This is a genomic window from Vibrio minamisatsumaniensis, from assembly GCF_050337445.1.
Classification (GTDB): Bacteria; Pseudomonadota; Gammaproteobacteria; order Enterobacterales; family Vibrionaceae; genus Vibrio; species Vibrio artabrorum.
The window spans coordinates 1-57,671 of record NZ_JAKJSY010000024.1; the positions used below are offsets into that span (position 1 = coordinate 1).

At 44.9% G+C, this 57,671-nt stretch carries 36 protein-coding genes and 1 pseudogene; 21 read left to right on the forward strand and 16 right to left on the reverse strand.

Annotation, left to right across the window (positions count from 1 at the left end):
* Window positions 1-272 precede the first annotated feature (272 nt).
* From L4B77_RS07125 to L4B77_RS07145, 5 genes are all read left to right on the forward strand, one after another.
* The gene (locus tag L4B77_RS07125) at window positions 273-608 is read left to right on the forward strand and encodes a cupin domain-containing protein (RefSeq protein ID WP_261839479.1); all 336 of its coding nucleotides are present in this window, start codon (window positions 273-275) and stop codon (window positions 606-608) included.
* A gap of 34 nt (window positions 609-642) precedes the next feature.
* On the forward strand, window positions 643-1,575 hold the full coding sequence (gene kdgK, locus L4B77_RS07130) for a 2-dehydro-3-deoxygluconokinase (RefSeq protein WP_261839478.1): 933 nt from the start codon (window positions 643-645) through the stop codon (window positions 1,573-1,575).
* 73 nt (window positions 1,576-1,648) lie between these two features.
* Entirely contained in the window at window positions 1,649-2,275 is a 627-nt protein-coding gene (locus L4B77_RS07135; protein WP_261839477.1) for a bifunctional 4-hydroxy-2-oxoglutarate aldolase/2-dehydro-3-deoxy-phosphogluconate aldolase, read from the forward strand.
* A 387-nt stretch (window positions 2,276-2,662) separates the two neighbouring features.
* On the forward strand, window positions 2,663-4,429 hold the full coding sequence (locus L4B77_RS07140) for a sodium:solute symporter family protein (RefSeq protein ID WP_261839476.1): 1,767 nt from the start codon (window positions 2,663-2,665) through the stop codon (window positions 4,427-4,429).
* 248 nt (window positions 4,430-4,677) lie between these two features.
* Entirely contained in the window at window positions 4,678-5,442 is a 765-nt protein-coding gene (locus L4B77_RS07145) for a transporter substrate-binding domain-containing protein (protein ID WP_372040895.1), read from the forward strand.
* A gap of 103 nt (window positions 5,443-5,545) precedes the next feature.
* On the opposite strand, the pseudogene L4B77_RS07150 reads toward L4B77_RS07145, so the two are convergent.
* From L4B77_RS07150 to speA, 3 genes and pseudogenes are all read right to left on the reverse strand, one after another.
* A pseudogene (locus L4B77_RS07150) lies at window positions 5,546-22,741 on the reverse strand (retention module-containing protein).
* A gap of 337 nt (window positions 22,742-23,078) precedes the next feature.
* Window positions 23,079-24,008, reverse strand: a complete 930-nt coding sequence (speB, locus tag L4B77_RS07155) for an agmatinase (protein WP_261839473.1) — start codon at window positions 24,006-24,008, stop codon at window positions 23,079-23,081.
* Entirely contained in the window at window positions 24,008-25,915 is a 1,908-nt protein-coding gene (speA, locus tag L4B77_RS07160; protein WP_429749416.1) for a biosynthetic arginine decarboxylase, read from the reverse strand. Before speA ends, speB begins: the two co-directional genes overlap by 1 nt.
* Window positions 25,916-26,255: 340 nt before the next feature.
* Between speA and L4B77_RS07165 the strand changes: the two genes are divergently transcribed.
* The 3 genes from L4B77_RS07165 (at window position 26,256) to L4B77_RS07175 (ending at window position 29,604) form a co-directional block, all read left to right on the forward strand.
* On the forward strand, window positions 26,256-27,692 hold the full coding sequence (locus L4B77_RS07165) for a coniferyl aldehyde dehydrogenase (protein ID WP_429749418.1): 1,437 nt from the start codon (window positions 26,256-26,258) through the stop codon (window positions 27,690-27,692).
* On the forward strand, window positions 27,689-28,267 hold the full coding sequence (locus L4B77_RS07170; RefSeq protein WP_429749420.1) for a TetR/AcrR family transcriptional regulator: 579 nt from the start codon (window positions 27,689-27,691) through the stop codon (window positions 28,265-28,267). Before L4B77_RS07165 ends, L4B77_RS07170 begins: the two co-directional genes overlap by 4 nt.
* Before the next feature lie 98 nt (window positions 28,268-28,365).
* Complete coding sequence (locus tag L4B77_RS07175; protein ID WP_429749422.1) at window positions 28,366-29,604, forward strand: leucine-rich repeat-containing protein kinase family protein; 1,239 nt, start codon at window positions 28,366-28,368, stop codon at window positions 29,602-29,604.
* A 143-nt stretch (window positions 29,605-29,747) separates the two neighbouring features.
* On the opposite strand, the gene L4B77_RS07180 is transcribed toward L4B77_RS07175, so the two are convergent.
* From L4B77_RS07180 to thrS, 6 genes are all read right to left on the reverse strand, one after another.
* Window positions 29,748-30,197 (reverse strand): hypothetical protein, encoded by a 450-nt coding sequence (locus L4B77_RS07180; RefSeq protein ID WP_261839469.1) that lies wholly within the window; start codon window positions 30,195-30,197, stop codon window positions 29,748-29,750.
* A gap of 63 nt (window positions 30,198-30,260) precedes the next feature.
* The gene (yqfB, locus tag L4B77_RS07185) at window positions 30,261-30,575 is read right to left on the reverse strand and encodes a N(4)-acetylcytidine aminohydrolase (RefSeq protein ID WP_261839468.1); all 315 of its coding nucleotides are present in this window, start codon (window positions 30,573-30,575) and stop codon (window positions 30,261-30,263) included.
* A 210-nt stretch (window positions 30,576-30,785) separates the two neighbouring features.
* Entirely contained in the window at window positions 30,786-31,139 is a 354-nt protein-coding gene (gene rplT, locus L4B77_RS07190; RefSeq protein ID WP_004733517.1) for a 50S ribosomal protein L20, read from the reverse strand.
* Between the two features lie 42 nt (window positions 31,140-31,181).
* Complete coding sequence (gene rpmI, locus L4B77_RS07195; RefSeq protein WP_004738430.1) at window positions 31,182-31,376, reverse strand: 50S ribosomal protein L35; 195 nt, start codon at window positions 31,374-31,376, stop codon at window positions 31,182-31,184.
* A gap of 104 nt (window positions 31,377-31,480) precedes the next feature.
* The gene (infC, locus tag L4B77_RS07200) at window positions 31,481-32,038 is read right to left on the reverse strand and encodes a translation initiation factor IF-3 (protein WP_429749452.1); all 558 of its coding nucleotides are present in this window, start codon (window positions 32,036-32,038) and stop codon (window positions 31,481-31,483) included.
* Window positions 32,035-33,963 carry a threonine--tRNA ligase gene (gene thrS, locus L4B77_RS07205; protein WP_429749433.1) on the reverse strand — a complete coding sequence of 643 codons (1,929 nt, stop codon included), beginning with the start codon at window positions 33,961-33,963 and terminating at the stop codon, window positions 32,035-32,037. Before thrS ends, infC begins: the two co-directional genes overlap by 4 nt.
* Window positions 33,964-34,295: 332 nt before the next feature.
* Between thrS and hutC the strand changes: the two genes are divergently transcribed.
* The 6 genes from hutC to L4B77_RS07235 all read left to right on the forward strand — a co-directional run bounded on the left by hutC (window position 34,296) and on the right by L4B77_RS07235 (window position 41,652).
* On the forward strand, window positions 34,296-35,009 hold the full coding sequence (gene hutC / locus L4B77_RS07210; protein ID WP_429749435.1) for a histidine utilization transcriptional repressor HutC: 714 nt from the start codon (window positions 34,296-34,298) through the stop codon (window positions 35,007-35,009).
* A gap of 112 nt (window positions 35,010-35,121) precedes the next feature.
* Window positions 35,122-36,372: an imidazolonepropionase gene (hutI, locus tag L4B77_RS07215; RefSeq protein WP_429749437.1), complete on the forward strand. Its 1,251-nt coding sequence runs from the start codon at window positions 35,122-35,124 to the stop codon at window positions 36,370-36,372.
* Window positions 36,359-37,408, forward strand: coding sequence for a formimidoylglutamase (gene hutG / locus L4B77_RS07220; RefSeq protein WP_429749439.1), 1,050 nt, complete (start codon window positions 36,359-36,361; stop codon window positions 37,406-37,408). Before hutI ends, hutG begins: the two co-directional genes overlap by 14 nt.
* A 51-nt stretch (window positions 37,409-37,459) precedes the next feature.
* Window positions 37,460-39,154 carry a urocanate hydratase gene (hutU, locus tag L4B77_RS07225; protein ID WP_261839463.1) on the forward strand — a complete coding sequence of 565 codons (1,695 nt, stop codon included), beginning with the start codon at window positions 37,460-37,462 and terminating at the stop codon, window positions 39,152-39,154.
* 14 nt (window positions 39,155-39,168) lie between these two features.
* On the forward strand, window positions 39,169-40,701 hold the full coding sequence (hutH, locus tag L4B77_RS07230; protein WP_261839462.1) for a histidine ammonia-lyase: 1,533 nt from the start codon (window positions 39,169-39,171) through the stop codon (window positions 40,699-40,701).
* Between the two features lie 225 nt (window positions 40,702-40,926).
* Window positions 40,927-41,652: a DUF3581 domain-containing protein gene (locus tag L4B77_RS07235; RefSeq protein ID WP_261839461.1), complete on the forward strand. Its 726-nt coding sequence runs from the start codon at window positions 40,927-40,929 to the stop codon at window positions 41,650-41,652.
* Between the two features lie 120 nt (window positions 41,653-41,772).
* Here the strand turns inward: L4B77_RS07235 and L4B77_RS07240 are convergent, their stop codons facing one another.
* On the reverse strand, window positions 41,773-42,234 hold the full coding sequence (locus tag L4B77_RS07240) for a methyltransferase family protein (RefSeq protein ID WP_261839460.1): 462 nt from the start codon (window positions 42,232-42,234) through the stop codon (window positions 41,773-41,775).
* Between the two features lie 66 nt (window positions 42,235-42,300).
* Window positions 42,301-45,336 (reverse strand): D-2-hydroxyglutarate dehydrogenase YdiJ, encoded by a 3,036-nt coding sequence (gene ydiJ / locus L4B77_RS07245; RefSeq protein ID WP_429749442.1) that lies wholly within the window; start codon window positions 45,334-45,336, stop codon window positions 42,301-42,303.
* A gap of 222 nt (window positions 45,337-45,558) precedes the next feature.
* Here ydiJ and L4B77_RS07250 point away from each other — a divergent pair, with 222 nt between their 5' ends.
* The 6 genes from L4B77_RS07250 to L4B77_RS07275 all read left to right on the forward strand — a co-directional run bounded on the left by L4B77_RS07250 (window position 45,559) and on the right by L4B77_RS07275 (window position 50,735).
* On the forward strand, window positions 45,559-46,242 hold the full coding sequence (locus tag L4B77_RS07250) for a DUF3334 family protein (protein ID WP_261839458.1): 684 nt from the start codon (window positions 45,559-45,561) through the stop codon (window positions 46,240-46,242).
* A 197-nt stretch (window positions 46,243-46,439) separates the two neighbouring features.
* Window positions 46,440-47,129, forward strand: a complete 690-nt coding sequence (locus L4B77_RS07255; RefSeq protein WP_261839457.1) for a DUF2786 domain-containing protein — start codon at window positions 46,440-46,442, stop codon at window positions 47,127-47,129.
* 92 nt (window positions 47,130-47,221) lie between these two features.
* Entirely contained in the window at window positions 47,222-48,289 is a 1,068-nt protein-coding gene (locus L4B77_RS07260) for a tetratricopeptide repeat protein (protein ID WP_429749445.1), read from the forward strand.
* Window positions 48,290-48,460: 171 nt separating this feature from the next.
* On the forward strand, window positions 48,461-48,649 hold the full coding sequence (locus tag L4B77_RS07265) for a hypothetical protein (RefSeq protein WP_261839456.1): 189 nt from the start codon (window positions 48,461-48,463) through the stop codon (window positions 48,647-48,649).
* 324 nt (window positions 48,650-48,973) lie between these two features.
* The gene (locus tag L4B77_RS07270) at window positions 48,974-49,381 is read left to right on the forward strand and encodes a SulA-like leucine-rich domain-containing protein (RefSeq protein WP_017055178.1); all 408 of its coding nucleotides are present in this window, start codon (window positions 48,974-48,976) and stop codon (window positions 49,379-49,381) included.
* A 250-nt stretch (window positions 49,382-49,631) separates the two neighbouring features.
* Window positions 49,632-50,735 carry a phosphoribosylaminoimidazolesuccinocarboxamide synthase gene (locus tag L4B77_RS07275; RefSeq protein WP_261839455.1) on the forward strand — a complete coding sequence of 368 codons (1,104 nt, stop codon included), beginning with the start codon at window positions 49,632-49,634 and terminating at the stop codon, window positions 50,733-50,735.
* A 107-nt stretch (window positions 50,736-50,842) separates the two neighbouring features.
* Here L4B77_RS07275 and L4B77_RS07280 read toward each other — a convergent pair whose 3' ends face one another.
* The 5 genes from L4B77_RS07280 to L4B77_RS07300 form a co-directional block, all read right to left on the reverse strand.
* Entirely contained in the window at window positions 50,843-51,220 is a 378-nt protein-coding gene (locus tag L4B77_RS07280; protein WP_261839454.1) for a transporter, read from the reverse strand.
* Window positions 51,221-51,540: 320 nt separating this feature from the next.
* A complete protein-coding gene (locus L4B77_RS07285) occupies window positions 51,541-52,683 on the reverse strand; it encodes an amino acid permease (RefSeq protein WP_372040922.1) in 1,143 nt (380 codons plus the stop codon).
* Between the two features lie 81 nt (window positions 52,684-52,764).
* Window positions 52,765-52,962, reverse strand: coding sequence for a hypothetical protein (locus L4B77_RS07290; protein WP_261839453.1), 198 nt, complete (start codon window positions 52,960-52,962; stop codon window positions 52,765-52,767).
* A 396-nt stretch (window positions 52,963-53,358) separates the two neighbouring features.
* On the reverse strand, window positions 53,359-53,721 hold the full coding sequence (queD, locus tag L4B77_RS07295; protein ID WP_372040918.1) for a 6-carboxytetrahydropterin synthase QueD: 363 nt from the start codon (window positions 53,719-53,721) through the stop codon (window positions 53,359-53,361).
* 252 nt (window positions 53,722-53,973) lie between these two features.
* Window positions 53,974-55,464 (reverse strand): SulP family inorganic anion transporter, encoded by a 1,491-nt coding sequence (locus tag L4B77_RS07300; protein WP_261839451.1) that lies wholly within the window; start codon window positions 55,462-55,464, stop codon window positions 53,974-53,976.
* Window positions 55,465-56,027: 563 nt separating this feature from the next.
* Here L4B77_RS07300 and asnS point away from each other — a divergent pair.
* Window positions 56,028-57,428, forward strand: a complete 1,401-nt coding sequence (asnS, locus tag L4B77_RS07305; protein ID WP_429749450.1) for an asparagine--tRNA ligase — start codon at window positions 56,028-56,030, stop codon at window positions 57,426-57,428.
* Window positions 57,429-57,671 lie beyond the last annotated feature (243 nt).

A 57,671-nucleotide genomic window follows, 5' to 3' on the forward strand; every position in this document is an offset into this window, starting at 1 on the left:
ACTTCATATAAAGTAATACAATATGAGGTTTATTCATACCCATTCGTCACCAAATGATGAGCAGAATCACACAATCACCCATAAACCATTGATTATGATACCAAACAAGCCATAGCAGACATTTGTTAATTTGTTGATTTATTTACGTCATATCAAGTATCACCTGATCAATATCACACTATTGTAGATGTATTGTATTACAATTAAACTTATTATCTTATGATAATGCTCAATAGTATTTTTACCGATTTAAACCGATTAGGAGACACACAATGAACGCTTTCTTTATTTTAGATGAAAACCCATGGGAAGAACTTGGCGGCGGAATTAAACGTAAAATCGTTGCTTATACTGACGATCTTATGGCTGTACACCTATGTTTTGATAAAGGCGCTATTGGCCATCCTCATACCCACGAGATCCACGACCAAATCGGTTATGTGGTTCGTGGCAGCTTCGAAGCTGAAATTGATGGGGAGAAGAAAGTGCTTAAAGAAGGCGATGCTTACTTCGCCCGTAAACACATGATGCACGGTGCGGTTGCACTAGAGCAAGACAGCATCCTTCTTGATATCTTCAACCCTGCGCGTGAAGATTTCCTAAAATAATAACGAGCGCAACCTCAGTTGCTAAGGTAAGCATATGAAATCATTAAACATCGCGATCATTGGCGAGTGCATGGTTGAGCTACAAAAGAAACAAGACGGGCTTAAGCAAAGTTTCGGTGGCGATACACTAAATACAGCACTTTACCTGTCGCGCTTAACTAAAGAGCAAGATATCAACACCAGTTATGTGACGGCATTAGGTTCTGACCCATTCAGTGCTGATATGTTAGAAAAGTGGCAAGCAGAAGGCATCGACACGAGCTTAATTGCTCAGCTTGATCACAAACAACCCGGGCTTTACTACATCGAGACCGATGAAACGGGTGAACGCAGCTTCCACTACTGGCGTAGTGATGCTGCCGCGAAGTTCATGTTTGATCAGCAAGACACGCCAGCTCTACTTGATAAGTTACTCACTTTTGATGCGATTTATCTAAGTGGCATTACGCTTGCTATCCTAACAGAGAATGGGCGTACACAGCTCTTTAACTTCTTAGACAAATTCAAGGTTCAAGGCGGTCAAGTATTCTTCGACAATAACTACCGACCTAAACTTTGGGAAAACCAAGAAGAAGCTATCTATTGGTATTTGAAGATGTTGAAGTACACTGACACCGCTCTATTGACGTTCGATGACGAACAAGAGTTGTACGGCGACGAAAGCATTGAACAGTGTTTAGCACGTACATCTGAGTGTGGCGTGAAAGAGATTGTTATTAAACGTGGCGCGAAAGACTGCTTAGTGGTTGAAAGCCAAAACGCACAATACGTTGCGCCAAATCCAGTAGACAACATCGTTGATACGACTGCCGCTGGCGACTCGTTCAGTGCAGGCTTCTTGGCCAAGCGCTTGAGCGGCGGTAGTGCTCGTGATGCTGCATTTTCAGGTCATATTGTGGCAGGAACCGTAATTCAGCATCCAGGTGCTATCATTCCTCGAGAAGCGACGCCTGATCTGTCTCTATAATTACGCACTTTAACTATTAATCAAGGGTTTGCTTAGTTGAAAGCAGGCCCACATTTAACGTGAGAAAGAATTCATGACGACATTAAATGAACAACTAGCAAACCTAAAAGTAATTCCTGTCATCGCGATCAACCGTGCTGAAGACGCTATCCCTCTAGGTAAAGCGTTGGTTGAAAACGGCATGCCATGTGCAGAAATCACGCTACGTACAGAATGTGCAATCGAAGCGATTCGCATCATGCGTAAAGAATTCCCAGACATGCTAATCGGTTCAGGTACTGTACTGACTAACGAGCAAGTTGACGCATCTATCGAAGCTGGTGTTGATTTCATCGTAAGCCCAGGTTTTAACCCACGTACTGTTCAATACTGTATCGACAAAGGTGTTGCAATCGTACCGGGTGTTAATAACCCGAGCCTAGTTGAACAAGCGATGGAAATGGGTCTTCGCACGTTGAAATTCTTCCCAGCTGAACCGTCTGGTGGTACTGGTATGCTTAAAGCACTAACAGCGGTTTACCCTGTAAAGTTCATGCCGACAGGCGGTGTAAGCTTGAAGAATGTAGATGAATACCTATCGATCCCTTCTGTACTTGCGTGTGGCGGTACTTGGATGGTTCCAACTAAACTTATCGACGAAGGTAAGTGGGATGAACTAGGTAAACTGGTTCGTGATGCGGTTGAATTTGTGAATAAATAGATATTTATTTACCTTTTAATCAAAAAAGCGAGCCCAGAGCTCGCTTTTTTACGCATAAGAGACGATGAATAGGTTTCTTTTATTTTTAATCATATTTCTTTCAATTTTGAGCCCTCTTCATCAAAACTCTTCGCGAGTTCAGTGATTAGCGAATACAGCTAATTTGTATTATTATAATAACAAAAATAAATAATCAGTGATTTGCAAACAACAACACGCCTTAGCCCATAAAACTCAAGAAAAAGCGCTTTAAATGGCCTATATGCAATAAAACAATAAAGCAAACATGCGCTTTAGATCACGATAAAGACATATTGTAGTACAAATAAACTCATAAACAGAGTAACCTAGGTTCCAGTTAATTATGATATTTAAAAGGCTGAAAAGATGACTATTGATACTTTTGTTGTTCTCGCCTACTTCCTCTTTTTAATCGCGATTGGTTGGATGTTCCGTAAGTTCACCACATCGACTAGTGATTACTTTAGAGGAGGCGGCAAAATGTTGTGGTGGATGGTTGGTGCAACAGCCTTCATGACACAGTTTTCAGCATGGACGTTTACAGGTGCCGCAGGACGCGCGTTCAATGACGGTTTCGTTATTGTAATCCTATTCTTAGCCAATGCTTTTGGCTACTTCATGAACTATATGTACTTCGCTCCAAAGTTCCGCCAACTTCGTGTGGTAACGGCGATCGAAGCTATTCGTCAGCGCTTTGGTAAAACGTCTGAACAGTTCTTCACATGGGCAGGTATGCCGGACAGCCTTATCTCTGCAGGTATTTGGCTAAACGGTCTAGCGATCTTTGTAGCAGCGGTATTCAACATCCCAATGGAAGCTACCATTGTGGTTACGGGTCTGGTTCTGGTATTGATGGCAGTAACGGGCGGCTCTTGGGCGGTTGTTGCTTCTGACTTCATGCAAATGCTTGTAATCATGGCCGTGACAATCACTTGTGCGGTAGCAGCTTACTTCCACGGTGGCGGCTTAACGAATATCGTTGCTAACTTCGACGGCGACTTCATGTTAGGTAACAACCTAAACTACATGAGCATCTTCATCCTTTGGGTTGTGTTCATTTTCGTGAAGCAGTTCGGCGTTATGAACAACAGCATCAACGCTTATCGTTACCTCTGCGCAAAAGACAGTGAAAATGCCCGTAAAGCAGCAGGCCTTGCGTGTATTCTGATGATTATTGGCCCACTAATTTGGTTCCTACCACCTTGGTATGTGAGTGCATTCATGCCAGACTTTGCCCTTGAGTACGCTTCAATGGGTGACAAAGCCGGTGATGCTGCTTACTTAGCATTCGTTCAACATGTTATGCCAGCCGGTATGGTTGGTCTGCTTATGTCAGCAATGTTCGCTGCAACGATGTCTTCTATGGATTCAGGTTTGAACCGTAATGCTGGTATCTTTGTCATGAACTTCTACAGCCCTATTCTTCGCCAAAATGCGACGCAGAAAGAACTGGTCATCGTCAGTAAGATAACCACTATTATGATGGGTGTTATCATCATCGCTATTGGTTTGTTTATTAACTCTCTACGTCACTTGAGCTTGTTCGATATCGTAATGAACGTGGGGGCATTAATTGGCTTCCCTATGCTTATCCCTGTATTACTTGGTATGTGGATTCGCAAGACGCCAGACTGGTCGGGGTGGTCGACATTAATTGTGGGTGGCTTGGTTTCTTACATATTCGGAATCTCGCTTGAAGCAAAAGATGTAGAACATTTATTTGGCCTAGACACCGCTCTTTCTGGTCGTGAATGGAGCGACTTAAAAGTGGGTCTAAGCTTAGCTGCTCACGTCGTGTTCACTGGTGGTTACTTCATCTTATCTTCTCGCTTCTATAAAGGCCTAACGCCAGAGCGTGAGAAAGAAGTAGACCAACTGTTCACTAACTGGAATACGCCGCTTATCGCAGAAGGTGAAGAGCAACAAAACCTCGATACGAAACAACGTTCAATGCTTGGGAACCTTATCAGCTTAGCGGGTTTCGGTATCCTAGCAATGGCTTTGATTCCAAACGAACCGACAGGACGCTTGTTGTTCCTACTTTGTGGTTCAATGGTCCTAACCGTTGGTATCCTGTTGGTTAATGCATCAAAATCTGCAGCGAAGACAGGCAAAACGCGCATTACTAAGTAATGAAGTAACCGCTAACGTTTAAAATGAATCCCATGTTATCAATTTGATAGCATGGGATTTTTGTTGTTATCGACAAATCATACCAATCGTAGTAAATAACGGGTCATCCTAGTACGCTTATCGTTCTGCTTTCCCCCTGATACTCTCCTCTATATTTATCTTTTTCCCAACTATTCCAATGGTTTGATCTCTTTTTGATTCTCTTTCTGTTACTTTTAGTAATAAGACAAACACAACAGATAATCATAATGAAAAAAACATCACTATTACTTGCTTCCATTGTTCTTTCGCTTTCTGGTGTAGCACAAGCTGACCAATTACAAGACATTCAAAAATCGGGCGTACTTCGAGTGGGCACGACTGGCGACTACAAACCTTTTTCTTATTTCGATGGCAAAACGTATTCCGGTTATGACATCGACGTCGCTAAGTATTTTGCAGAACAATTGGGGGTAGAGTTAAAAATCGTTCCTACCCAATGGAAAAATCTACTGACCGATCTCGATAGCGACAAGTACGACATCGCAATGGGTGGTATAACGCGAAAAATGCAACGCCAACTCAACGCGGAACAAACTCAAGGTTACATGACCTTCGGTAAGTGTTTCTTAGTGGCGAAAGGCAAAGCTGAGCAGTACAACAGCCTAGAGAAAGTAAATCGCTCTTCTGTTCGTGTAGGAGTGAATATTGGCGGAACCAACGAGGCTTTTGCAGACAGCCATTTGAAAAATGCGACCTTCACGCGCTTTGACAATAATCTCGATGTGCCAAAAGCCGTTGCAGAAGGCAAAATCGATGTGATGGTCACCGAAACCCCAGAGGGTCTGTTTTATCAAGTGACAGACAAGCGCCTTGAAGCCGCTCGCTGTGAAACCCCTTTCACCAATGGTCAATTCGGTTACCTGATTCCTAAAGGTGAGCAGCGCTTGTTGAACACTGTCAATTTCATGATGGATGAAATGAAATTGAAAGGCGTTGAAGATGAGTTCCTGATCCATAACTCACTAAAATAATCTTAATTCTGATGGTGATAAAAAAGAGGCCAGCATCGCTGCTGGCCTCTTTCGTTCGGGTTTAACTGTTCATTTCTAACGACTCACAATACGCCATCTGTCGTTAACCATGAGTGATCACATTTTGTTGCACTAGCGCATCAAGAATATCTGAAGGCATAGTACTCGTTAACGTTAGTTGAGGCGCAAGATCTTCGACCACAATCACTTGTTCAGTAAAACCTAAACCATCAGGGTTAATAGTTAGCTCTACATCATTACCCTCCACTTTCGCACCGACATGTTGCAGCAGCGTCGCCATATTCACCGTGGCATCTTTCAATTCAGGAAGTACTTCTCTCAAGTCAATTTGATCACCCTCGGAAAGGTTAAAGTCGGTAATGGTATCTTCTACGCCATCTTCAATGTTCAACCAGACAAACGAATCCATACCGTCGCCACCTGTCAAAATATCTGAGCCTCCACCGCCAATCAGTATATCGTTACCAGCACCGCCAACCAGCGTATCGTCACCGGCTCCCCCTTCCAGTCGGTCATTGCCAGAGCCCGCGATTAGGTCAGTCGCGTTTGTGCCCGCAAGCAGTTGTACATCATCGCTTTCCGAAGCCAAGTTAATATCGACCGCGTCAGATACAATATTCAGATTGAGGTCTATTGAAGCCGATGTTGCAGTATCATTGTTGTCGGTCTCTTCAGAAACCGCCTCAACTTTAAACGTGTAATTACCCGGATTTTGAGCGAGACCAACCGCCTTTAGGCTATCAATTGCATCCGCAGTCGCAACCCAAACACCCCCTCCGAGGTCAGTCACAGAGCCAACGTCACTGGTGATTTGAGCACCCGCTGGGACATCACTAATGTGCAGCGTTAGCTCTTCGGTGATGTCCGTTAAGGCCGCGATAATGCCTACCAAAGGAATACCACTCGCACTGACAGACTGGCTCGCAGTAATGTTTCTCACATAATTCGCTGCCGTATCAATAGACAGGGTTGGCGCATTGGCGACGGGCGTCACCGCAATGTTGTAAACGACAGGTGCTGTCTCTATTGCGATACCCGAAGGGTTTCCGCTATCTTTGGCGATGACTTCTAAGCCTATACTATTGGTTGGAGAGAGACTTGCATCAAGGTAAACGCCATTGGGGCTCGTTGGTGTATCAATTAGTGCATTGAGATCGCTCAAAGTACCAACTAATACGACCGATCCGGTATTATTGCCGTTGACCACCACTGTGGTTCCTGTCGGAAGCGATACATTCAATGTACCGTAGTCGACAGTCAGCGTGACCGTCATCAGGTCATTCGAGAATGTATTCACATAATCTGGATCACTCACATTGATGCCACTGATTAACTGACCGGCGTCTTCGTCAATCACCGTTGTGATACCACTACCATTAACAACCGGCGTATCGTTCACTCCTTCCACTGTCACGGTGATCTCCGCCGTATCGCTTAAGAAGTCATTGGCGCCATTGGTGGTACCGTCATCCTCTATGGTATAGGTGAACTTAACGTCACCGTTATATTCATCAGCTGCGGTAAATACCCAGTATGGACCGGTAATCGCAGGATCATCAGCACCTCCCACGTTATCAAAGCGCTGTAGTTGCCCTTGTCCTTGCGTAAGGGTAACACTGGTGACGGTGAGATTATGGTTCTCGACATCAGAGCTTGCGGCAATTAAGTCACTTTCAATGATAACAAGTTGGCCTTCCTCAGCAATCAAACCTAAATCAACGTCTGTCGCGACAGGAGCATCATTCACTTCCGTCACTTTAATAGTGAAGGTCGTTTGATTGGTTTGAGCGGTATTCGGATCTCCAGCATCAATCAGACCGTTATTACCACCATCATCCAATGTTGCCTTTATCGTGACTAAACCATTCTGGTTGAGGTAATTCTGGTCTGGGTCAGGCTTGAACGTCACCGCCCCACTGCTCAGTGCAGTATTGATATCCGCTTCTTTACCTGTAATCACCAGAGAGCCATCCGGCTGCAATACAAACGTCACATCAGGTGAGCTTGTAAACTCAAATACACCTTGTGCTCCCGGCAATGTTTGGTCGACTTGAAGCGTCAGCTCATACGGAGCGTCTGGGTTATCAAAGTTTGCGTCGACGTCGTAGAGACTAAAGTTGTCGATGGCAACGCTGATGTCTTCTGATGTTTCAATATTGGTGACGTTCACAAACGTTGGTTGATCGTTGATAGGATCAACCACTAAATCAACAGTGAAGCTGGTCGGTGTACCTAAGTATTCTGTGTTGTCTGCGTCGGTATCCACAGAACGAACCGTAATTTGTAATGGGCCATTAATGCCCAAAACATTACCGGTATCGCTGTTGTGTTCACCTGAATTGAATACAATCTTATCGAGCGACTGTGCTAGTACATCCAACGTCCAGATCTGTGTCGTTGAATCATAGCTTCCCAAGGTCATTCCGTCTGGGTAATAGATAGCGGCATCTTGAGGAACGCCCACAACTTCTACTCGAAGTGTTTCAGCAGCATTTTCGCTATACGTTCCGTTTCCGGTTGCCGAAAGCTCTTTATCCAAAATCGTTGCATTGATTTCGATATCAATGTTTTGACCTTCACTACCTGTAACAGAATTGGTCGGGTTAGTATCAACATCATCACCCACTGGCACCACATGCAGTTTGAAACTTGGTAAGTTTGCCGCGGCAGTTGGTACGCCTAGCAAAGACTCTTGCGTAAACACTTGAACACCAAACTCAGCCGTACCACTGAAGTTTTTAGGTGGTAAGACAGATAGCTCACTCAGATCGAACGTCAGCCTAGCAGCTTGAGGCAGTTGAACACTCCACTCACCGCCACCATTGTTTTTCACAGTGTAAGCCGAGGTAGTATCTGCACTCATTAAGAAGCCATCTGGCACACCCGTAAATTTAATCGAAACGAACTGCTCTGAACCATCAAGGTCAGTTAGGGCAATCGATACAGGGCCTGTACCTGACAATGAAATGAGCTGGTCTTCCATCCCCGTAATCTCGATAACATCAGGATCGCTACCCGGACCAGTGACAGACACATCATCCACCACAGGTACGACGTCAAAGTTGACACTGGTAGAGAAAGTATCAGAATCGACCGAGCTGCCTATCGGAGAAACGCTGTCATTGTAGGTTGCTGTATCGGTCACTGTCCCACTAACATTCACTTGTACCTGATTGACGTCATTGCCTGTTGGGTAGTTTAGCGCAGGTCGAAATAAGACGTTATCTAACGCACCTGCGTTGATCTCCGCTTCACTGAACGTCACCGATGTGCCTAATGAAGTACCCGTGCTGTCATAGAATGCACCTATAGAAGGGTCGTCCAACGTTAAAGTAATGGACGTAAATGCTTCTTGGCCACCTTCGACGCCGGAAACCTGATCCGAAATGGTCGAATTGAAGTCAAGCTGAATATAGGTGTCTTCATAACCGACTGGATCTTGCCCAGCTTGACCGTCGGTATCAACAGGATTAAAGGCATCATCAAGAGAACCCACGACATTGACCTCAATCGTTGGATCCGTCTCAGCATCTGGTGCGACTTTGATGATAACTTCAGTCACTAAAGTTTTTTCATCACCAGACTGTGTATCTTTGGTCACGATGGTGATTGGTAACCTAAAGTCACCAGAGTAGTCGGCGGGTAGATTCAGTAACAAGCCAGATGAATCGACAGCGACACCTTGCTCGACGGTTGTCTCGTAAACATATTTCCCGTTCACAAAGTCAACATCACTTCTTCCCGACAGGCTAATTGGGAATGATGTACTGGCATCAATCACTAGCGTGCCATCAATGATCACCGTCACTTGGTCAGGAGAGTCATCTCGCCCAGTAAAGCTTACAATGCCGTTTAGGGCTGCGCCAAGATCAAGCTGAACATCTTCAACAGCGTCAATGACACTATCGGGTACTACCGCAATATCTGCCGCCACTTTATCTGGAGCCGTCAACACTTCGGGGTAAGAAAGCGTGACTTCACCATTGCGTTGTACTTGAACAGAGGACTCATTGTTAGCATCACCGGGATCCGAGACTAATGTGTAGAGTGTCATCTTAATATCATTGAAGTTGCCGACAACGTCGTCAGCATCATTGCCAGGAGTAAAATCTAATCCATTAGGAGCACTGACACTGAAAGCGTCTTCATTGGTCACAACCCAACGCCCACCACCTTCATACGAAGCGCCTGTTACTAACAACTGCCCCAAAATATCATCCGATAACGCACTGCCGTCTGTGTTAGTCAGTTGAACGATAACTTCATCGACTTGCTCTTCGACTGTGCTTAAATCGGTTTCTTGATATCGAACGACGTATTCATCGGTAATTGAAGTGTTATCACTATTGGTCGTAAATTTAATAACGCCATTGGCATCAGCCGTAATCGTAGTGAGATCGCCAGAACCATCTTCGTTTGAAACGACAATCTTGTTGTCGGCATCTCCAGGTTCAACGACAGGTCTCACACGTACTTCAATAGAACCATTGATAGTAGCAGTAGCAATACCCTGACCGGGATCCGTTGCATCAACATACTCATGATCGCGCTCTTCGATCATGACCACCGTACTAAGGGTAAAGTCGGTGCTTGAATCTTGTGCGGGTGTGATCTGAATAAAATTATTGTTCAGCGCAATTTGAGTAAACTCTTCAGCCGTCTGGCCACTCTTCGGCGTGATGGTTAAAGTGCCAGCAGAGGCATCGTAAACCCAAGTTACATCGCCATTAACCACAACACTTTCAACATCTGTCGGAATGGCACTGATGGCAATAGAAGTGAAATGCTCATCATCATCAATATAATCAGTACCCTCTGGGTGCCAATCAATACTGATCGCCGTATCTTCATCGCCATTAGTGACTGTGCTGTACGTGGCCGAGGTATCGATTCTAGGTTCGACTAGCACTCGCACTTCTTGGTCAAACGTAAGCGTATGACCGTCATTCTCAGTCACGATCACTTTACCCTGAATGTGAATGTTCTCGGTTGAAGAATCGACGGGTCTGATACGGATTCCTGAGGTTTTACCCGCGTCAGTGATGTTCGCTTCGTAGATAGGTTTAGACAGATCAGGGCTACCACCCGGACCAGTTTCGTAACCGACAAAGTTAAGGTCAATAATGGTACCGTCACCGTCTTCCAGAATAACGCCATCAGGAATACCCGAGAGGATAACGGTTATGGATTCTGAACCGTCGTCAGGTAATGGGGTTTGATCTACAGCTGCAGGATCAGGTCTTCTCTCTCCCGACAACACGGTGAAATCAAGCTCGGCGTAGCTATCTCCATTCTGGCTCTCTTGGATCGTGGTTTGCACACCACTTGCAGGGTCAGGATCGGTATCAGGTATTGCAGTCCATGCCGTTCCGCTAGTACCGCCGTAAGGAATATCTGCGACACCTTTAACTTCAACGTTAACCGTTTTAGTCCCTAGGATTTCTTCATCAACTTGCGCCCCTGTAGAGAGGTTCGCGGTGTCTTTAACCACACCGGTTACATCAAAAGTAAAATCGACATTACTGTGTTTAGTCGGAACGATCTCTACATTGGCTAAGTCGGAATACGCCACTTCCTGATAATCAATACCGTTAATAGTGATTGTAGGAACTGGGGTCGTAGTTCCAAGGAAATAAAGCACCGCACCTTCAGTAATATTGCTGATACGAACAAACAACTCTTCAGAACCATCGGTATCCACAGACCCTGTCATGGTGATGACTTCATCTAGCGTGAACGCATCTTTGTTGTCCAAAGCTCCAATGTAATTTGGATCATCGATATTGTCTTCGTTGATCTTGATACGATTCACACTGAATTTTCCAGGATCGGCGTCAGCAGTCACGTCAATAATGATATTTTGTTCAACAGAACGCGCCGTCGTTTTATCTAAGCCACCGTTGGCTGAATCATCATATGGGTTCAGTGTCTCTTCAGTAATGGCTGTCGCTTTGAACTCAATTTGCCCCGAGAAGTTATCGATCGGATTGACGACTGTGCTATTGATATCACCAGCTGCAATAATGTAAACACCATTCACCGGCGTTAGCACTGTGCCATTTTGATCAAGCAGTTCAAACTTCCCATCCCCTTGAACGGCTTCCAGTTCATAAGTCATCGTCTCGGTGCGGCTGTTATCTTGCGAATCCGCATTCAACTGCAACGTCACGTTGTCTTGATCTTCATTCACTTGATACTGATAAGTGCTATTGGCGTCATCCCATGTTGCAATATCCGCTACCGCTTCAATCTCAATTCTGAAGTTTGAGTTTACGCTGTGGTCAAGCGTACCATTGTTATCAATGTCGAGTTGATAGTTAATGCGCACGCCATTGTTATTTGAACCAAAGTTTTGGTCTGGTACAAAGAACAAATTATCGATGGTCGCGATGGTCTGCCTTGCCTCATTCGGATTTGGAGCAAAGCTTTGTTGCATCTCTGGAGGACCAAATAAGATGTCACCGTTGGGTTGAGTCGTTAGCTTATGATACTCAGCACCATCAAAGTAATAAAACGTCCCTCTGTGATTGCTGTTTTGAATCGTCAGTTGGCCAATAGACTCGTTATTATCTTGGTCATACAAGTTAACTTGCAGTGCAACTTGCGCTGGCGCATTAGGCAAACCACTCTGGTTGTCTTGAATATTTTCAAGCGTCGGCGAATCGCCTGTTGCATAAGGTATCGTTGAATCTCTGCCCGCATCCTCAAACGTGGTTACTTTCAATGAGATTGCAGTTGAATCTCTATCCGTAATCGTAATATCTAACGGCGTCGATGAAATATCAGAATCGCCATCGGTAGCGATCACATTGATAGAGAAGTCGATGGTTTCGCCATCGTGGTCTAGATACCCGTTGGCTCTGAATTCAATTTCACCATTTGAGTTAATACGTAATAGACCTAGCTCTCTGGTTACGATACCACTAACGTCATTAGTTTGTTCATAAACACGAACTTGTTGGGTGCCACTGTTTAAATCGAAACCATCACTGTAAGGACCGCTATTTCCAGTACGAAAAACAATATCACTGCCATTGCTAGTCATGCCTTCAATTCGGCTCAGCACTGCTCCATCGGCGCCGACATCGGTCGCGTTAGCAAACATGTTAACTTTAGAGCCGTTGTAGTTCTGGCCTTCAATACGAGTAATCGATTGTGTTGTGACCAGAGGAACATCATCCATCACCGAGATTTTCAGATCGATAGCATTCGATTGGTCTTGGTCGAAATCTTCTGCCACAACAGAAAAGTTAAGGTCAATCGCGTTTTCACCTGCACCGTCAGGGTGTTTAAGTGCTTTAAACAATTCAAATTGATAGCTGTTATCCGAGGTATCGAAAATAATCTCGAACACCGCTTCATTACTGGTTGCAGTTTGAGCTACGTAAGTAAATGCGGTACCGCTTTGTGAAACAGCTAGCCACTCTAAGCTTTCTCCATCGGAGGTTAAACCCGTCAGAACCAAATCTTCATCAACCAGTTCATACTTCACCACGCTATCAGCACCTTCATCGACGCTGAACAGCCCGTTAATCTTGGTATCTTCCGATTGATCTGAACCGATGCCAGCAAGATCGTCTTCATCGACCACCGTTTCACCCGTTGGCGCACTCATTACTGGTGCATCATCAAGTACTTCGATTGGCAATACATATTGGTTAGAGTCGTCACCATCACCATCAACCGCTACAACATCAAACGGTATGGTTAATGTATCAAGATTGCTCGGTGTAGTGGCATGATTGAGAGGGCCAAGCAAGGTAAACGTGTAAGCACCGTCATCCGTCAGCACTAACGTGAAAATTGGCGTTCCACCAGGGTCCGTTGCCCCTTGATAGGTGGTCGCGTTTGCTGCACCGGTGATCTCAGTGATCTTAATACCGTCGTTGCCAGACGATAGCGTCGCTTCCAGAGTTGAGATATTGCGTAGTTCGTAAACCTCAACTTGGTCTGCACCTTCTGTAGTCACAAACGAGCCAGTCGCTTGAGCAACAACAGAGCCTAAATCGTCTTCATCAACGACAAACGTACTTGCAACACTCGTATCAGTGATGGTTGGCACATCATCAGTAATGGTCACGGTGAGCGGTTTCAGCGCTGAGTCAGTGTTGTCTTTATCGACTGCGATCACTGGCAAGGTGAAGATTTGATTGTTATTGCCTTGTACTGGCAAATGATCGAGCTCTTCCAATAAAGTGAACGTGTATTCGCCTAGCGCCACACTACTAAAGGTAACGGTGAAAATGTCCGTTTGGACACCCCCACTTTCTACGAAACCAAGATAGTTTCCACTGTTGGCAGGATCTTCTTTTAGCTGAACCACCAAACCATCTGCCTTCAGGTCGCCAGACGTGTTGAATTGAGTGGTATCAATACGGAAGTGGCTCACATCGTCACTTCCAGCGGTGAAAGTAATGGTTTCAGTTTGGCTAACAGGTAAACCCGGTGAAGAACCATCCATCAGATTGGCTTCTTCCAACGCGACAGTCGGTACGGTATCAATAGTTGGTGGCGCGCCATCGGTAATCGTTAATGTCACGGTAGACGTTACGATATCGCCATCTTTATCTTCAGATGTCACCGTAATGGTCTTGACGATATCGCCACCAGAGTGGTCTAAATTGCGGTTAGGTTCAAAACGCACATCACCTTCAAGCGTGATAAACAAAGAACCTTCTGCAAATACAAACTCTTGTTCTCCAGTATTGCTTTGTACCAGAGACGATTCTGGCTGGCTGCCATAGGTAAACTTAGTGATTGTGGCACCATCTGCACTTTGTGCTGGCATCACATCAAATGTGGTCGAGGTCGGTGTCCCGGTGCTTGGTTCAGTGATGTTAAGCACACCAGACTGCATTAACTGGACATCATCGGTAATGGTGACAGTAAGCGGCTTAGACGCTGAAATATCACCATCGGTATCTTCTGCGTAAACAGAGAGATCAAAGCTCAGATCGTTGCTTCCTAAACCATCAACGTGGTCCAAACGCTCAAGCAGCGTAAACGTGTACTGGCTAGGATTAGTATCATCAAAATCTAGGGTGAATATGATTTTCTCACCACCCGAACCATCCGTCGTAAACGCAATGTAGTCGCCAGAACCCACAGGCTCCTCACGTAAGCTCAATTCAAGGCCATCAGACTTCAACACGCCGTTGGTATTGAACAGCCCAACTTCGACGACTATTTTTCCGATGTCATCACTGCTCGCTAGCGAGGTGATAGTTTGCGTCACACTGACCGGCGTTCCGCTCGGTGTCGAACCATCCGCAAGTAAGCTTTCCGACAAGCTGACACTTGGCACAACGTTGATGGTTGGCCCATCGCCATCAACAATCGTAAGCGTGACTGTTGATGAAAAGGTGTCTTTATCAAAGTCAGAAGACGTAAACACAATCGACTTAACAATATCGCCCGCAGAATGGTCTAGATTTCGGTTTGGTTCGAATCTTACATCACCGGTTAGCGTGACAAACAGTGAGCCTTCCGTGAAGGTAAACTCTTGCTCGCCATTGTTAGTTTGATCCAAGGTGATCGCAGGGCCACCTCCAAAAGTAAACTGAGTAATGGTCGCACCGTCAGCACTTGGTAACGGCATGACATCAACGGTAGCCGTCGTTGGCGAGCCAGAGTTAGGTTCAGTAATGGTTAAGGTGCCATCTTGCATCTGTTGAATGTCATCTTGTATCGTCACCATGACATCGCGTTTAACCGAATCGTCCCCATCGGTATCCACGGCGTAAACAGGTAGGCTGAAAGCCAGGTCGTTATAAAGAACCCCGTCAAGGTGATCGAGCGCCTCAATCAAGGTAAAGGTGAACTGCCCTTTATTTACACTATCAAAGCTAATGGTGAAAACGTCGGTTACGTTACCTGCCCCATCATCGGTATAGCCAATATAGTCACCTGGAGAAGACGGATCTTCTTTTAGCTGGACAACAAGACCATTTGATTTGAGTAGATCGCCAGGATTGAACTCGTTGCTTGCAATTCTAAAGTGGCTTAAATCATCACTACCCACGGTATAAGTGATCGTTTGTGTCGAACTCACCGCCGAACCACTCGGCATAGAGCCATCAGCAAGACCCACTTCCGATAGGTTAATATCTGGCACTAGATCGATCACTGGATTGATTCCGTCTTTGATCGTCAAAGTGACATCCGCGGTATCGGTATCGTTATCAAAGTCACTGGTCGTCACGACTATCGTTCTCACGATATCGCCAGATGAATGGTCTAGATTTCGGCTTGGTTCAAAGCGCACTTCACCTTCAATCGTGATGTACAGTAAACCATCGGTTACGGTAAAAACTTGTTCCGTAGATACAGTTGGGTCTAACGTCACAGCCGTGCCGCCATCGTAGATAAACTGAGTCACTTTCGCGCCATCAGCACTCTGTGTCGGCATAACGTCGATTATAGGCGTGGTTGGCGTACCTGCTGCTATATCAGCCAGTGAAGGCTCAGTGATACTGAGCACCCCATCTTGTACGCCTTGTATATCATCGGTGATCACCACGGTCATTGGCGACATTGCAGAATCATCACCATCGCTATCAACCGCTAAAACAGGGACATCGAAGCTTAAAGTATTGTTTTGTAATCCATCTGCATGGTCTAACGCTTCAAGCAGTGTGAACGTGTATTGCCCTAGATTGGTTGTCGAGAAACTGATCGTGAAGACGTTGCTTTCTACGTTAGAACCGTCCTTGACGAAGCCAATGTAGTTACCAGAATTCGCTGGCTGCTCTTTTATCTCAACCTCTAAGCCATTGGACTTTAAAGCTCCAGATGTGTTGAACTGTACTGGGTCAATTCTGAAGTGACTTACGTCATCACTACCCTCGGTGTAGGTAATAACTTGAGTCATCGTCACTGGATTACCGGTTGACGAAGAGCCGTCAGCGAGATCCACTTCTGAGAGCGTAAATCGATCGTTGGAAGATCACCATCGGTAATCTTCAATGTCACGGTAGATGAAACGATATCGCCATCAAGGTCAGTAGATGTAACAACAATCGTCTTGGTAATATCACCACTCGTGTGATCTTGATTTCGCACAGGCTCGAATCGTATCTCACCTTCTGTGGTAATAAATACAGAACCTTCAGTGAACACAAACTCTTGCTCGCCATTCACATTGAGATCAAGGCTTTCTGCACTGTTTCCATCAAACACAAATGACGTGATTTTTGCTCCATCTGCGCTCTGATTGGGCATCACGTCCAGAGTATTCGATGTTTCGACTGCTCCCGCAGGCTCGCGACTGGTTATTGTGCCGCCTTGCATCAACTGCACATCATCACCAATCGTCACGCCAAGCTGAGAGACTAACGAATCGTCGCCGTCACTATCCACCGCATACACAGGCAGATCAAAACTCAGGTCGTTGTTGCCACGTGCATCTTGATGAGCCAAGGCTTCAATTAAGGTAAAGGTGTATTCACCTAAGGTTGTCCCAGAAAAACTCAACGTAAATACTGTTGTCTCTACATTAGACGAACTGGTGGTAAATCCGATGTAGTTGCCCGACCCTTGCGGATCTTCGCGCAGTTCAACCGCTAAACCATTCGATGTAAGTGCATCGTTGGTATTGAACTCTGTTGGTTCAAGGCGGAAGCGAACCACATCATCACTTTGATTAGTAAAGGTGATGGTCTCGGTTTGACTTACTGCGCTGCCACTTGGGGCTGAACCATCCGTCAGGTTCGTTTCAGATAAGCTAACCGTTGGAATAACATCAATGGTCGGAATATCACCATCGGTGATCGTTAACGTAACGGTTGAAGTGACTGAGTCTTTGTCGAAATCGCTTGAGGTCACCACGATCGACTTAACAATGTCGCCGGCCGTATGGTCAAGATCTCGATTAGGCTCAAAGCGAACTTCACCTTCGAGAGTAATGTACAGTTTGCCTTCTGCGAAGATAAACTGTTGTTCGCCGGAAATGCTTTGATCGAGGGTGTTTACGACGCCATCATAAGTGAACTGAGTGACGGTCGCGCCGTCAGCACTTTGGTCTGGCATGACATCAAAAGTGGCCGTGGTCGGTGTACCTGCCGCTAAATCAGCGACGGTCGGCTCGGTAATATTGAGCGCACCACCTTGCATGATTTGAACATCATCACCAATCGTTACATTAAGCTGCGATACCAGTGAATCATCACCATCGCTGTCTACCGCATAAACAGGCAGATCAAAGCTCAAATCGTTATTATCTAGGCCATCAGCATGGTCTAGCGCTTCAAGTAGAGTGAACGTGTATTCGCCTAGCGTGGTTGAAGAGAAGCTAATGGTAAACACGGGGACTTCAGCGTTCGAACCGTTGGTAATAAAACCGATGTAAGTACCCGGATTAGCAGAGTCTTCTTTTATCTCGACCGCAAACCCATTCGATTTCAGTGCACCACCGACATTAAACTCAGTGGGTTCAATACGGAAGCTCGTCACATCATCACTTTGGTTAGTGAAAGTAATCGTCTCGGTTTGACTGACTGCGCTACCGCTCGGGCTAGAGCCATCGCTAAGGTTAGTTTCAGATAGAGTAACGCTTGGCACTGCATCGATGGTTGGGATATCACCATCAGTAATGGTCAGCGTAACCGTTGCTATCACTGGATCGTTATCGAAGTCACTTGAAGTCACCACAATCGACTTCACGATGTCCTCGCTCGTTGTGTGGTCTAAATTACGATTTGGCTCAAAACGCACTTCACCTTGAAGAGTGATGAATAACTCTCCTTCCGTGAAGCTAAACTGTTGCTCGCCATTGTCAGTTTGATCCAGTGTTCGAAGTTGACCATCGTAGGTGAACTGAGTGATTGTCGCGCCGTCCGCACTTTGCGTTGGCATCACATCGATGGTATTGGTCGTTACAGTGCCACCAGCCAAATCAGCAACATTCGGTTCAACGATATCTAATGTGCCGTTTTGCATGATTTGAACATCATCACCAATAGTCACATTGAGTTGAGACACCAGTGAATCATCACCATCTTTATCAACAGCGTAAACCGGCAGGTCAAAGCTTAGGTTGTTATTTGCTAGCCCATCAACGTGATCTAACGCTTCCAACAGTGTGAAGGTGTATTGACCAATATTGGTATCCGAAAAACTCATCGTGAACACGTTCGTTTCAACATTAGGCGCCGTCGTCACAAAGCCGATGTAGCCTCCCGGCGTACTTGGGTCGACTTTAAGCTCAACCGTCAGTCCATTCGATTTTAGAAGGCCACCAATATTGAACTCAGTAGGTTCAATACGGAAACTCGTCACGTCATCACTTTGGTTGGTGAAGGTAATCGTCTCAGTTTGACTGACCGCACTGCCGCTTGGAGCAGAGCCATCACTCAGATTGGATTCAGATAGCGTAACACTTGGTACATTATCAATGGTTGGAATATCGCCATCGGTAATGGTCAGCGTAACCGTTGAAGAAACAAGATCGTTATCAGAATCACTTGAGGTCACCACTATCGATTTAACAATGTCTCCACCCGTGTGGTCGAGATTGCGATTAGGCTCGAAACGCACGTCGCCTTGCAGGGTGATATACAGCGAACCCTCAGCAACATCAAACTTCTGTTCACCCGTATCGCTTTGGTCAAGTGTTAGTACCGCGCCACCATCATAGGTAAACTGAGTAATGGTCGTTCCATCAGCGCCTTCTTCATCGAGAACATTAACCGTTGTCGTGGTCGGCGTGCCTGCCGCTAAATCCGCAACCGTTGGCTCTTCAATATTGAGTGAGCTATTGACCATCACTTGAACGTCATCGGTGATCGTCACCGCCAACGGAGACATCAGAGAATCGTCACCGTCGCTATCGACGGCGTAAGCTGGCAAGTTGAATGTGAGGTCGTTATTGCCTTGAATCGGCGTGTGGTCAATCGCTTCGAGAAGCGTAAAGGTGTATTCACCCAAATTAGTACTGCTGAAATCAAGAGTGAAAACGGTAGTTTCAGTATTCGAAATGTCGGTCGTGAAACCGATATAATTACCCGACCCCGCAGGTTCTTCTCTAAGCTCGATAACCAGACCATCGGACGTAAGAGAATCGCCAACGTTAAATTCACTCGGTTCTAAACGGAACTTCGCAACATCGTCACTTTGGTTGGTAAAGGTAATGGTCTCGGTTTGACTTACGGCGCTACCACTCGGGTTCGAGCCATCACTCAGATTCGTTTCAGATAAGCTAACGGTTGGAATAACATCAATGGTTGGGATATCGCCATCGGTGATCGTCAATGTAACCGTTGAAGTCACCGAATCTTTATCGAAGTCGCTTGAGGTCACCACAATCGACTTCACGATATCTTCGCTCGTGGTATGGTCGAGATCACGGTTGGGCTCGAAACGCATGTCGCCTTCAAGGGTGATGAACAAGCTACCTTCTGCGAAGTTAAACTGCTGCTCGCCTGAAATGCTTTGATCGAGTATGTTTACGACACCGTCATAAGTGAACTGAGTGATGGTCGCGCCATCTGCACTTTGATCAGGCATTACATCAATGGTGTTGGTTGTTACCGTGCCGTCAGCAAGATTTGGCTCGATGATATCTAACGTGCCGTCTTGCATGATTTGAACGTCATCACCGATGGTCACATTAAGCTGAGACACCAATGAGTCATCGCCATCGCTGTCTACCGCATAAACTGGAAGTTCAAAGCTTAGATCGTTTTTATCTAGTCCATCCACATGGTCTAGCGCTTCTAGTAAGGTAAAGGTGTATTCACCTAACGTAGTAGCAGAAAAACTAATGGTGAACACTGGGATTTCAGAGCCAGAACCGTTGGTAATAAAACCGATGTAAGTCCCCGGATTGGCCGAATCTTCTTTTATCTCGACCACAAACCCATTCGATTCCAGTGTCCCACCGACATTGAATTCCGTTGGTTCAATACGAAATTTAGCGACATCATCACTACCAGCGGTAAAGGTAATCGTCTCGGTAGCGCTGACCGCATTTCCGCTTGGCGAAGATCCATCAGCAAGGTTGGTTTCTGAGAGAGTAACAGACGGGATCAAATCAATGATTGGATCTTGGCCGTCAGTGATACTTAGCTCAAGCGTTGAAGTGTCCGTGTCTCCATCACCATCTTCAGCTAAAAATGAGAACTGTTTGACAATGGTTTCACTGTTTGTGTGGTCAATATCGCGCGCAACTTCAAAGCTAAAATCGCCATTCAGTGAGATGGTTACCACACCCTCAGTAAAACTGAATATTTGAGCGGCGGCAGGTAGTAAGCTCTGATCTAGCGAATAATCAACACCATCATAGGTAAATGATTGAATGGTTGAGCCATCAGCGCCTTCGAAGTTGAATAAATTATACGAAACAACCGTATCGCCAGCTAAGGTCGGCTCAGTGACTGATTCAACCTTATCAACGAGTTCAACAACATCATCTTTAACGTTGATAAGAATCTGGGCGGCTTCTGGTGTACTTGAACCACTGGATAACGCAGACCTATCGCCATCCGCATCCACCGCATAAATTGGCAGTGCAAAAGTTAATAACGCATCTTCAGCGCCTTGGTGCGAAAGGTCTTCATACAAATTAAATAGTTCCCCAATGATGGGCTATCAACTTTTACGTCAAAGACCGTAATTCTCGATCCATTGACCTCTACATAGCCTTCGTAAGTTCTTACACCATTAGTTTCATCAACCAACTCGAGTAGCACCGCCGCACCATGAGAAATCAAGGTGCCACCCGTATTAAATTCCGTCGGCTCCAGTTCATAATGATCGATGATGTCGCTTTCGAAAATATCGGCAGTGATACTTCCGCTCCCCGCTACGGGCGCGGTTCCCTCTTGTGATCCTCCAATGATGCCGGCTTCATCGACACTAATACTGTCGACATTGGTAATGACTGGGCTATCACCATCAGAGATAACAATATTGATGTTATTGGTAACCACATCTTGATCGAAATCGGTAATCGTAATCGGTAAATCGAACGTCAGTGAATCGGTACCCACTTGTTCTATCGGATTAAACTGCTCAAATTTATAGGTACCATCGGTATCTAGCGAGATAGTAAGAACAACCTCACCTCGGCCTTGAATGGACAAAGTGAGCGTTGTCCCATCATCAGATAGCCTTGCAAGCGTATTTTGATTATCGCTGAGTATTCCATCAAATTGCTCCAACGCACTCGCATCAAAAACGGCGGATTGAAGGTTATCACTGCCAATATTGGAGAATGTCCCTTCGATTGGAACATTGCTTGTTTCTACGTTACTGATATTCACACTTTCAGCAGACGGATCGCCCCCATCAACCACGGCAACTTGCGCATTGATTGGCGTTACTAGTGGATTTCCGGCGGTGTCTTGACCTTGAATATCAAAAGTGATGTTGATTTGATCGCCGATATAGGAAACCTGACCACCGCCAACTGACGTTACGTGATCAATGGGTTGAGAAATCGTCGTGGCCAGTGAAAGCTCAACGTTATTGCCAACACTGACAACGTCAATATCGATACGCAGTACTTCGTCGGAACCTTGAACCCCCACGATAGCATTGGTCGCCGCATCGTAAGTAAACGTAACGGGCTGACCACTTGAGCTGATATCACTGTTTAGCTCGTTGAGTAGCGAAGCGAGGGACTGTACTTCTGGGGCAAAAGAGTCAGGGGCTAGCGCTAGACTACCAGCAATAATCGTTTCGGTTGTTGTAATAGATTGGGGATAAGTATTGCCAGAAATAGAGCCTTCAGTGAGCACTTCACTGATTGACCGCCCGATGAGCGAGTTATGGTTCTGAACTCTTCTCTGTCTTGAGCAACGCTTCGTTCTGCTAAGCCTGAAGTTTCAAAGAATGTCGATGGCTGAGTTTGTGTGTAGTTATAATCAATAGTGACAAAGCCGGCGTTTGCAGAGCCTAATCCACCACCAGCAGCCGTAGCTTCGAGGATTTGGGTTGGATCGGCACCACCTAAAATAGCCTGTTGGATAGCCGTAAAGTCATCGTCAGTAAACGTTCCTGCGTCCACTTTTTCTAAATCAACATTGACCTCCCCAGCAACAGGAACCGCGGTCCAAGCACCGTTCTCATCGACACAACTGACACAATTATCTGCAATTGGAATCGCATTGTTTTGTACACCGAGTATCAGTTCAGATCCATTGGCAGTAATCACGATCTCATTTCCACGGATGATATCACCTACTGCAATCTTTCTAGCACTACCATCAGGCTTAACGGCGATGACTTCTCCATTCACTGCTTCCACTACCGCCGCTTGGCTCAAAACTTGAATATCCATATATCCCCCCGCAGTCACAAAGCACCATTCTTTGTCGTTGTGCAGATCTCTGTATTTACGAAAATGATTCTATTTACGCCCCGAGCTTTTCTTAAACTCTGGTTAACGCCATGCCTGGTTTCGTGAATCCGCTTGAAAAAAGAGAATTATTTAACCTTTTTTTAATTATTTATTTACTATTAAGCGTAGTCTTCACCATAAGAAGTGCCAAATCTGTGTTAAGAAGCCAATTTTTACAAAATCAGGGGTTCACATACGTCAAAATCAAAAAAGCCCACCAAGTAAAACCTGATGGGCTTGCAAATTATTATGCAACGTTATGCTTTAGCCATGAAAGTTAGGATTTCGCGAAGCGATTTGCCGTCCAAACATAAAGCAACTCAAGAGCAATCGTCGCACCAGCCAGTGCCGTAATCTCGCTTTGGTCATACGCTGGAGAAACTTCTACAACGTCCATGCCAACCATGTTGATGCCTTGCAGGCCACGAATGATTTTCAGCACTTTATCGGAATTCAAACCACCGCATACTGGTGTGCCCGTACCCGGAGCAAAAGCAGGATCCAGACAGTCGATATCAAACGTTAGGTAAACGGGCTTATCACCGACAATGCCTTTCACTTGAGCAATGATCTCGTCAACGCTCATGTCGTTCGCTTGCATCGCGTTAATAACATTAAAGCCATGACCTTCCTGCTTGTACTCTGTACGAATACCAATTTGCACTGAATGTTCAGGTGAAATTAAGCCTTCATTTGGCGCATGGTAGAACATGGTGCCGTGATCATAACGACTGCCCTGACTGTAAGTGTCAGTGTGCGCGTCGAAGTGAATCAGAGCCATCTCACCGTACTTCTTGCCATATGCTCTTAGCAAAGGCAGTGTAATGAAGTGATCACCACCTAAACCTAGCAATGTTTTTCCGCTGTTTAGGATCGCATCGGCCGCCGCTTCTAAACGCTGCGTTAAGTCTTCGGCATCACCACAATCAAACACAAGATCGCCAGCATCAATGACCGAGGTGTGTTCAAATACATTGAAGTCCCAAGGGAATTTTTTGCCCTCCCACGCCAAGTTAACTGATGCACGACGAATCGCATCAGGTCCCATGCGAGCACCCGGTCGCCCCGATGTCGCCATATCTAACGGCGCGCCCAACACAACCACATCCGCATCATTGTCGATTGGGTTCTGTACCAATGGACGACGCATAAACGTCATCGCATTGGAGTACAGCGAATAATCGGGTTTGGTAAATAGATCGTTCATTAAAAATCCTCAAGATAGGTGTAACCCATCAAGCCTTGCTCTAACTCTTCCAGTACACTTTGCTGCTCTTGAGCTGGTACTTTCGCCGTGACTAATTCTTTGTAGTTCTGACGAATCAAGTCCATATCGATATGAACATAACGCATCATGTCTTCAACCGTGTCGCCTTCGTTGATGTAATCGATGTTCGCTTGACCGCTTTCATCAACATTCACCACGACACTGTGCGTATCACCAAATAGGTTATGCATATCACCCAAGATCTCTTGGTATGCGCCTACTAAGAAGAAACCCATCAGGTAAGGTTCATCTGGGTTCCATGCAGGTACTGGCAGCGTTGTTTCAATACCTTGGCCGTCAACATACTGATCGATCGTACCGTCAGAATCACATGTGATATCCAGTACTACCGCACGTCGCTCATCCGCATTATCCAAACCACTTAGAGGCAATACAGGGAACACCTGATCGATACCCCAAGCATCTGGTAAAGACTGGAACAACGAGAAGTTCACGAAGAACTTGTCGGCTAAACGCTCACTCAACTCATCCAAAATAGGACGATGGTAGCGGTTCTTAGTGCTCATTCGTGAGCTAAGTTCGTAGTTAATACGCAAAGACATCTGCTCCGCCCAAGCACGGTGCTGAAGATTCAACATGCCTGTCGCAAATTGGTTGTGTGCTTCTGCGATATCACTTTGCGTGTCGTTGTAGATCTCAATCAACGCGCGGTCATCATTGCCAGCATCTAACTCTAAGAAGTTTTTCCACATGTTGTGTAGCAACAGAGGTGCATCTGCTTCTGGCGCCGCCATGCTTTCTGGGGAATAGCTCTCAGTACCAATCACGTTAGTCACTAACACGGCATGGTGCGCAGTCAATGAACGACCCGATTCTGAAATAATCACAGGTTGTGGTTGATTGTAGAGCTGACAAATATCCCCGACTGTCATCACGATGTTCCGCGCGTACTCAAGTAAGCCGTAGTTCATTGAGTTTGAAGACTGACTGCGTGTGCCATCATAGTCCACCGCCAAACCACCACCCACATCCAGGTATTTCAACTGAGCACCGATATCACGCAGTTCACAGTAGAAACGAGCCGCTTCACTCACGCCATTTCGCACATCACGAATATTGGCCATTTGTGAGCCAAGATGGAAATGCACTAATTCCAGAACATTGAGTTGGTCTTCTGCTTTCAAACGTTCAATAACGGTCAGCACTTGTGATGCAGACAAGCCAAACTTCGACTTCTCACCACCACTGGCTTGCCATTTACCCGCACCTTGAGAAGCAAGACGAATGCGTAAACCTAAACGCGGTTTCACGCCAAGCGCTTTCGCTTCAGAAAGAACAAGGTCAAGCTCTGATAGCTTCTCTAGAACGATAAAAACCTTGTGTCCTAGTTTTTCGCCAATCAGCGCAAGACGGATGTATTCTCTGTCTTTATAACCGTTGCATACGATCACTGAGCTTGCTTTTTGAGCCAGCGCTAATACCGCTAATAGTTCTGGCTTACTGCCCGCCTCTAGACCAAGCTGCTTCTGCTCTAATTGAGCTTGGCTGGCTAAGATCTCATCAACGACTTCTTTTTGCTGGTTCACTTTTATCGGGTAAACAAGCAAGTAACGGTTGTCGTACTGATATTCGTCGATAGCTTGGTTAAATGCGTTACAGATATTGTGCACACGTTGATGCACGATTTGAGGAAAGCGCACAAGAGCAGGCAAACCAATATTTCGCTGCTCTAACTGTTTTACGATCTGACTGAGCGGAACTTGATGATCGGTTTCACTCGGTGATACATACACCTCGCCATTATCATCAATTCCATAAAAACCTTGGCTCCAGTGCTTTACATTATACTCAGCACGGATGCGTTCCAAATTAACCGAATTTTCCAATTCTAGAGACCTCACACTATAGGGCCATCGACAGAAGATACCTCATTGGAATAGCGAGGTATAACCCAACAAAAAGCGTTTAAAAACGATTTGTTAGCTGCATTAACCGATATTATGAAGAACGAGTCCAACCATTGATATTAATGGTTACGATTACACTTACTTATCGACAATCGGAGTTAAAGTCTCAAGTAAGGTATTGGAAGATCTTAGTCTAAAAAGAAGACCAACGCGTATTAAGTGTCGCTTCTTTTTTGACTATTAACCTTGCAATCCCTCACGTCTACTTGTAACCTCAACTGACCAACCAGTCGGTCAGTTTTAGAATTTAGGGGATACTATGGACCATAATCTAAACCTTGAACCCAACACATCGAGCACCAATGACATGGCTCAAATGTTCAACCGACAAAAAGACTACTACCGAAATCATGCTAACCCCACACTTGAGCAGAGAAGAAAAGACCTCTCGCTACTCAAAGCGTTGTTAATGCGCTATCAAGGTCAATTGATTGAGGCGGTATCTAAGGATTATGGTCATCGAGCAAAATACGACAGCTTGATTGCTGATATCACCCCTTCTCTTCATCAAATCAATTACAGTGGTAAGAACTTAAAGAAGTGGTTGAAGCCATCACGCCGCAAAGCTGGTTTGATGCTGACGCCAGCTAAGATCACGGTGCATTATCAGCCTTTAGGCGTTGTCGGTATCATTGTTCCTTGGAACTTCCCAATCATGCTCTCTTTAGGTCCTCTTATTACTGCGTTAGCTGCAGGCAACACTGCGATGCTCAAGATGTCAGAATTTACTCCGGCGACCAACCGTGTTTTAAAAGCGATGTTGGCTGAAGGCTTTAGTGAAGATCAGGTTGCAATTATCGAAGGCGAAGCTGACGTTTCCGCTCAATTTAGCCAACTGCCGTTTGACCATATCCTATTCACAGGCTCAAGCGCGGTAGGTAAACACGTCATGAGAGCTGCGGCTAACAACTTAACGCCAGTTACCTTGGAATTGGGCGGTAAATCGCCAACCATTATTGCCCCCGATTTTGATGTGGCTGACGCCGTTGAACGCATCCTGTTTGCAAAAAGCTTAAACGCTGGCCAAATTTGTGTAGCGCCTGATTACATCTTATTGCCGCGAGAAAAAACGGACGAGTTCATCACAGCCTACAAGCGTTATTTCAAGAAACTTTATAAAGCGGGGATTGAGAGCAAAGACTTAACCTCTGTGGTCAACATGCGCCAATACAATCGCTTGAAGGGTGTCATCGAAGACGCACAAGCGAAAGGGGCGATGATTCACACCGTCACCGAACAAGCGCAAGACGATGTAAACCACAGAATGACACCTCACCTTCTCACCGAGGTGAACGATGACATGGTCGCGATGCAAGAAGAGCTGTTTGGCCCCGTTCTGCCTATCGTGCCTTATGATTCTATTGAAGAAGCGATAAACTACATCACAAAAAGAGAACGCCCACTCGCTCTGTACTTAATGAGCCATAATAAAGAAACCCAAGACACGTTTTTATCAAACACCCACTCTGGCGGTGTATGTATTAACGACTCTTTGGTACATGTGGCAGCAGAAGACGCGCCGTTCGGTGGCATTGGCCCTTCAGGCATGGGACACTATCACGGTATTGAAGGCTTCAAGACCTTTAGTCATGCTAAAACTGTGCTAAGTAGAGGAAAAATCAACTTCACCAAATTAATGCATCCTCCATACCACAACCCAATCAAGAAACTGATGTTCAAAGTACTCAATAGATGATCACCAAAAGACAAAAAATCCTAGATGCTGCACTCCTGCTTTTCTCTCAACAAGGGCTAGAGGGCACATCTACCGGACAAATAGCGAAAACAGCCGGCGTGGCAAAAGCGACGTTATTCCACCACTTCGAAAACAAATCTCTATTGATTGATGAACTGTTTCGCGAGCTGAAGCTAGAGCTATTCTCGACCCTTCAACTGCACACTGATGTGGCAGTAGAAGATCGCTACCAAGCCTTTAAGTGCATGTGGTTCACAGGGATTGAGTGGGCATTAGAAAATCCGGTTGCGATGAAGTTCTTCACCAATGTTCATTTCGACCCAACAACTCAAACTCGAGAAGTGATTGTTTCACAGATGTTCGCATCACTAGACGAGATCATTTTGCAAGGGCAAGAAGATGGTGAATTGATGGTGTTAGACATCAACCTTGTTAGGCACTTTATCCATAGTCACTTTTTGATTTGCGCCAACTGGCTGATTGAACAAAGCGAGTCTCCGCCAGAGCAAACATCGAAGTGCATCAACGATAGCTTTGATATGTGTTGGCGAGCCATCGGGAGTCTGAAGTCATAAGTTGCCCAACGAACCTTGAACATCAAGACGGAAGCTCGCCTTTCTCGATTGAGACAAGTAAACTACGCGCCTCGAACATCTATTGATAAGGCTAAGGTTTGCATACTCTAGAACAATTAAAATCAGGGCAACTTAAAGGTATTAAGCGTCTAAAACTATCAGAAGGTCTCACCGAGTTTCCTTTGGAGATCTTGGAACTTGCCGATTCTCTTGAAATTCTAGACCTTTCAGGCAATCAACTGTCAGATTTACCGGAAGAGTTATCACAGTTGACTAACCTGCGTATTATCTTCGCGTCAAATAATCAGTTTACGCACCTGCCTGATGTTCTGGGGTCACTTCCTAAACTTGAAATGGTTGGCTTCAAAACCAACCGAATCAAAACCGTTAGCGAGCGGTCTCTGCCTGCTCAATTACGTTGGTTAATTCTGACCGACAATGAGATTGAGATTTTGCCTAGCTCACTAGGTGAAAGACCGCGACTACAGAAACTGGCATTGGCAGGCAACAAGATTCGCGTGTTGCCGGCAAGCATGGAAAACCTATCCAACCTTGAACTGGTTCGCCTGTCTGCAAACCAACTGACTGAATTCCCTGAGTTCCTCATCAAACTACCCAAATTGGCTTGGTTAGCGTTTGCGGGCAACCCATTTTGCAAACACCCGAGCAGCTTAGATAGCGTGCCTGCGGTAAGCTCGCAATGCTACTCACTCAATCAAGTACTTGGCCAAGGCGCGTCTGGAGTAATTTCACATGCTAACTGGTTGAACGGTGATTTTGATTTCCCACAGGAAGTCGCTGTAAAAGTATTTAAAGGTGAAGTAACAAGCGACGGTTACCCACACGATGAGCTCGAAGCGTGTTTGCAGACTGGTCATCATCGCAACCTAGTGAAGTCTATCGCTCAAGTCGACGAGTCAGACTACCTAGCATTAGTGATGGAGCTTATCCCGAGCAACTATTACAACCTAGGTTTGCCCCCTACTCTTGAAAGCTGCACTCGCGATACCTTCAACGAAGGCTTTGAGCTTTCCATTGCGCAAATCAATAGCATTACAGCTCAGATGATTGATGTGTTTGAACACTTACATGCCAACAAAGTCTGTCATGGTGATCTATACGCACACAACACTTTGGTTAATGAACAAGGCCAAATGATCTTTGGTGACTTTGGCGCTGCGACTATCTACGGCTACCTAACTGAAGAACAGCAACAAGGTATTCGTCGTATCGAAGCTCGCGCATTAAAGTACTTTATTGAAGACCTACTAACGGTTTGTGCAAAGCAAGATCAAGACAGCAAGCTTTATAGTCAACTAGCGAACTTCGAAGCTTAATGGCTTAATGGCTTAATGGCTTAATAGCGCGTTGATTAGAAGTACTCGGTCGAATTGAAAACAACAAAGCCAACATCACTGTTGGCTTTGTTGTTCTTGGAACATCACTTATTTTCAGGGCAAGCAAGGTCGGCTAAAAAGGATTAACGCTCAGCCTGCACCAATTTCAAATACGAATGCAGCTCACCATTTTTATATTCCACCGCAGAGTGAATATTAAGGTCAGCACGAGCCACAACAGCAAACTGGTAGCGGTTCTCACCCTTTAAAATCTCGACGTGTAACAAGCCGTCTTTTAACTGCCACTGCCCTGTCGTTTCAAATCGATCGAACAAACGATATTCAATCAAAGAACCGTCAGCATAGAAGTGTACTTCAGTAATGTAACCGCCGGGGCAACTCTTCACCCACACTCGGTTCTCGATATCACTGACAGTGAAGTCACGCTTTGTTTCGCGCCACGCTAAAAAGCCTTCACTCTCATAAAGAGCACTGTCGAGATCCTTTCGAGTGATTAACGGCTGATCCGTCTGCTCGCGACAATAAAGCTGAAGCATTATCGGTAGAACACAGCCAGCCTGTAATTCATTCATCAACAACTCCCTCTCTAATCGCAGCCCAGACTCACTTGTACACTGGATGCTCAATCACGCTTCTTAAACAAGCTCGTAAGAAACTACGTACAGTTGAGAGATACCCGGATAGATATCTTGAATCACGTCTTTCAGTACTTGCAGCGTCATGTTCTCTTGCTGAGCATGGAACTCACCTAAGTCATCAAACAAAATTGGCTCAACGCTGATGATCTTAAGATGACAGAACACACGTCCTTGCTCTAGCGTTGATACTTCCACAACACTGCCTGGCTGGTAGTCACGCTCAGATTCATCGCGAATAGTAATCGTCTTCTTGCCAGAAAGGATGTCAGTTTCAAAACGTTCGAAGAACGTCATAGTGGTCGGTGCGGTCATTTATCTCGGTCGCTTAACATTAAAAGGTTAGGTAGATGTTTATATACCAGAATGCTTGTTCAAGCGAATAAAAATTAGATACGGAAATTGATAACGTCATACCCAAGACTGACGAAGGAAGGAGTTGGGAATCTTTAAAAGCCAAACTGCAGGCAATAAAAAAGGAGAACCGAAGTTCTCCTTTTCTTAAACCTTTAAGCTAACTCTAAATTATAGAGATGCTTTCGCTTTTTCAACTAGAACAGCAAATGCTGCTTTGTCGAATACTGCGATGTCAGCAAGAATCTTACGGTCGATCTCGATAGATGCTTTCTTAAGGCCATTGATGAAACGGCTGTAAGATAGACCATTTTGACGAGATGCCGCGTTGATACGTGCAATCCAAAGTTGACGGAATTGACGTTTCTTGTTGCGACGGTCACGGTAAGCGTATTGACCAGCTTTGGTAACTGCTTGGAAAGCTACGCGGTAAACACGTGAACGTGCTCCGTAGTAACCTTTAGCTTGTTTTAGAACTTTCTTATGACGTGCACGAGCTTGTACACCACGTTTTACGCGAGGCATTATGCTTCTCCTAAACTAAACGAATTTATAAACTAAAAAGAATTAAGCGTATGGCATCATACGTAGAACTTGAGCAACTTCACATTTAGGAAGGATCGAGTTCGGACGAAGCTGACGCTTGTTCTTAGTAGTACGCTTAGTCAGGATGTGACGTTTACCAGCGTGCTTAAACTTAATACCACCAGCAGTTTTCTGGAAACGCTTAGCAGCACCTTTGTTGGTTTTCATCTTAGGCATGATGAATAACTCCGCATTGTTGAGTTGTTAATAACATAGTAATTAGGGCGAATAAAACCCCGCAACCTGAGGCTGCAGGGTTTAATTACTTGTAAAGCCGTTAATTACTTCTTTTTAGGGGCCAACACCATGATCATCTGGCGACCTTCAATTCTCGTTGGGAAAGATTCGACTACTGCAAATTCTTCAGTATCCGCTTTCAAACGATTAAGAACGTCAACACCGATTTCTTGGTGAGCCATTTCGCGGCCACGGAAGCGAATTGTTACCTTCACTTTGTTGCCGTCTTCTAGGAAACCAGTCAGGTTGCGTAGTTTTACCTGATAGTCTCCAATATCAGTTCCAGGTCGGAATTTAATTTCCTTGATCTGAACCTGCTTTTGCTTCTTCTTCTGCTCTTTCGCAGCCTTGCTCTTCTCGAAGAGGAACTTACCGTAGTCCATCACACGACAAACTGGCGGCTCGGCGTTAGGGCTGATCTCTACAAGATCCATACCAGCTTCATTTGCTGCTTCCATCGCTTCAGCGATTGAAACCACACCAACAGCTTCGCCGTCAGCGCCAGTTAGACGCACTTCATGAACGCCACGAATGTCACCGTTTAAACGGTGCTGGTTTTGTTTGGCCGGTTGTTGGCCACGTCTTCCGCCTTTAATAGCTATTCCTCCAGATTGAGCTTACGGCTTGAAACCTCGGCTTGGATGTATGAAATAAAGTCATCCACTTTAAATTTGCCAAGGTCTTTACCTTTACGAGTCCGTACTGCAATTTCGCCGGCTTCCATTTCTTGGTCACCACACACAAGCATGAACGGTACACGTTTCAAAGTATGTTCGCGGATTTTAAAGCCAATCTTCTCATTTCTCAAGTCTGCTTTGACTCTAAATCCACTTTTTTGCAGTTTTTTCGTAATTTCTTGTACATATTCAGACTGTTTGTCTGTAATACCCATTACAACTGCTTGTTCTGGCGCCAACCACGTTGGGAAGAAGCCAGCATATTCTTCAATAAGAATACCAATGAAGCGCTCCAGTGAACCTAAAATCGCGCGGTGGATCATAACTGGCGTGTGACGCTCGTTATCTTCACCTACGTAAGTCGCACCTAAACGTTCTGGTAATGCAAAATCGAGCTGCACTGTACCACATTGCCAAGCGCGGTCCAAACAATCATGCAAAGTAAATTCAATCTTAGGTCCGTAGAACGCACCCTCGCCTTCTTGAATCTCGTATGCAATGTCCATTGCCTCTAGCGCTTGCTTAAGATCAGCCTCTGCACGGTCCCACATTTCGTCTGAACCCACACGCTGTTCTGGACGAGTAGACAGCTTCACAACAATGCTATCGAAGCCGAAAGTTTTGTAAGTATCGTAAACCATTTCAATACAAGCTTTTACTTCTTGTTGAACTTGGTCTTCTGTACAGAATACGTGAGCATCATCTTGAGTGAAGCCACGAACACGCATAATGCCGTGAAGTGCGCCAGACGGCTCGTTACGGTGACATGAGCCAAACTCAGCCATACGTAACGGTAGATCACGGTAAGATTTCAAACCTTGGTTGAAGATTTGAACGTGACCAGGACAGTTCATTGGTTTGATAGCGTATTCACGGTTCTCTGAAGAAGTTGTGAACATCGCTTCAGCGTACTTATCCCAGTGACCAGAACGTTCCCAAAGAACACGGTCCATCATTAATGGGCCTTTAACTTCTTGGTAATCGTACTCTGTCAGTTTTTGACGAATAAAGACTTCTAGCTCACGGAAGATAGTCCAACCGTTGTGGTGCCAGAACACCATGCCTGGTGCTTCTTGCTGCATGTGGAATAGGTCAAGCGCTTTACCGATTTTACGGTGGTCACGTTTAGCCGCTTCTTCTAGGCGCACAAGGTGAGCTTTAAGCGCCTTTTTATCGTGGAATGCAGTGCCGTAGATACGTTGAAGCATCTTGTTGTCACTGTTACCACGCCAGTATGCACCCGCTACGTTAAGTAGAGTGAAGTGCTGACAGAAGCTCATCTTAGGCACGTGTGGACCACGACACATATCGATGTATTCTTCGTGATGGTACAGGCCTGGACGATCGTCTTTAGAAACGTTCTCGTCCAAGATTTCAATCTTGTAAGTCTCGCCGCGAGCTTCGAATGCGTCGCGCGCTTCCTGCCAGCTAACTTTCTTCTTAACAACCTGGTACTTGGTCTTCGCTAGCTCTTTCATGCGCTTTTCGATCTTTTCTAGATCTTCTTGCGTTAGAGAGTGCTCAAGATCGATATCGTAGTAGAAACCGTTATCGATAGTAGGACCGATCGCCATTTTCGCTTCTGGAAAAAGCTGTTTAACCGCGTGGCCTAAAAGGTGAGCACAAGAGTGACGAACGATCTCAAGGCCATCAACTTCATCTTTAGCTGTGATGATTTCAAGGCTTGCATCGTTTTCGATAAGATCACAAGCATCAACACGCTCGCCGTCTACACGACCAGCAATGGTTGCTTTCGCAAGGCCAGGACCGATTGATAGGGCAACATCTAGCGTTGATACAGGGTTGTCAAATTGACGCTGACTACCGTCAGGAAGAGTAATAATTGGCATTATTTGTCCTTTACAGTGGTGTTGCACACCAAGCAACACATGAAAATGTTTAATATATGTTTTTCAATCAACCAGTATGTTGATCGGAGATATATGCATAATAAAGATACCCACATAGAAGCAAATACAGATGCCCCCCTTTGTGAGTAGCCGAACATTGTAACGAAATTATATGAAATAACAATGTTCGTCCCACCGCGCTATCAAACTATACGGTTAAGTGTCCTCGATATTTACCCCATCCTTATAGAACGACCGCACATTACCAGAGAAAGTATTGAAATCATGAAAAATTCCGCTACTCTATTTGTATAGTCAAATAAGGTTTCATTATGTCGAAAGCGCCACTTTACCTACAGATAAAACAGTTCATAGATGACAAAATCACCAGTGGTCACTGGCCGGTGGGTGACCAGATAACCACCGAACTCGAACTCACCGAGCAGTTCAATGTGAGTCGAATGACGGTTAATAAAGCCATTCGAGATCTGGTATCTGAAGGCAAGCTGATCCGGAAACCAAGGCTGGGGACTTTTGTCTGTGAACCAAACGAAAAAGCACAATCTCCGCTGCTTAATATCAACAACATCGCGCAAGAGATCAAAGACCGAGGTCAAACGTATACAAGCCAAGTTATCAAACACGAGAGCATCAAGGCTGATGAAAGCACGGCTACACGGTTAGGTGTGATGATCAATGCAGAAGTGTTCTACAGTGAAATCATCCACTTTGCCGACAACACGCCGATACAACTGGAAGTGCGCTGGGTGAGCTCTCAAGCAGTCCCTAGCTACCTAGAGCAAGATTTTTCAACCTCAACTCCCAATCAATACCTTTCAAAAAGTTGCCCATTGAGTGCCATTGAACACACGGTTGAAGCCATTATTCCTGACTCTCAAATTAGAACGTCATTAAAGCTATCTGAATCAGAGCCTTGCCTACTTTTGAATAGAAGAACATGGAGTAAAGATCGTTTAATCAGCTTTGCATTACTCTACCATCCGGGATCCAAGTACAAATTAAGCTCCAAGATACTTCTAGATTAAGAACATCATCCCGATCGCCGGTCACATTTTCGCAACATCAACTTGATTAAGGTCAGCGTTTAGCTTATTTATTTGTATATACATTTTATGATTAGCAAAGAACTAGGCGATTATGAATTTAATCCTTAAAAATGCACGAGTGGTCTCAATGAGCTCGGGAGCCGATGGTTATCAGCCCTCTTCCCCTCAAGATATCGTTATCGAAGACGGTAAGATCGTGTCTATCTCTTGTTCAAACCATGAGGCTCATGCTTCTGAGGTAGAACAACCGAGCACTGATAACTCTGCGGATTACATCACCTATGATTGCAAGAACAAACTTGTCACCCCTGGATTGATTGATTGCCACACTCATCTCATATTTGCGGGTAATCGTGCTAATGAGTTTGAGCAACGTTTGAATGGTGTCTGTTACACCGACATCGCTAAACAAGGCGGCGGTATTCTAGCGACAGTCACTGCAACACGCGCAGCACTGGAGTCCGAACTGGTTGAAATGGCGTTGCCAAGGCTTGATGGCTTATTAAGAAGTGGCGTAACCAGTATTGAAGTAAAATCCGGCTATGGTTTAACACTTAATGATGAACTTAAGATGTTACGTGCAGCTAAAGCGTTAGAGAATCATCGCCGAATTAAGATCACCACCACTCTCCTTGCCGCCCATGCTGTGCCGCCCGAATATAAAGAACAGCCAGATCGCTACGTTGATTTGGTTTGCCAAGAGATCATTCCTAAAGTCGCAGAGCAAGGGCTCGCCGATGCGGTTGACGTATTCTGCGAATCTATCGGCTTCAACCTAGAGCAAACCGAACGAATCTTTGCAGCAGCCAAAGCTCATGGACTCGCGATAAAAGGCCACACTGAGCAGCTTTCGAATTTGGGCGGCAGCGCACTTGCAGCAAAATACGGTGCACTCTCTGTCGACCATGTTGAATACCTTGATGAAACCGGGGTAAAAGCACTGGCAAAATCCGGCACAGTAGCCACGTTATTACCCGGTGCTTTCTACTTCTTGAAAGAAACCCAACAGCCACCCGTTGCCCTACTTCGTGAACACAACGTTCCAATGGCGATCGCGACCGACTTAAACCCCGGCACTTCACCCTTTGCTGATTTAACACTGATGATGAACATGAGCTGTACCCTGTTTGGTACGACACCTGAAGAAGCATTGCGTGGTGTAACTTGTAACGCTGCCGCAGCCATTGGTGACTCCCGAACTAAAGGCAAAGTCGACATCGGTTATGCCGCTGATTTAGCTATCTGGAATATCAATCACCCTGCCGATCTAAGCTATCAAATCGGTATTGCTCATCTGCATAGACGCATCGTTAATGGCGAGGTGTGTCATGACTCAATCTAAATCCAACGGCATTCAAAAAAACGCAGAAACCGTACATAACTTTGTGTGGACCGGACGTAATGATCTTGAAGATGGCGCACTCGGTACTCGCGTTCATCACATTACCAAGCAAGTACAAAGTAGTGATTTAAGTGACGCACTGACTGACGGTGCTATCGCCTTGGTTGGCTTTGCCAGCGATGCCGGTGTTGCAAGAAATAAAGGACGCGGGGGCGCGAAACAAGCACCTAACTTGATCCGCCAAGCTCTGGCGAATATGGCTTGGCACAGTGATGCACACATTGCCGATCTCGGTGATATTGAGTGCAATGATGGTCAGTTAGAAGTCAACCAAACACAGTGTGCTTCTGTGATTGCCAATGCTCTATCAACTAACAAAGTGATTACCCTTGGCGGTGGTCACGAAGTGGCTTGGGCGTCGTTCCAAGGCCTCGCTGAACGCCTTCACCAAGATCAACCTGAACACAAACCTAAAATAGGCATCGTTAACTTTGATGCTCACTTTGATCTTCGTGAATTTGAAAGCGACATCGCCGACGTTAAACCAAGCTCTGGCACGCCTTTTAACCAGATAAGTGACTACTGCCACAGACATCAATGGCCGTTTCATTACGCTTGTCTTGGCGTTAGTGCAGCCAGTAATACCCAAGCGCTATTTAACAAAGCCGACCAACTCAGTGTTTGGTATGAGCTCGACCGCAATATGACCCTAGTGAATCAAGTCACTCAACTGGTCAAGTTGCAAAAATTCATCACTGACTGTGATTACCTCTACCTCACTATCGACCTCGACGTATTCCCAGCTGCGACAGCGCCGGGCGTGAGCGCTCCAGCGGCACGAGGTGTGAGTTATGAAGCACTCGCTCCTTTTCTAGAACAGATATACCAACACAGCGAAAAACTGATTATCGCGGACATTGCAGAATATAACCCAAACTACGACGTCGATGGCCAAACGGCTCGATTAGCGGCGCGTTTATGTTGGGATATTGCCAGTGCAATGGCAGGCGACTCACCCAGCTATACCGATAACTAAAACTAAAACTAAAACTACAACGATATAACGTGAAACAGAAGGAAATCTAAAATGGCGGAACAGCACAACAGTGACCCTCGTCTCGACACGACTCGTGAAATTCGCGCACCTCATGGTACCACTTTGCGCGCAAAATCTTGGTTAACCGAAGCACCACTGCGTATGTTAATGAACAACCTAGACCCTGATGTGGCTGAACACCCACATGCACTGGTTGTGTATGGCGGTATTGGTCGTGCAGCACGTGACTGGAAATGTTATGACAAGATTGTTGAAGTATTAGAGCGTTTAGAGGACGACCAAACGCTGCTTGTTCAATCAGGAAAACCGGTAGGCGTGTTCCCAACTCATAAAAATGCGCCTCGCGTGCTGATCGCCAACTCGAACCTTGTCCCACATTGGGCGAACTGGGAACACTTCAATGAGCTCGATAAAGAGGGCTTGATGATGTACGGCCAAATGACCGCAGGTAGCTGGATCTATATTGGCTCACAAGGTATCGTCCAAGGTACTTATGAGACATTTGTTGCGATTGCCAAGAAGCACTTCCAAGGTGAAGCGAACGGTAAGTGGGTTCTAACGGGCGGTCTTGGTGGCATGGGTGGTGCTCAACCTCTCGCGGCGACCATGGCTGGCTTCTCAATGATCGCCGTGGAATGTGATGAATCAAGAATCGACTATCGCTTGCGTACCGGCTATGTAGACCAAAAAGCCACCAGCTTAGATGAAGCAATGGCTATGATTAAAGAGTCAGCAACACCTATCTCTGTTGGCTTATTAGGTAACGCGGCAGACGTATTCCCTGAGTTAGTGGAACGCAATATCACACCGGATGTGGTGACTGACCAGACCTCTGCTCACGATCCTTTGAACGGCTACTTGCCGCAAGGCTGGACGATGGAGAAAGCCGCACAAGAACGCACCATTGATGAAGCAAAAGTCGTGAAAACCGCGAAACAATCGATGGCGATTCAAGTTCAAGCCATGCTAGACCTGCAATATCGCGGCGCAGCAACGGTGGATTACGGTAATAACATTCGCCAAATGGCACTGGAAGAAGGTGTGGAAAACGCATTTGATTTCCCGGGTTTCGTACCTGCATATATTCGTCCTTTATTCTGTGAAGGCATCGGTCCGTTCCGTTGGGCGGCACTGTCGGGTGATCCAGAAGATATCTACAAAACAGACCAAAAAGTAAAAGAACTGATTCCAGACAACCCACATCTACATAACTGGCTAGATATGGCGCGTGAACGCATCCAGTTCCAAGGCCTACCCGCTCGTATCTGTTGGGTGGGTTTGAAAGACCGTGAACGCTTAGGCCAAGCATTCAATGAAATGGTCAAAAATGGCGAACTCAAAGCACCAGTTGTTATTGGTCGTGACCACCTAGATTCAGGTTCAGTCGCAAGCCCGAACCGCGAAACTGAAGGCATGATGGATGGCTCTGATGCAGTTTCAGATTGGCCTCTATTGAACGCCCTTCTGAACACAGCTGGCGGCGCAACTTGGGTTTCTCTGCACCACGGTGGCGGCGTTGGCATGGGCTTCTCACAACACTCGGGCATGGTGATTTGTTGTGACGGTAGTGAAGACGCTTCGCAACGTATTGCTCGCGTGCTTCACAATGACCCAGCAACCGGCGTAATGCGTCATGCAGATGCGGGTTACGATATTGCCAAGCAGTGTGCTAAAGAGCAGAAACTTGATTTACCTATGCTAAACGAAGAACTTCGTCGCCTTTAATGTCTGGAGAGAACATGTTGAACTTATTACTTAAACCAGGACTTCTTGGCCTATCTGAACTTCGTAAAATCAGCCGTAGCCCTGTGAACCTATCGCTGGATCCTGCTGCAATCCCTGATATTGAAGCGAGCATGCACGTTGTCGAGCAAGTGATTGCTGAAGATCGCACTGTGTATGGCATCAACACGGGTTTTGGCTTACTAGCAAACACCAAAATTGCGCCGGAAGATCTTGAAGTTCTACAAAAAAGTATCGTACTTTCTCACGCAGCGGGCATTGGAAAATTTATGTCTGATGAAACCGTGCGTTTGATGATGGTATTGAAGATTAACAGCTTGTCTCGCGGTTACTCAGGGATTCGCCTCAAGGTGATTAATGCTCTTATCGATCTGGTGAATGCACAGGTTTACCCATGTGTTCCACAAAAAGGATCCGTTGGTGCCTCTGGAGACCTTGCTCCCCTCGCCCACATGAGTACTGTTCTGCTCGGTGAAGGCCAAGCTCGCCATAACGGCAAGATCATCACGGGGTTAGAAGCGATGCAGATCGCAGGGTTGGAGCCTATTACGCTCGCACCAAAAGAAGGCTTAGCACTGTTAAACGGTACTCAGGCATCAACGGCATTTGCATTAGAAGGTCTGTTCGCAGCCGAAGACTTGTTTGCGTCTGCAACTGTGTGTGGTGCGATGTCTGTTGAGGCAGCGCTGGGTAGTCGTCGCCCGTTTGACCCTCGAATTCATCGTGTTCGTGGTCATCGTGGTCAAATGGATGCTGCGCTGGCTTACCGTCATATGCTTGATCAAAAAAGTGAAATTGGTGAATCACACACTGGCTGTGAAAAGGTTCAAGACCCTTACTCGCTACGTTGCCAACCTCAAGTGATGGGGGCTTGTTTACAGCAGATTCGTAACTCAGCAGAGACTTTAACGATTGAAGCGAATGCTGTATCCGACAACCCGTTAGTTTTCGCTGACGATGGCGACATCATTTCAGGCGGTAACTTTCACGCAGAACCCGTCGCGATGGCCGCCGATAACCTTGCATTGGCGATTGCTGAGATCGGCAGCCTGTCTGAACGAAGAATGGCGCTGCTGATTGATAGCGCGCTAAGCAAACTTCCACCTTTCTTGGTCGATAACGGCGGCGTGAACTCCGGTTTCATGATTGCTCAAGTCACCTCGGCGGCACTGGCGAGTGAGAACAAAACCTTAGCTCACCCCGCATCAATCGACAGCCTTCCAACCTCGGCTAACCAAGAAGACCATGTCTCAATGGCCACCTTTGCGGCACGTAGGCTGAGATACATGGCTGAAAATACCCGTGGGATATTGGCAGTAGAATATTTGGCCGCGGCACAAGGGTTAGACTTCCGCGCTCCGCATCTATCTTCTCCTCGCGTGGAAGAAGCGAAACAGATTTTGCGTGAAAAAGTCAGCTTCTACGACAAAGACAGATATTTTGCACCGGATATTGAACAAGCAAATTTATTGCTCAAATTATCCGTTCATAATCACCTAATGCCAGAAGGCACTTTGTGTAGCTTTTAAAGCAAAAACATTGTGAGCAACACCATTAAAAGGATATATAAACAAGGGCTATCGATTAGCCCTTGTTGCATTGAGCTAAAGGCCATATCTCCCTTAAAATCGTCACATACCATCCAACGTATTTATCTAATTGACTGATATACAAGCAAAGTTAACTGGATAGACCATTAGAACGAAGTTAGTTAGCTATAATCCTCAGCAGATTTGATCACCTATAGCGATACTATGTTTCTGACACCTTACTTTTCTACTGAAGACAATCAATTTCAATTCACTCGTGAACAAGCTAGCCACTTTGCTAAAAAAGTAGCCGCTGACTTCAATCCAATTCACGATGAAGACAATAAGCGCTTCTGCGTGCCTGGCGATCTTTTATTTGCAGTGCTTTTACAAAAAGAAGGCATCAGCCAAAAAATGCGTTTTAATTTTTCTGGTATGGTGGGTAATGGTATTGCGCTAAGTGTTGACAACAAATGTGAAAAAGAAAGCTCACTGGTTGACGAGAAAGGCAAAGAGTACCTGCACATGTCTTGTGAAGGTGAGAAGAGCCACGACCAAGCGTTCATCGAGCACGTAGTAACCAACTACGTTAAGTTCTCTGGCATGAACTTCCCACACATCATGGTTCCTCTGATGGAAGAACAACAGATGATGATCAACTGCCAGCGTCCTCTTGTGATTTACGAGAGCATGGAAGTTGAATTTACTCGCCTAGACCTGTCTCATCCAGAAGTTGAATTCTCTGGTGCGACTTTTGATGTTGAAGGCAAGCGTGGCCTCGTGACCTTAAACTTTGAGTTTAAAGAAAACGGAGAAATCGTCGGTAAGGGCGTAAAGCGCATGGTCGCAAGTGGCCTTAAGCCATACGACCAAGCTTCTGTCGACGATTTAGTAAACCGCTTCAACGAGCGTAAAGAGATGTTTCTAGCTCAATTCGCAGCCGCCGCTTAATCAGCATCCTTATTTACACATCTCGATGTAAATAAGCTCTAGAACAAGATCAATAAAGCCCAGCTTGATAATCTCAAGCTGGGCTTTTTTATTTCGGTTATTAAGCCACTCAAGCCTGCACTAAATCCAGCGTCTAACCTTTTGTTTATAATCAACATATTCTGCACCAAATAATTGCTCTAGAGCACGCTCTTCTGGCTTAATTTGGAACTGATTCATGTATATTACGAATACAAAACTGAGCAAAACACTGAATAGGTTTTGGAAGAAGTAGCCAAAGCAAAACAGTAAGATGAATAGCCCTAGATACATTGGATTTCGCGTGTAGCCAAAGATTCCACTGTCCACCACTGAAGAAGCGGTGTCAACTTTGATCGGATTAACGGTGGTTTTCTGCTTTCGAAACTCCCATATGCCTGATAACCCGATCACACCACTCAATACGATTCCGGCCCCCAGAACGATGATCTTATAGGGCCACAATATTACCCCTATAGTCAGGTAATGAGCACTGAAGTAAGAAGCGACTAATACCAGTATAAACAGAGCAACGGGTGGGGCTTTTAACTCTAGAAACTTCATGTTTTCCCTTATTAACATTCTTTTGTTAGCTTAGAAAAAAGCCCAGCAATGGCTGGGCTAAATACATTAAAGAATAGTGGCTAACGCCTGTAAAGGGTGTGCAAGCTTTTCGCCTTCGAGGCGTTTCACTTGGCTACGACAAGAGTAACCTGTGACTAAGCAACGTTCTTTCGGTAAGTCTTGCATTTGAGGCTTCCAACTTAAGCCGTATATGTCTTTTGACATTTGCAACTTATCAACTTCGTGACCAAATGTGCCAGCCATACCACAACACCCGACAGGAACGCTGGTTAACGCCGCACCAAAGTGTTTAAAAATAGCCCCCCACTCTTTTTCAGCATTTGGCATTTTCGTCTTTTCAGTGCAGTGCGCGAACAAGTACCACATTTCGTTACTTGAAGAGCGCGCTTCGAACTCACCTAACAGTGGCAGTAACCACTCATGAACGGTAAGCACATCAAAGTCGCCCCGTTTTTTCTCTAAAATCTCGACATATTCATCGCGATAACAAAGTACAAGTGCAGGATCAACACCAACTAAAGGAATACCAATATCAGCCACCATCGACAAGAAATCAGACGTTGATTTTGCCTCTCGCGCAAAACGACTTAAGAAGCCTTTAATGTGCAGTGCTTTGCCATTGGGTTTAAACGGCAGCAACACTGGTGTTTTGCCAAGTTTCTCAGCCAAGGTCACAAAGTCTTCAACCACATCGGCATCATAGAAGCTTGTAAACGGATCTTGAACGATCAACACATGCTGTTTCTTCTGTTCAGAAGAGAGCCCTTCTAGATATTGTCGATCAAAAAGTTGTCGTTCTTTACTCGCCAGACGATTTGTTAGTGTCGGCACTGACATCAGCGGTGCATCGATATAACCCACCGTTTTGGCCGTAGTCGTCTGAATCCACTTTTGACCTAAAACAGCATTCACAACTTTGGGCGCCTTGGCCATCAAAGGCAGCATCATTTCAATATTTGCGACCAAATAATCCTTTACTGGGCGTTGATAACGTGAGTAATAGATGTTTAAGAACCGAGAACGGAAGCTTGGAACATCCACTTTGATTGGACATTGGCTCGCGCACGCTTTACACGCAAGACAACCATTCATCGCTTCATAAACTTCATGAGAAAAATCGTATTCATTGCGCTTATTCATTGTGTTACGAACACGATCAACCATCGTTTTAACTGGGGTGTTGTCCTTGAGCACTTCTTGCTCAAGATCGAGAATATCCACACCTTGCTCAGTCAGTTGACGTAACCATTCCCTTACCAAGCCCGCACGGCCTTTAGGTGAATGACGACGATCTGCCGTGACTTTCATCGACGGGCACATTGGCGAACTGGTATCGTAGTTGAAGCACAAGCCGTTACCATTACATTCCATAGCCTGCTTGAAGCTATCACGAACTTGTACCGCGATCTGACGATCATAGAATCCACGCTTAGTATCCGTTACTTTTACCAATTCAGCGTCACTTTCTAATGGTGTACAAATCTTGCCTGGATTCATCTTATTGTGTGGATCAAATGCCGCTTTGATGCGCCTTAGCTCGGTATACAGTTCTTCACCAAAAAATTCTGGCCCGTATTCAGAACGAAAACCTTTACCGTGCTCGCCCCACATCAAGCCACCGTATTTCGCTACTAACTTAACCACTTCATCGGAGACTTCGTGCATTAATGCTTCTTGCATCGGGTCACACAGATCCAATGCTGGACGAACGTGTAACACACCAGCATCAACATGACCAAACATGCCGTAATTCAACGCTTTTGAATCGAGTAATTCTCTAAATTCAAAGATAAAGTCTGCCAAGTTTTCCGGTGGTACGCAGGTATCTTCCGCAAAAGCGACAGGCTTAGCTCGACCTTTCGCCGCCCCTAATAGACCCACCGCTTTTTTACGCATGTTGTAGATTCGACCAATACTGGCTAAATCACTGCACACTTGAAAGCCAATCACACCGCCTTCTTCACTCTCGACCATGGTTTCAAGTTGGGCTGTCAGTGCTTGAACGAGTTGCTCCACTTCCGCTTCATCTTGGCCTGCAAACTCAACCATATTGATGCCAAGCATCTCTTTGTTAGGAACGTCCGTCAGCAAGTCACTCACGGTATGCCAAACAATGTCTTGCTTAGCAAGGTTCAATACTCTTGAATCCACCGTTTCAACAGAGAGCGCGAGGGCGTCCACCATAAATGGCGCATGACGCAGCGCAGAGTCAAACGTATTGTATTTCACGTTGACCAGTGTGCGCGCTTTCGGAATCGGCGTGAGGTTGAGCTTTGCTTCCGTGATGAATGCTAAAGAACCTTCAGCGCCACATAAAACGCGAGTCAGATCAAAGCTGTCATCTTGTTCGTTGATTGCATTCTTTAGGTCATAGCCTGTTAGGAAGCGGTTCAGCGGAGGAAATTTATCTAAGATTTGAGCGCGCTTGTCTCGGCAAACCGCTTCCGTCACCGCAAGCGCATGATGAGCAAACTCACCCTCGGTCGGCAAGCCATTTGATAAGTCAGATTCTAAGCACGAACCGTCCACTAAAACCGCTTGTACCGACAAAACATGATCAGAGGTTTTACCGTACTTCAATGACCCCTGCCCTGAAGCATCGGTATTGATCATGCCACCTAAAGTGGCGCGGTTGCTGGTAGAGAGATCAGGAGAGAAAAAGTAACCGTACGGACGCACAGCGTCATTCAATTGATCTTTAACGATTCCCGACTGAACTCTTACCCATCCCTCAACCTCATTGATCTCAAGAACTTGATTCATGTAACGCGATAGATCAACCACGATACCTTTCGTTAGGGACTGCCCATTAGTTCCAGTCCCACCACCGCGAGGGGAAAAAGTCACGCGTTCGTAGGCGGATGTAGCACCCACTTTGCCGATCAACACAACATCATGAGTTGTTTTTGGCAGAATGACAGCCTGCGGCAATTGCTGATAGACACTGTTATCAGTCGCAGCAGCCAAACGGCTAGAATATTGAGATTCAATGTCGCCAGTAAAGCCCGCCGTTTTTAGTTCATCTAAAAAGCGTACAACTACTGGATCGACATCAGCATTGAGTTGAAGTCTTGGTAACATTTGCGTCCTGCCCCTACTTCGCTGATCCAATCAGCATTGGGTTATCTGAAAATTTTTATGATTTTTTTTGAATTTGGTCACTTTACTACTATTAAGTTGATATAAAAAGGTGATCAAATCAGAATCTCGGTGCAACAATGGATAAATTGTCACTTTTGTCTTCAATAAATAGTAATATATTGAATAACATTTTGTTTAAGACACCTCCACGAGCACATCACAATGAAAAAGAACAAAACGGTCACCACTGAAGATATTCTTCTTAAGCTATGCCAATCAGTCTCAAGCGTACTCACTTCAGCGACGGCCTCTCAGGTGTCCTATTCAGCCATGGTTCAAAAAATAAACAAGACAAGTCTAAAGCCAGATTTTGGTTGCTTCGTCTTATTTGATGGCGGCTTCTCAGGCCTTGTCGTTATCAATTTTACGTCAAAGGCTGCACTAGAGATCTACACCAATTACATGCGTAATATGGGCATGCCAGAAAATGAACTTGCGGTACTTCATACTTCAGATGAAGTTGGCGATGTGCTAGGTGAGTTGATGAACCAACTGGTGGGTGATTTCACAAACAAGATTCGCAAGGAACTGCAAACCAATATTACGCAGAACCAACCGAAAATGCTCGCACTCAACAAACAAGTCAACCTTTCTGTTGATACCAACCTAGATCGCCCACAAGCTCGTCGTGTCACGTTCTCTACCCAAAATAACCACATTTTCTACTTAGAACTTGCCATGGATAAAACAGAATTCATCCAATTAGAAGAATTTGAAATTGCTGAGGACGAGAGTCCAGACAGCATTCTAGAAGCAACTCAGAGAAAAATGCAGCAAGCAAACCAACCAACTTATAATGCGGGTAATGATTCTGCCGCCGATCTACTCGATGAACTTGGGATCTAGTTTGCAAAAACGCTAGTGTTTCCCCATAGATCGTATCGTAAACGCCAATCATCCCCATGATGGCGTTTTTATTTGTCTCACCAAACTGCTTATTGTTTTCCCTCTCTCTTTTTTCATCAAGAGAGTTTTGGCTTTCTGTTACTGAAACATGTAAAATGTCGGACTTTTGAAAATTTGTGGTCATGATTAAGTCGCCGATGGATAAAAAAAAAGCCCTTAAGAAAATAGCTAAATGCCTTGAACTTGGTAACTCTGCAAACGTCAATGAAGCTGCTAATGCGATAAAAATGGCGCATAACTTGATGTTGAAATATGGTCTCGAAAAAGACGATATTGAATTTATCAAGATGGGGAAAACTCAGTCCAGCCACCTGTTACCTGCCAATATCAGTTCTACGTTGCTGCGTGTTATTCGCGGTATCAATACCAAGTTTGGCGTGGAAGCCGTATTACTGAACCACAAAGGCCTTAAGCGTGTTGAATTCATTGGTGAAGCTGATCGCGCTATTTTCGCAGCCTTTGCTTTCGATATTATTTATCGTGAGTTGAATGAACATACCGGTCAGTTCCGGAATAGTTTTGCAGGTTCAGGAACGGGATCGTTAGAGGTGACTCGCCGTGTAAATTCATTTGTATCAGGTTGGGTTGAAGGGGCACTTGAAAAACTGCCAACGATTACCCCTGACGATGAATCTAACAACAAGATCAATAATTACATTGATAAAGAGTTCAAAAATATCGATCGTGAAACTTTCAAACAGCAACTCAGAGAGGCGATGAAAAATCTCACCGCAGACTATGAAGTTGGCTTGAAAAAAGGGCGTAAGTTGTCGGTTAATCGCCCAGTAGCCGGAGCTCAAGCTGCAAAAAAAATCGCCAAATCGTAGTGCATGACGGTTTCATGTTTATTAGAAGCGACACAACTTAACATTCAGCACAATGTTTACGACTAATAAAATATCGACACAGGGCTTATCTCTTGCTTTTTACATTAGACACTCTGAAATCAGTACGTATTAGAACTCTATTTCTAACCGTCATCTTCTCGATAACACAAATGGCTTATGCCAACAGCGATGTTGAGTTGAAGCAGAGTGCTCAAAACCAAGATCCCGTTGCCCAGTATCAATTGGCCCAATCGTATGAATTGGGTACTGGTACCCCTAAAAATATGGATGATGCCATCTATTGGTATCAGCAATCAGCGGACAGTGGTCATTCAGATGCGCAATTTAAACTTGCCAAGTTGTACGCTGCAGGAACGGGGGTCGAACAAAATAACCAACTCGCATTGGAATGGTTTATTAAAGCGGCGCTACAAGGCAACAAACAAGCACCGTTAGAGGTCGCTAAAATCTACGAAGACTTGTCTAAAGAAAAACACTTCCCCCAACTTCAACCATTAGATTTAGCACTGCTGTGGTACGAAGTGGCCGTAAAAAACAATCCTGCTGCCGAAGAGGGTTACAACCGTGTTCTGGAAGCACAATTCAACCAACAACGGGCAAAGCAAATTTCTTCGATAGAGCAGCTCAATGACAACGTTAATGCTGAAGCCAACACCAATCAACCCAGTACCATCCCGATCATTCAATCCTCTAGAGAGCAAGTAGCACGTTCTAACCTAACGCATTCAGATTATCTGATTAGCGCAGCATTAGCCGTGTTAATCGCCATTATCAGTATCATTTCGACTCTCGTTGTCTCGAGAAAAAGATACGCTCTAGAGCCGAGGGATACACTACAGCAACAACAATCGCTTAAAGCACAACTTAACTCGAAGGACCTTACGATTAAGCAGCAAAAACGACAACTGCACACTATGTTCCACGAATTAAAGAAGCAGAAAAACAGTCAAGGTCTGAGTCATTTACAGGTAGCCTGCGCGCTATTTGGGTACACACCCAGTTCAATTCCCGACCAAAAAAGCATCAAGTTTCGATACAAACAGCTATCTAAAATATATCACCCAGATGGTCACGGATGTGACGAAGAAATGAAACGTTTGAACAATGCGCTAAAAACCATCTTACAAAATGTTACCTAATTGTAAATAAGCACGTAACTTCATTTTCTAAGTCCACAAAGATACCGATTTTATTACTTCGGCAATCGATCCCCCTCTCAAAAACGGGTAACAAACTATTAACTAATCGGGATGACTTATGTCATAATTTGCACCGAAAATACACCTGACATATACAGGTGAGGAGAAAATATGTTCGCAGTAGAAGGCGTTTGTGATTGGTGCAAAAAGCCAAGCCTAGTAAAAAAGCACGATTACTTAGATGGTAAGTGGCATCATGCATGTAAAGAGTGCAATGATATTGCAACCATTGATGTTCGCCAATTCAACATTGGTGAAATGGAAATGAGAGCAAAACTGTCCCAAGCGACATTGAGATAAGCAATACCGTTGAAATATAAGAAAGCGCTTAAGGCGCTTTTTTTGTGCCTCTGATTTTAGAGCTTCTCCCTTCTATGCAGGTGTACACAGTACTTACCTATCAAAAACCCTGTAAACACCTGTATAAAGCTCACATTTTTTTCAACTTATGAGACAAAACAGCAAATTCATTCAAATTTAATTTACCTAATAATTTCAATAATTTAATTGTTTTTCATCCATAATCTCAGACGAAATCGTCCAATAATCCCGCAAAAAACGCTTGATCTTATAAGCAACTAAAACTACTGTATACACATACAGCATGTATATAAGGACAGCAAAATGATTCAAGCACACGTTAAAGCACAACACTCTAGCCCGCTAGTTCACTGCGCATTTACATCAGTTTCTCGTAAAAGCAAAAATTCAAACGAGGAAGCGTTGTTTGCAAGAATGGCGTTGCTGTCCAATCAACATCAATGGTTACTGTTTACGGCTCAAACACCAAGACCATCGGCTAAGCAGCTTAAGCAACATAATGTTTGCTGCGACCGCGTTATTCATATGAAAGCCTCTCATCAAATGACTGAGGTAGAGACTGTCGAGAAAGCAATCCGCTCTAAGAATGCGAGTGCGATTGTTGCAAGTGCATCGATTGATCAGTTCAGTCAACAGTACCTAAGAACATTAGGGTTACGCTTTCAATGTGAAGTCTTCTTTATGGATGCAAATTCAGAGCGTATTCACTAAGCCATATTGCTTAACAATTTAGCGAACAAACACAGCTCCAAAACACAGTCCAAATATACTGCCTTCCCCTGCCCTACAATTCGCCAATTTTTTAGCGGATTGTTAGGCGGGGGTTTTTATTTAAACAACAGATTTAGCAATCGTTTGCTTTTTCTCTGGAAGCAAAGAGTAGATTGGGTATAATGCCCGTCTAATCATGTGCACACCGCACTTCTCTGTATGACGTTTGATAAAAGATAGGAATGTCTAAATGAGCCTTGCTGATCAAGTTCTTGCCGTAAATGATGACCTACCAATCCGTACTGATAAACCTGTCCACAGTGGCAAGGTTCGTTCGGTCTACTGGTTAACTGAAGAAGATAGCCAACGACTAATTAAAGAGAAAGGCTACGATGTAGCACCAGATGCGCCTTTAGCAATCATGGTGATCAGTGACCGTATCTCTGCATTTGATTGTATCTGGCGTGGTGAAGGAAATCTTAAAGGTGTTCCAGGTAAGGGAGCGGCTCTGAATGCTATCTCTAACCATTGGTTCAAATTGTTTAAAGACAACGGACTTGCTGACAGTCATATTCTTGATATCCCTCACCCGTTCGTATGGATTGTACAAAAAGCTCGCCCAGTCATGATCGAAGCGATTTGTCGTCAATACATCACTGGTTCAATGTGGCGTGCATACGCAAACGGCGAACGTGAATTCTGTGGTATCGAGATGCCTGAAGGCCTTGAGAAAGACAAGAAGTTGCCTGAACTACTGATCACGCCTTCAACAAAAGGGATTCTGAAAGGTATTCCTGGCGTTCCAGAAGCTGACGATGTGAACATCACACGTAACAACATCGAAGATAACTTCGCAGCATTCAACTTTACTCAAGCAAGCGACATCGCGCATTACGAAAAACTTCTTAAAGAAGGCTTCAACGTCATCAGCCAAGCGCTAGCAAAAGTAGACCAAACCTTTGTTGATACCAAATTTGAGTTTGGCTACGTCAACGATGCTCAAGGCAAAGAAAAGCTTATCTACATGGATGAAGTCGGTACGCCAGATTCATCTCGCATTTGGGATACTCAGGAATACAACAACGGCAACATCATTGAGAATTCAAAAGAAGGCTTCCGTCAGTTCTTGCTTAACTACTTCCCTGATGCTGATATTCTATTGAACAAAGAGCGTATGCCAGAGCGTGAAGCATTAGCTCGAGATAATGAACTCCCTCTGGATTCATTAATGTCTCTGTCGCGGACTTACCTTGATATTGCCGCGAAAATCACAGGAGCAGAGATCATACTAAGCGAGAATCCTAAGCAAGAGATCATCGATGTACTGCGTTCTGACTACGGACTAATCGATTAATCACGACCTGACTGTGAAATACACCTAAATACCAAAAAGGGCCTCTATATTGAGGCCCTTTCTATAGGTACATTTTCATCTTCTTTGAGCTAAGCAATACTGAGAGATTACAGCTTAATAGTAAACTCTTCCCCTGTATTACCTGCAATGACTAGATGACTGCGTGATTCGATATACGCTATCTGCTCTTCTTCAAGAGAGTATGGCATAACCACTTTGAGTTCATTGATACCTTCGAGCTTAGCAAGTTTAAGCAAAGTGACAATATTTGACTCATCACTTTTACGCGTAGACATCGATTTCAACGCCATCTGCCATAAGCGATCTTCAGGAGTGGCAAGCTCTTTAATGCTATCTCTCCAGACAGTACTGAATATTGGCGCAATAGTGGTCAAAGCTTCCAAAAAAGTCCATTTTTTACTGCATGAGGCGCCAAGAAATGTTGTGTAATCAAACTCTACTCGCGTCTCTTCCTGTTTATCCATGATGTCCCCCGACATTTTGGCAACGCAATATACTTAATATCCACCAACTCTTTCGTTATAGCAATAGGATATAGAAGAATGGTCTTTTATGACCTTTTGATTTGTTGAAATGGCATATAAAAACCAAGCGTTTAACATAATATGCACTGAAAAATCATATCTGCATCCATTGGATAATATTTTAGAGATAAAACTAATCTATCTAAACTTTCTAGACCGTAGCCATCGCTAGGTAACCAAATGAAAAGGAACACCACTGTGTTCCTTTCTATCGATATATCAATATTGCCGCTCTATTGCTTGCCCTAGTTCTTGCTCGATTAAATCACTTGCGAGATTAGCAAAAAACAACCAAACAGCAACGAGAATAACATCATTGTTCTGCCACCTTCGGCTTGGTATCTATCGTCAGAGATTTTCATAAAACGCTGCTTATGAACCATCACTAAAGGAATAAACACCGCTAAGAATACCAAGATGATGCCTGCGTAGTTCAGCACTTGTAAAAATTTATCTGCAGCAAGCAATGACCCCACCAGAGGCAAGATAAAACTAACGCAATAAGTGACCGCTGTGTTTTGGTTAAACATGTCTTTATTCTGGTTGAACAGCGCCATCGCTACACCAAAGAAAGAGGTCAACAAGGCTAAACCTGTAAAAGTAGAGAGGATGTTACCCACCCAAGGGGACTGAGCCTCGAACGCTGCCATCAAATCTGAGACATTCTTAAAGCTTCTAAATTGCGCTTCACTCAGGTTACCAACCACAGCAAATAGCCAACATAGATAACACACTAATGGGATCAAAGAACCGACGATCACCATATTACGTAGCTGTCTATCTGTTGCCTCGTGATTGTAAGAAACCAAGGTAGGAATCACCACCATAAAGCCAAAACTGGTGAACAAAATTGCACTGGTTTTGATGAGGCTAACATGGTCATGACTGGTGACCTGCATCAGGTTCTCTTGAGTCATGCTTGGTGCCAAAAACGCCATGGTGGCAAACAAGCTGGCTAGCATAATAAAAAACAATACGCGGTTCAGTTTATCAATCACCCCCGTACCACTCGCAACGATAGCACCCGCCAGCACGGTAAACACGATTTGGCTGGTGGTCGCGGTAATCTCAACGCCAAAGTTAGACAGTAACTTACTCAGCAAGTCACCTGCCCCCAGAATGTAAGCCATTAATAGGCAAATCAATAACGCGTATAGCAAACCGTTGGTAAGCAACTGACCTTTTTTACCCAAGGTTTTTCGGGCAATCGAGTTTAATCCTAGACCGCCACCCGCTTTGATGGTTGCTTCTAGAAGTAGTAAGGCTGCGTAAGTCGTACCGAAGCAGATCAGTACCATCAACAGTGTGCCGTAAAGCAATCCGAATTGGGCTAATACCATTGGGATCGCAAGCATACCAGCACCGAGAGCGGTACCAGCGATAATTAGGGAGCTACCCATCATTTTAATATTCATTGTCTTTAACTTATTTGTTTCGTTTTTATAGGTGTGAATCTTCGTCCATCGCGAGGATGGTAAAGGAAGTCAGATAGCAATAAAGTTATAAAACGAATAACAATAGGAGCGATAAACGGTAAAGAAGCGTGCAGAGGCGAAGTCGAACAGGGCGTTCAAAGGAGAGCTTGTCTTAAAAGAGGTAAAACGAGAAGCGTAAGTGAGCGTAAACTGATGTGGCGAACCTTCCGTAGGTTCGATAATCGGTGATGTAATCTTGAATTTCATGTATGTGTCCAATAAGTCACATTCCATAGCATTTGAAACAGCGTATCCGTTGCTGCCCTACCTCTATCATAGAGGTCTTTTCATCTTATCGAATGAGCCTAGAAACACAACGCTATAAGCGCAATTTTTGCTTTTAAATTAAACAAAATAGCCTTTTGGATACAAATTGACCACCAGCCGGGAGGAAACAACATTTATTACGAATAAAATATTCGTCCCATAAAAACACTCACCTATTAGCACAAGTTTTGACTACATAACCCCGAGAGCAGATATACAGGTACAAAAAAAGCGCTCTTACTAAGCGCTCTTTCGTTTCATTGTACCTTGAAAGCTATAATCTTGAAGACTCTAGCATTCAAGATTCTGTCGTCTCAAAATGACAACATTAGAACCTTATTCACCGCGGTAAATACAACCAGCGGTACAGGTTTCTTTAATCTCAACTTTGCTTAAAAGCGGCAAGTCTGGTTTTAGCTCGTTCCAGATCCATTTAGCCAAGACTTCACTCGTTGGATTCTCTAAGCCTTTAATGTCGTTCAAGTAGTAGTGATCGAGACGGTCGTAAATGGGTTTGAATACAGCTTTGATTTCAGAAAAGTCGACTATCCAGCCTGTATGTGGATCGACTTCGCCTTCTACGTATAAACGAACAAGAAAAGAGTGACCATGCAAACGACCGCACTTGTGCCCCTCAGGAACGTGTGGAAGATGGTGGGCAGCTTCAAACATAAACTCTTTGTATAACTCAGATCTCATTGTGTTTCTCAGGCTAAAAAATGACAGGCAATTTTACGTAAAACCACTGCACACTACAAGTTCTATCACGACCATGCACCCTTTTAGCAACAACGATTCGGCGTAAGATCAACCATTCCCTTCTGTCAAAACTAGGTGCAGTTCAATACAGCATCAATACAGAAACCTCACCCACAAAAAAGCGCTCAATCATGAGCGCTTTAAGTTCTTAGCCTGTTAATTTAGGATTGTAATCCCTATATAAACCATAGCTTAGTGTGTAATCGAAACCGCGGTTAAGTCTTGGTGCTTATGATACATTGCATGTTTCAATATGAGATTCTCACTCACAGTATCCATTCCTGAAACCTTAACCTCAGCGCCTTTTTTACGGAACTTAAATACGACCTTATCAAGTGCCTCTACCGAGGTATTATCTAGGAACGAAGCATCAGAAATGTCGATAGTCACCAGAGGTGTCGCATTGTCATAATCGAACAAGTCGACAAAAGCATCAGAAGAAGCAAAGAATACGTGACCTTTCACTCGGTGAGTGGTGTGTCGTTCGTTGGTTACCACCTCATCTGAGATGAAGACCATCGATTTGCTAGCATGAGCATAGAACAGAGCCGATAACACCACACCAACTGCAACACCTATCGCGAGATTGTGGGTAAACACAACAACTGCCACGGTCGCGAGCATGGTTACGTTTGTAGGGAGGGTATGATCTTTGAGTTCAACAATGGAGCGCCATGAGAATGTACCGATTGAAACCATGATCATCACAGACACGAGAGCCGCCATCGGTATCAGCTTCAACCAATCAGAGACAAACACTACCATTAATAACAAACCAACCCCTGCAATCATGCTGGATAATCGAGTTAAGCCGCCTGATTTGATGTTAATGATCGACTGACCAATCATCGCACAACCCGCCATGCCACCAAAAAAGGAAGCCACGATATTTGCAACGCCCTGCCCTTTACACTCATTGTTTTTATTACTTTCAGTATCTGTCAGGTCATCCACTATTGTCGCTGTCATCAATGATTCCAATAAACCAACAAGAGATAGAGCAATAGAATATGGAAGAATGGTCGAGAGCGTATCAAAGGTCAATGGAATGTTTGGAATCAAGAACACAGGCAGTGAATCGGGAAGTTTACCCATATCACCAATCGTTCTGACATCTAAACCAAATAATAGGCTGATGATTGTCAGGACAACAATCGCCACTAAAGGAGAAGGTATTGCACGACCAAACTTCGGAAAATAGGGAAGCAGATAGATGATCGCTAAACCCAAAGCAACTAACACGTAAACGCTCGAAGGAACGTTGATCAATTCAGGAAGTTGGGCCATGAAAATTAAGATGGCGAGTGCGTTAACAAATCCAGTAATCACCGATTTGGAAACAAAGTTCATCAGGTTGCCAAGTTTAAGATACCCAGCCGCGATTTGAATGACACCAGCAAGAAATGACGCAGCGAGTAGATATTCTAACCCGTGTTCTCTCACTAAGGTCACCATTAACAACGCCATAGCGCCAGTTGCACCGGAAATCATTCCTGGGCGACTGCCAACCAAAGCGGTCACGACACAAATACAGAAAGAGGCATAGAGTCCTACCTTAGGGTCGACGCCTGCAATAATTGAAAATGCGATAGCTTCAGGAATTAACGCGAGTGCTACCACAATCCCAGATAATAAATCTCCTTTAACGTTTGATAACCAGTGTTTTTTTAAATAATTTAGCATGTAATTCTCTTTTACTTGTACAGCCAGTCCTGCCTTGTTCAGACATAATTTGATCGACTGTTTTTCTTTAATGAGCGAGAGCTCGAAAAATGCGGGTGTAGAGAGGATGCAGGGGTTAAGGCGGCGTAATTAACACGTAGATATTAAACTCCTATTGTTGCTTTAATGGGTAGTTAAAAAGGTGATCAAGCCCAATGTGACTTAAGCCGCGCCAATATAGAGTGAGTCTCAATACAATGACACTACCATTATCAAAAACAAAGATTCCATAAATACACCTCCCATTCAATCATTACCCTAAAGAAAACATAAAGGCGGACGTGATGTTAAGATCGAACAAAAAACACCCCCTAAAACGTATTTCTCGTCAGTAGACACAATATTTCTGTCACCAAGCAAGAATAAAGGTTGAAGCTGTCGATATGACAGGTAATATGTTCCATCGATTTAAAAAGTTTATACAACTCAATGTTTCGACTAATTATTGTGCAAACATCTGTTTATTTGCAATAGTGCTAGAGACATTGAGTTGAATTTGTCCCTCAATGGAGAATGTAATCAACATGACTTACGCGCCTGTAACAGACGTACTTGGCGGCAAGCTAGCGGTAGACAGTGAAGTCACTGTTCGCGGCTGGATCCGTTCACGTCGTGATTCCAAAGCTGGAATCTCTTTCCTTGCCATTTATGACGGCTCTTGTTTCGACCCGATTCAGGCCGTGGTTCCTAATAATCTTAATAATTACGAAAATGAAGTATTAAAGCTAACGACTGGCTGCTCCGTTGRAGTAACAGGCAAGATTGTTGAGTCTCCTGCGAAAGGTCAAGACTTCGAACTCGCAGTAACTGACGTTAAAGTTGTCGGTTGGGTTGAAGACGCTGACACTTACCCAATGGCTAAGACACGTCATTCTATCGAATACCTTCGTGAAGTGGCTCACCTACGCCCACGTACAAACGTGATTGGCGCAGTAGCACGTGTACGTAACTGTCTATCTCAAGCGATTCACCGTTTCTACCACGAGCAAGGCTTCTTCTGGACTTCGGCTCCACTTATTACTGCATCGGATGCAGAAGGCGCTGGTGAAATGTTCCGTGTTTCAACACTAGACATGGAAAACCTACCACGCACTGAAAAAGGCGACGTAGACTTCAACGAAGATTTCTTCGGTAAAGAGACATTCCTAACCGTATCTGGGCAACTTAATGCGGAAGCTTACGCTTGTGCACTAAGCAAAGTTTACACGTTCGGTCCTACGTTCCGTGCTGAAAACTCAAACACAAGCCGCCACCTCGCGGAGTTTTGGATGGTTGAGCCTGAAGTTGCGTTTGCTGATCTTAACGACGTAGCAAAACTGGCTGAAGACATGCTTAAGTACGTTTTCGCTGCGGTTCTTGAAGAGCGCCGCGACGACCTTGAGTTCTTCGCTTCTCGCATCGACAAACAAGCAATTACTCGTCTAGAGCAATTCGTTAACGCTGATTTCGCACAAGTTGACTACACTGACGCAATCCAAATCCTACTAGACTCTGGTAAGAAATTTGAATTCGACGTTGAGTGGGGCATCGACATGTCTTCTGAGCATGAGCGTTACCTAGCGGAAGAGCACTTTAAAGCACCGGTTATCGTTAAGAACTACCCGAAAGACATCAAAGCTTTCTACATGCGCTTAAACGACGACGGCAAAACCGTTGCAGCAATGGATGTACTTGCACCAGGCATTGGTGAAATCATCGGTGGTGCACAACGTGAAGAGCGTCTAGACATTCTAGACGAGCGTATGATTGCTATGGGTATCGACCCTGAGCACATGAGCTGGTACCGCGACCTACGTAAATACGGTACAGTGCCACACGCTGGTTTCGGTCTTGGTTTCGAGCGTCTCGTCTCTTATGTAACAGGTATGGGCAACGTTCGTGACGTGATTCCATTCCCACGTACGCCACGCTCTGCAAACTTCTAATTCGAATACCCATTCGATATTAAAAGTTCAGAACAAATAAAAACCTCCGCTATTGCGGAGGTTTTTTTGTTTAGAGACAACGAAGCAGCGGTATGCCACCAGCAAAAACGAGTCCTTCAGAGGTGAGTCGTGATGTGGGTTGCTCACCTCTTTATAGTGCGCGCAAAGATTGCCACCGTCATTTTAGACATCGCGATCTCTCAATAAATTAGAGCTCGCGTTAAGCGCACAGTTACAAGATTA

Coding starts and splice junctions, on each gene's coding strand:
- L4B77_RS07275 (WP_261839455.1), top strand. CDS start 49,632: ATGAGCCTTGCTGATCAAGTTCTTGCCGTAAATGATGACCTACCAATC.
- rplT (WP_004733517.1), bottom strand. CDS start 31,139: ATGCCTCGCGTAAAACGTGGTGTACAAGCTCGTGCACGTCATAAGAAA.
- L4B77_RS07165 (WP_429749418.1), top strand. CDS start 26,256: ATGGACCATAATCTAAACCTTGAACCCAACACATCGAGCACCAATGAC.
- L4B77_RS07235 (WP_261839461.1), top strand. CDS start 40,927: ATGTTTCTGACACCTTACTTTTCTACTGAAGACAATCAATTTCAATTC.
- L4B77_RS07135 (WP_261839477.1), top strand. CDS start 1,649: ATGACGACATTAAATGAACAACTAGCAAACCTAAAAGTAATTCCTGTC.
- L4B77_RS07290 (WP_261839453.1), bottom strand. CDS start 52,962: ATGAAATTCAAGATTACATCACCGATTATCGAACCTACGGAAGGTTCG.
- hutH (WP_261839462.1), top strand. CDS start 39,169: ATGTTGAACTTATTACTTAAACCAGGACTTCTTGGCCTATCTGAACTT.
- queD (WP_372040918.1), bottom strand. CDS start 53,721: ATGAGATCTGAGTTATACAAAGAGTTTATGTTTGAAGCTGCCCACCAT.
- L4B77_RS07140 (WP_261839476.1), top strand. CDS start 2,663: ATGACTATTGATACTTTTGTTGTTCTCGCCTACTTCCTCTTTTTAATC.
- L4B77_RS07265 (WP_261839456.1), top strand. CDS start 48,461: ATGTTCGCAGTAGAAGGCGTTTGTGATTGGTGCAAAAAGCCAAGCCTA.
- L4B77_RS07180 (WP_261839469.1), bottom strand. CDS start 30,197: ATGAATGAATTACAGGCTGGCTGTGTTCTACCGATAATGCTTCAGCTT.
- kdgK (WP_261839478.1), top strand. CDS start 643: ATGAAATCATTAAACATCGCGATCATTGGCGAGTGCATGGTTGAGCTA.
- L4B77_RS07280 (WP_261839454.1), bottom strand. CDS start 51,220: ATGGATAAACAGGAAGAGACGCGAGTAGAGTTTGATTACACAACATTT.
- L4B77_RS07250 (WP_261839458.1), top strand. CDS start 45,559: ATGAAAAAGAACAAAACGGTCACCACTGAAGATATTCTTCTTAAGCTA.
- L4B77_RS07270 (WP_017055178.1), top strand. CDS start 48,974: ATGATTCAAGCACACGTTAAAGCACAACACTCTAGCCCGCTAGTTCAC.
- speB (WP_261839473.1), bottom strand. CDS start 24,008: ATGAACGATCTATTTACCAAACCCGATTATTCGCTGTACTCCAATGCG.
- L4B77_RS07285 (WP_372040922.1), bottom strand. CDS start 52,683: ATGATGGGTAGCTCCCTAATTATCGCTGGTACCGCTCTCGGTGCTGGT.
- hutU (WP_261839463.1), top strand. CDS start 37,460: ATGGCGGAACAGCACAACAGTGACCCTCGTCTCGACACGACTCGTGAA.
- hutC (WP_429749435.1), top strand. CDS start 34,296: ATGTCGAAAGCGCCACTTTACCTACAGATAAAACAGTTCATAGATGAC.
- L4B77_RS07125 (WP_261839479.1), top strand. CDS start 273: ATGAACGCTTTCTTTATTTTAGATGAAAACCCATGGGAAGAACTTGGC.
- yqfB (WP_261839468.1), bottom strand. CDS start 30,575: ATGACCGCACCGACCACTATGACGTTCTTCGAACGTTTTGAAACTGAC.
- L4B77_RS07240 (WP_261839460.1), bottom strand. CDS start 42,234: ATGAAGTTTCTAGAGTTAAAAGCCCCACCCGTTGCTCTGTTTATACTG.
- rpmI (WP_004738430.1), bottom strand. CDS start 31,376: ATGCCTAAGATGAAAACCAACAAAGGTGCTGCTAAGCGTTTCCAGAAA.
- hutI (WP_429749437.1), top strand. CDS start 35,122: ATGAATTTAATCCTTAAAAATGCACGAGTGGTCTCAATGAGCTCGGGA.
- L4B77_RS07145 (WP_372040895.1), top strand. CDS start 4,678: ATGAAAAAAACATCACTATTACTTGCTTCCATTGTTCTTTCGCTTTCT.
- thrS (WP_429749433.1), bottom strand. CDS start 33,963: ATGCCAATTATTACTCTTCCTGACGGTAGTCAGCGTCAATTTGACAAC.
- L4B77_RS07300 (WP_261839451.1), bottom strand. CDS start 55,464: ATGCTAAATTATTTAAAAAAACACTGGTTATCAAACGTTAAAGGAGAT.
- hutG (WP_429749439.1), top strand. CDS start 36,359: ATGACTCAATCTAAATCCAACGGCATTCAAAAAAACGCAGAAACCGTA.
- ydiJ (WP_429749442.1), bottom strand. CDS start 45,336: ATGTTACCAAGACTTCAACTCAATGCTGATGTCGATCCAGTAGTTGTA.
- L4B77_RS07255 (WP_261839457.1), top strand. CDS start 46,440: ATGGATAAAAAAAAAGCCCTTAAGAAAATAGCTAAATGCCTTGAACTT.
- L4B77_RS07170 (WP_429749420.1), top strand. CDS start 27,689: ATGATCACCAAAAGACAAAAAATCCTAGATGCTGCACTCCTGCTTTTC.